Source organism: Kineococcus sp. AC630 (genome assembly GCF_979255925.1).
On sequence record NZ_CEEDMJ010000002.1, the window covers coordinates 167,808 to 224,407 of the forward strand.

A 56,600-nucleotide genomic window follows, 5' to 3' on the forward strand; every position below is an offset into this window, starting at 1 on the left:
CGTGGCCGGCCGGACGGTGCTGCGCCTGGCGCGCGAGGTCGAGCTGCTCGCCGCGGACGCGGGGCGCGAACTCGGCGAGGCGTCCGGGATGCCCGTGCTGCCCGTCGCGGTCAACGCCGACTCGCTCGCGACATGGTTCCTCGCGGCCATCGCCCCGCTGGCGGGGGACTTCTGCTTCGACCTGCGCCGCGAGGACCAGGAACGCACCAGCGAACTGCTGCGCGACGGCAGCGTCGTCGCGGCCGTCACCGCGCAGGCCGAAGCGGTCGCGGGGTGCTCGGTCACCCGCCTCGGGTCCGTGCACTACCAACCCTGCGCGTCGGTGGACTTCGCCCGCCGGTGGTTCCCCGGCGGGGTCGACCGGGACGCGCTGGCGCGGGCGCCCGTGGTGGTCTTCGACCGCGACGACGACCTGCAGGACGACTGGTTGCGCGGGTTCGGGCACCCCCTCCCGCCCCGTCACCACGTCCCGGCGACGGCGGACTTCGGGGAGGCCGTCCGGCGGGGCTTCGGCTGGGGGATGCTGCTCCCGGCGCAGATCGAGGCCGTCGGGGCGGGGGAGCTCGTCGACCTCGCGCCCGGCGGTGGGGTCGACGTCGTCCTGCACTGGCAGCGGTGGAAGATCCGTTCCCCGTCGCTGGACCGGCTCGGCGACGCCGTCCTCGCCGCCTGGCGCTGATCCCGTCCCGGCCGCACGCTGTGCGGGTGAGCGAATCCTGCTGGGACTACCCCCGCCCGCCGCGCCTGGAAGTCGCGACGCGACGGGTGCGGATCCACGACCCCGAGGGTCGCCTCCTCGTCGACGTGGCTCCCGAGGAGGGGCGCGCGTGGCGGGTGCTGGAGACCTCGCACCCGCCGACGTACTACGTCGCGCGGGACGCGGTGCCCGCCGACGCGATCGCCCGCGGGGACGGCAGGTCGTGGTGCGAGTGGAAGGGGCAGGCGTCCTACGTGGACCTGCTCGCAGCGGACGGGCGGGTGCTGCGACCCCGCGCCGCCTGGACCTACCCGCGGCCGACCCCGGGTTTCGAGGCCCTGACCGACGCGCTGGCGTTCTACCCCTCCGGGGTGCGCTGCCTGCTCGACGACGAGGAGGTGCTGGCGCAGGAGGGCGACTTCTACGGCGGGTGGATCAGCTCCGAGGTGACGGGCCCCTTCAAGGGCGCGCCGGGCACCATGGGCTGGTGACCCGTTGACCAGCTGACCCGTTAGAGGTGGGTGCCCGCGACGTCCCCGCGGTGGTCGGTGGGGGCGTGGCGGAACCTCGCCGCGTCGAGTCGGCGCACGATCGGACCGGCCGTGAGGCCGTGGACGAAGACCGACAGGGCGATGGTGAAACCGACGGCGGCCCAGAGCTCCTCGCCGGGGAACTCGCCCTCCCCGAGGGCGTACGCGAGGTAGAACAACGAGCCGATGCCACGGACCCCGAAGCTCCCGATGACCCAGCGCTCGCGGGGTCCACCGGCGGTGCGGGCCAGGCTGAGGTACCCCACGACGGGGCGGATCACGACGATGAGCAGCACGCCGACCAGGGCCAGGCGCCACGTGAGGGCAGCCAGCAACCCGTCGGAGAGGGCCGCACCGAGCAGCAGCAGCAGCCACGACGTGAGCATCCGCTCAATCTGCTCGACGAACTCGTGGGCCACCTTGTGCGCCCCGTGGGCCCGCTCGGCGGAGCGGATCGTGCAGGCGGCCACGAAGACCGCGACGAAGCCGTAGCCGTGGACGAGTTCGGTGACCCCGTAGGCCAGGAAGGTCACGGCGAGCGCGGTGAACCCCTCGGCGTTGTCGGCGAGACGCAGCGACGGGAGCGGGGAGTGGAAGAACAGCCGCCCCAGGACCCAGCCGATGAGCAGACCGGAGGCCACCCCGACGACGCCGCGGAGGGCGACGTCCTCGAGGAACCAGTCGCGCAGCGCCACGACGGACAGTCCCGTGCCCGCGAGGACGACGGCGAGGTGCACGATCGGGAAGGCCGCACCGTCGTTCAGGCCGGCCTCGCTGGTCAGGGCGAAACGGACCTCGTCCTCGGTGTTGTCCTCGTCGGCGGGTTCCCCGACCTGGACGTCACTGGCGAGGACGGGGTCGGTGGGGGCGAGGGCCGCGCCCAGCAGCAGGGCCGCGGCCACCGGTAGACCGGCCAGCCACCCCGCCCACGCGACGGCCGCGATCGTCAGCGGCATCGCCACGGCGAGGAGCCGCCAGGTGGACGCCCAACGGCGCCACCCGACGGCTCGGTCGAGGGCGAGTCCCGCCCCCATCAACGAGATGATGACGACCAGCTCGGTGACGTGCTGGGTCGCCTCGCGGTGCTTCAGCGGATCGACCGACGGCAACCCCGGGACGAGGCCCAGCAGGACCCCGCCCCCGAGGAAGGCCATCGGCAGGTTGATCGGGAGCCGGTCCACCACCCGCGGCAGCAGGGCCGCGACGAGGGCACTGGCCCCCGCGAGGGTGAAGAGGACCGGCGACAGCACCTGGGTCAGCGGCGACGGCCGCGGAGCGACCCGACGATCGAGACACCCACGACAGCCACGACGACCTGGAGGATGATCTCGATCCAGTCGATGCGCGGCGTGTTGTCCACCCCGAGAGCGCGGGCCAGTGCCGTGCCGATGAAGGCCGCCACGATGCCGACGATGATGGTCAGCAGGATGGAGATGTTCTGGCGGCCGGGCATGACCAGGCGCGCGAGGACGCCGATGATCGCTCCGATGACGATGGCCGAGATGATTCCGTCGACGTGCATGTGTTCCTCCAAGATCAGTTCAGCCCACGGGATGCTGTGGGCCTGGCGCGGAAACGTTCTTCGCGTCCGCGACGCGCTGAGAACCGTGCCACGAGAGGCACGTGATCGCTCGTTGAACCTGGTGTGACACACGCAGTCACGGTTCGGTCACAGACCCCGGCGACCCCCGTCGCCCGCCCGGACCCGGGTCAGGAGAAGCGGTCGGGGTCGCCGGCGCCGACCCGGACGACCTCGGGATGTCCCTCCGACCAGTCCACGACCGTCGTCGGCAGGGTCCCGCACTCGCCGGCGTCGACCACCGCATCGACGACGTGGTCGAGTTCCTCCTTGATCGTCCAGCCGTCGGACGGGGGGTTCTCGTGACCGGGCAGCAGCAGGGTGCTGGAGAGCAGGGGTTCGCCGAGTTCCGTGAGCAGCGCCCGCACGAACCGGTGGTCCGGGATCCGGACGCCCACGGTCTTCTTCTTGGGGTGCGCGAACCGCCGGGGGACCTCCTTGGTCGCCGGCAGGATGAACGTGTACGGGTTCGGCGTCGCGGCCTTGATGGCGCGGAACTGCGCGTTGTCGAGGTGCACGAACTGCCCGAGCTGGGCGAAGTCCGAGCAGATCAGCGTGAAGTGGTGCTTGTCGTCCAGCTGCCGGATGCGGCGGATGCGGTCGGCGCCGGTGTGGCTGTCGAGGCGGCAGCCCAGCGCGTAGCAGGAGTCCGTCGGGTAGGCGATCAGGCCGTCCTCCCGCAGCACCGCCGTGAGCTGCGCGATCGACCGGGGTTGCGGGTTCTCGGGGTGGACCTCCACGAAACGCGCCATGACCCGACTCTAGAGGAGCGCGGTCCGGGTCACCGCCGCGCCGTGGTGGACACGGGCCCGCACCCACCCCCGCCTCCCGCTCGCTCAGGGAGCGGGCGTCCCAGGGGTGCGGACGGTGGCGAAGTCGAGCGTCCGTCGCAGGGCGAAACCCAGGCTCTCGTAGAGCCGGATCGCGCCGGTGTTGTGCGCGGCGGCGTGCAGGAAGGGGAGCTCGCCGCGGTCGCGGACGCCCTGGGCGACGGCCCGGACCAGCGACGTCGCCAGCCCGCGGCCGCGAGCGCTCGGATCGGTGCAGACGGCGCTGATCTCGGTCGCCCCGGTGGGGTGCAGGCGTTCGCCGGCCAGGGCCAGCAGCCGGCCGTCCTCCCGGATCCCGAGGTAGCGCCCCAGCAGCCGGGTCCGCCGCCCGAACGGGCCGGGTTGCGTGCGCGACACCAGGTCGAGCACGTCGTCGACGTCCTGGACGTCCAGTTCCACGGCGTGCGGCGAGGGTTCGGTGCGCAGCGCGTCGGTCGCCACCAGCTGCACGCCCGGGAGGCGGGCCGTCACCGCGAAACCCTCCGGCGGGGTCACGGCCAGGGCCGGGACGAGGAGCAGGACGCCCGGGCCGGCGACGTCGGCGAGGTCGTGCCAGCCCCGGGGGTCGCGCTGGTCGGCGACCCCGGAGAAGGGGGACACGTCCACCGGGAACCGCCGGCCGTCGCCCGTCCCCTCGGCGAGGTGGGCGTGGGTCGTCGCCAACGACGACCAGACGGGGTTGTCGAGGGGGTGGTGCTGCGTCACCCCGGCATCGTTCCACGCCCCCGCAGGAGGTGGGGCCGGCCGGCCAGGAGGTGGAGGCACGTCACGACCTGGGCCAGCGTGAGGACCGCCACCAGCGCGAGCAGGACGGGCGAGTGCCAGGGATCGGCCAGGGTCGTGGTGTGCCCGGCGTGCCCGCTGAGGGAGAGCACCGACGCGGAGCCGCCGGCGGGGGTCACCAGCAGGGCCGCGTGGGCCACCAGCACCACCGTGCCCGCCGCGGCGACCGGGGCCCAGGTCCGGGGGGACGGGCTGCGCCACAGGTGGCCCGCGCACGGCAGGCAGACCAGCGACATCACCAGCAGCACCCCCGCCAGGGGGAGGGAGGCTCCCGCGTGGGCGATCGCCAGCGGCACGTGCAGGACCGCCGCGACCACCCCGGTCACCGCGACCCACCGGGAGGCGCGGGCCTCCCGGTGGGTCGCGGGACGCGGACGGTTCACGAGGCGCAGCATCCCCCGCCGCCCGACCCGTGGGAGGGCTTCGCCACCGGTACGCCGAGCGCGGGGTTGCGGTCGAAGAACCCGACCGGCTTCAGGGTGAACCCCGCGTAGTCGACCGGCATGATCGGCCAGTCCTCCGGTCGGGGGAAGTGGGTCAACCCGAACGTGTGCCACAGGACCAGGTCCTGGCCGTCGAGGTCGCGGTCACCCGCGACGAACGCGGGCAACCCGGCCCCGCCCGGGTTCTGGTTCACCAGGTCCCCCGCCGGGTAGCGCTCCTCCGGGTCGTACTGCGTCACCCACAGGTGCTTCGTGCCGAACGTCGCCCGGTCGTGGACCGAACTCGTCTCGTCGGCCAGCAGCAGCGGCTGGTGCTCGGGGTGCAGGGCGTAGCCGGTGGGCTGCCCCAGCGCGTTCTTCCGCTCGGTGTTCAGCACGTGCCACACCCGACCCGCGGCGCCGTTGGCCTCGCGCTGGGCGTGGGCCTCGCTCGTCAGCCGGGTCGCCCTGCGGGCGAACGCGTTGCCGTAGGGGTTCCCCTCACCGCGGGGGACCCGCACTGCGTCGACCTCCTCGACGGCGTTCGCGAGGCCGTCGACCATCATGTCGAGCCGGGCCGAGAAGAGGTGCTGGTGGAACGGTGCGGCCAGACCGGGGGCGATCTCGGTGGAGAACTCCAGACCCTCCTCGGGGTAGGCGGCGGTGAACACGACCCCGGTGGCCTTGGCCTCGAGCTCGATGGTTCCGTCGAGGTAGAGGTACCAGTAGAACCCGTAGTCGTAGTTCCCGATGGTGGTGAAGAAGGAGATCACCAACCGGCGCTGACGACGGGTCTCGTTCATCCCGTTGAACATGTCGGAGTGCTTCCAGAGCACCCCGTAGTCCTCCTCGTGCAGGCAGATCGCGTTCTGCACGTCCTTCGGGTGACCGGTCTCGTCGGCCATCACGGCGTCGAAGTAGTGGATCTCGCCGAGGCAGTCGCAGCCCAGCGCGAGGGAGTTCACGAACCGGCCGAAGAGGTACTCGCCGGTGTCGAAGTAGTTCTGCCAGAACCGCACCGGCGACGGGTCGGCGTAGGGCACGACCATCTCCGCGATCGAGGCCCGGTACACCACGTCACGCCGGGCCTCCGGGTCCGGTCCGGTGACGTCGGCGACGGAGAGCTGGTGCAGGGTCAGACCCTCCCGCGGGTCGAAACCGACCCGGACCTTCCACCCCTGCCAGGTGATGACGTCGCCGTCGACGGAGAAGCTCGGACCCTCGGGCTGGGTGATCGAGATGGGTTTGAGGTCGGTGCGTTCCGGCTGGGCGTGCGGGGCCTCGTTCCAGTTCCCCGTCTGCTGCGGAACGGTGAACCGCTGGTGGTCCAGGACGTGCAGGACCTTCTGGGCGGAGAGGTCGACGTAGGCGACGACCCCGTCGACGGGGTGCGCCCAGGGCAGCGCCTGCGCGTCCGGCTGCTGGAACGCGAACACCCGCATGATGCGCGAGGCGCCCGGGTCGGTCGCGGGGATGTCGTCGTAGTGACCGGCCGAGAGCGGGACGGTCACGACGTCGGAGACGGTGAGCCCGCGGGCGGCGAGGGCGGCGACCCAGCGTTCGTCGGCCGCGACGATCGGGTCGATCGCCGCGAACTCCTCCTCCAGGATCGGGACGTGTCCCTGCGTCGGGCCGTCGACGGTGTGGTCGGAGAGGACCCGGTGCTCCGACAGCGAGACGCGCACGTCGCGCCCGACGCCGGTCGCGGTGTCCAGCAGCAGCGCCCGGACGGTCCGCGAGATCGGGTCGCCGGGGGAGAACGCGAGGACCTCGGCCTTCGGGGGTTCCAGCAGCCCGAGGTAGGCGAACCGCGTCGTCGGGGTCAGGGTGTCGGCCAGCAGTTCGCGGGTCGCGTCGATCTCGCCCGCGCTCAGACGGTCGAGGGGGTGGTCCGGACCCGAGGTCAGCGAGAGGTCGGTGGGGGTGTCGAGCAGGCTCATGCGTGGTCCTCCGTGGCGGACGTGGAACGGATCTGCGCGGGCACCTCGGCACCCGCGTCGAGGGCGGCTTCGAACTCGGAGACGGCCATCGGGTCGGCGCTGGGCTTGAGCAGTCCGACGAGCGGCCCCACGAGGTAGGAGGCGATCGTCAGGACGAGGAAGACGGCGCCGACGGTCCACCCGCCGACGAGCAACCCGAAGTTCGTCGCCGTGAGGTAGGCGGTGAAACCGAGACCCACGACCCCGACGGCCGGGGCGACCTTGGTGTTCCAGACGCGGGTGTCGACGCGGTTGCGCGCGAAGAACACCAGGACGGCGACGCAGGTCAGCAGCATCAGCAGGATGAACCCGAGCGTCGCGACGCCCGACATCCACGTGTAGACCTGCAGGATCGGGTCGAGGCCGGCCGCGACGAAGACCGCGACGAGGACGACCGAGGCCCCCGTCTGCAGCAGCGAGGCGACGTGCGGGGAGTGGTGGCGGTGGTGGCTGCGCCCCCACGAGCGCGGCAGGACGCCCGTGTTGGCCATGGAGAACACGTAGCGGTTGATGACGTTGTGGAAGGACAGCACGCAGGCGAAGAGGCTGGTCAGCAGCAGCGCCTGGACCACGTCACCGGCGACCCTGCCGACGTAGTCGGTCGCGGTCTGCACGACCATGCCCTCGGGGTCGCTGCCCGCCTCGGCCAGCGCCCCCTGGTCGCCCCAGGCCGAGACGATCGACCACGCGGACAGCGTGTAGAAGACCCCGATGAGGGCGAGTGAGGCGTAGGTCGCGCGGGGGATGGTCTTGTCGGGGTCACGGGCCTCGTCGCGGAAGACCGCGGTGCACTCGAAGCCGATGAACCCGGCGAGGGCGAACATCAGGCCGATGCCGGGGGCGCCGGACGCGATCCCGGACGGGGTGATCGACGCGGTCGAGAAACCCTCGTCCCCGCCGCCGGAGAGGACGACGCCCGCGTCGACCACGAGGACGATGCCGATCTCCGCGACGAGCAGGACGCCGAGGACCTTGCTGGAGAGGTCGATGTGGCGGAACCCGAGCAACCCGACGACGGCGATCGAGAGACCCGCCCACACCCACCAGGGGAGGTCGGGCCCGCCGAGGTCGTCGTGCACGACCCCACCCAGCGCCGCGCCGAGGTAGCCGTACACCGCGGCCTGGATGGTCTGGTAGGTCAGCAGGGCGAGGAACGAACCGCCGAGGCCGTGCAGCCGGCCGAGGCCGGCGCCGATGTAGGTGTAGAACGCGCCGGCGTTCGGGACGTAGCGGGTCATCGCCACGAAACCCACGGCGAAGAAGAACAGGATGACCGCGCCGATCGCGTACATCGCGGGGTACCCGGCGCCGTTGCCGATGCTGATGCCGATCGGGACGCTGCCGCCGACGACGGTCAGCGGAGCCGCCGCCGCGACGACCATGAAGACGATCGAGCCGACGCCGAGCTTCCCGCTCAGCCGACGTTCCTCGACCGGTGGCGCAACGGTGCTGTTCGTCGTGGACGCCATGACGCTCCTCAGGAGGGCCTGCGGGCGGTCGGCCGACCGCCCGCACCGATCCTCGCGGGCCCCGGTTTCCACGACGTTGCCCGCGTGTGACGAGGGGTTCCACCGATCGGGACGGGATCTCGCCCGCCGTCCCGTTCGCCGCGCACGAGGCGAAACACCCGCGCAACACCGACGAAACACGGGCCGGGCACGGTGCCCTCGTGAGGTCCTCGTGACGGTACCGGTGCTGCGTCCCACCTCCCCGGTCACCGGGTTGCGCCGCCGACGCCTCGGCCCGCTCGAGGTGCTCGCGCAGTCCGTCGCGGCCACCGCACCCGCCGCCGCGATGGCCACCTCGCCCGGGCAGGCGTTCGCCCTCGCCGGTGCCCCGCCCTCGGCCCTGGCCTACCTCGCGGCCACCGTCGTCGTGCTCCTCGTGAGTTCCTCCGTCGGGCAGTTCAGCCGGCGGATGGTCGCCCCGGGGTCGCTGTACTCCTTCACCGCCAAGGGTCTCGGCGGGACGGCGGCCACCATCGCGGGAGGCGCCCTCGTCGTGGGGTACGGGTTCCTCGTCGCCGGGGCGTTGACGGGGGCCGCGACCTCGGCCGTCGCCCTCGCGGAGAAGGTGGCGCCCGGGGTTTCCGGACCGGTTCCCGTCGTGGTCGGCATCGTGCTGCTCGGAGTTCTCGTCGCGGGTTTCTCGGTCCGGGGGGCGGGGGTCTCGGCCCGGCTGGGACTGGCCCTGGAGGTCGTCTCGATCTCGATCGTCGTCGTGGTCCTGGGGATCGCGCTCGCCGCGGCGTTCTCCCGGTACGGCGTCCCGCACCCCTCCGTCGTCCTCGACGGTGGAGGGCACCCGTTCGGTCCCGGCGGGCAGGGTCTGCTGCTGGCGGTCACGGCCTTCGTCGGTTTCGAGAGCGCCGGGTCGCTGGCCAGCGAGAGCCGTCGACCGCTCTCCGTCGTGCCCCGGGTGGTCCGCTGGACCGCGCTGACCTCCGGCCTGCTCTACGTCCTCGCCGCCGCCGCGCAGGCCGTCGTTTTCGCGGGCACCCCGGGGCTCGGCGGGGCACCGTTCCCGCTGGCCGCCGCCGTGTCCGTGCTGGCCGACCCGACGCTCGCCGCCGTCCTCGAACTCGGGATCCTCGCCTCCTTCGTCGGGTGCGCCTCCGGGTCGCTCACCGCCCTGGTGCGACTCGTGTTCACGATGGGCCGCGAAGGGGTCGTCCCCCGTGCGCTCGGCCGCACGGGACCGCGCGGGACCCCTGCCGTCGCCGTGGTCGTCGCGACGGCCCTCGCCGTGGCGGTCCCCGCAGGGGTCCTGCTGCTCGGGGTCTCCCCGGCCGACACGCTCCGGGGTCTGCTCGTCGTCGGCACCTGCGGCTACGTCGGCGGGTACGTCCTGGTCTGCCTCGCGGCACCGTTCTTCCTGCACCGCATCGGGGAACTGACCGCGCCGCCGGTGGTGGTCGCCTCGCTCGCGCTGGTCGCGGTCCTCGGGGCCTGCACGGCGTGGGCCGTGTCCGCCGGGGGCGGGTGGGTGCTCACCGCGTCCGCGCTGCTGGCCCTCGGCGTCGTGCGGGCCGTCGTGCTGCGGGCGCGGCGGCCGTCGCTGGTCGCCGGGATCGGCCTCTACGACGAGACCGTCCGGCGGGACGTGCTGTCGTGAGCGACCTCACCGGACGCCAGCCGAAGGCGATCACCTCGGCCGTGCACCTGCTCGAGGCCGTCGCCCATGCCGGACCCGGGGTCAGCGCCGCGGAACTGGCCGCGGCGACCGGGATCCCGAGGGCGACGGCCTACCGGCTGCTGAACCTCCTGGTGGCCGAGGAACTGCTCGTCCGGATGCCCGACCTCTCGGGCTTCGCCCTCGGAGCGCGGGTCGGCGCGCTCGTCGACGCGGCTGCCCCGGTCGCTCTGGTGAGCGCCGTCCGCGAGGAACTGCGTCACCTGCGCAGCGGGGTCCGGGCGGCTGTGCACCTGCTGGTCGTCCGCGGCGCCCTCGTCCGGGTGGCCGACGCCGACCCCGACGTGGGTCTGCCCGTCGGCCCCGGCGGTCCCGCCCCGGTCGGGTCGGCCGTGGCCGAGGTCCTCGCCGGCTGCGCCGAGTGCCAGTACGACGACGACCCCGTCCGCGGGCTCACGGCGCTCGCCGTCGCGGTGCGCAACCCCGAGGACGAGCTCGTCGCCGTCCTGCTCGCGACCTGCCCGACGACCGCGACGATCGGGGTCGCCGGCTACGCCCCGCGCCTGCACGGGGTCGCGAAGGCGCTCGGACCGTTGCTGGGCTGAGACCGGGGGTCAGCCGGGCAGCAAACCCATCGCCTCCACCGCCGAGCGGGCCGTCTCCAGCGAGCTGAACGCGGGGGAGTACCCGAGGAGGCGCCGGGCCTTCTCGGTGCTGGCGGAGTGGCTGCGGGACAGGTGCTCCCAGCTCGCGTCGGCGTGCTCGCCGTAGGCCCCGCGGAACTCCTCCCAGCTCACGAACCGCAGGTTCGCGCTCCGGCCCCACCACCCCGCGGCGGCCTCGGCGAAACCGCGCGCGGTCAGCGCCCGGTCGGAGACGACGTGGAAGCTCTCACCGGCGGCGGCCTCCGGGTTCGCCACGGCGAGCTCGAACCCTTGGGCCACGTCGTCGGCGTGGACGTGGTGCATGGTCTCCAGCCCGAGCCCGGGGACGAGGAGTTCCCCGCCGCTCGACAGCCGCTCCCACACGGTGGGGTCGAGGTTGCCCAGCGGGGTGATGACGGGCCACCCCGGGCCGCTGATGTGCCCGGGGTGCAGGACGGTGCTGCGCAGCCCGCCGGAACGGGTCTCCGCGAGCAGCAGTTCCTCGATCGCGTTCTTCTGCGTCCCGTACTCCCCGAACGGCTCGCGGGGGTCGTCCTCGAGCAAGGGCGAGAACGCCGCCCGGCCGTGGACCCAGATCGTGCCGCAGTGGGCCAGGAACGCGCCGGTCGGGCGCAACGCCTCGACCAGGCGGCGCGCGGAGTCCGGGGTGAAGCAGACCAGGTCGACGACGGCGTCGGGTCGCAGGTCCACGAGGTCCGCGCCGAAGGTGTCGGCCTCGCGGTCGAGGACGACCCGTTCGACCTTTTCCCACGCCGGGTCCGGGTGGTAGGGCTCACGGGTTCCGCGGGTCACCGCGCTGACGCGGTGCCCGGCCCGCACCAGGCGCGGGACGAGGTAGCTGCCGATGTGGCCGGTGGCCCCGGTGACGACGACGTGCACGGTTGCTCCTCAGGTCCAGGGGTTGACGAGCCCGGCCGCGTCGACCGTCGGGTCGATGACCTCGACGAGCGCGGCGAGCACGATCGCGACCCCGACGGCGCCGGGGTCGGGGGTTCCGAGGGCGCGTTCGCCCAGGTAGCTCGCGCGGCCCCGGCGGGGCAGCAGGTCGGCCGTCGCGGCCGCCCCCTCCACCGCGGCCCGCAGCAGGTCCGCGGCGTCACCGCTTGAGTTCGCGGCCGCGTGCAGGGTGTCCGCCATCGTCCGGTCGCCCGGCCGGGCACCACCGACGCGCTGCACGGCCTCGAGCGCGGAACGCAGCCCGGCGCGCACGGCGTCCACGCCCGAACCGTCGGTCAGCGCGGTGCGCAGGTTCTGGAAGAGCAACCCGTAGAGCGGACCGCTGGAACCCCCGACGTGGTCGAGGAACGCCTGCTCCACCGCGCGCAGCCCCGGTTGCGGTTCGTCCTCGGCCACGCGCGAGGCGAGGGCCGTGCGGGTCCCGCCGTCGAGGTTGTCGCCGAAGTCGCCGTCGCCGGTGACCTGGTCGAGGCGCGTCAGCTCGGGTTTCGCCGCGCTCACGAGACGGCCGAGCGCGGTGAGGAACGGGTCGTCGCGGACCTCGCGTCCACCGGTGTCGGCCTGCGCCGCCGCCGGGACCACGGTGCCCACGGGTTCGGTGCTGGGCAGCGCGGGGGTGGCTGTGGGGGCGGCGAGGTGCTCGACCCACCCGGGTTCCAGGGCCGTCAGGGTGATCGAGAAACCCCGCATGTCCAGGGCCGCCACGTAGGTCCCGGCCAGCGCCGCCGCCAGCGTGAGACCCCGCGCGTCCAGTCCCTGCGCCACCCGGTCCAGCACCGAGTAGACCTCCAGCCCGGTCGCGGCGCCGAGACCGTTCACCAGGACCGCGTACCCGGAGGGGGTGGCGGGGACCGCGGCGAGGAGTTCCTGCAGCATCCGGTCCACGACCTCCTCGCTGCCGGGCCGGTCGATGGTGGAGACCGCCCGTTCGCCGTGGATCCCGACCCCGTACTCCAGCTGCCCGGCGGGCAGGTCGAACGCGGGTCCGGTCCCGCCGGGAGCGGTGTGCGCCCGGGAGGCGACGGCGAGGCTGCGGGAGGCCGCGACGACGCGGCGGCCGAGGTCGGCGAGGTCGGCGAGCGACGCCCCGGAATCGGCGGCGGCGGCGAGGACCTTCTCGACGAGGACCGTCGCCCCGGTTCCCCGCCGGCCGGTCTCCGTCGACTCGCTCTCGGTCGCGAGGTCGTCGTCGACGAGGACCGTCTCGACGTCGATCCCCTCGGCGCGCAGCCGTTCCGCGGCGATGCGGAAGTTGATGACGTCCCCGGTGTAGTTCTTCACGACCAGCAGGACACCGCCCGGCAGGGCGGCCGCGCGGGCGCCGGCGAAGATCTGCTGGTTGTGCGGGGAGGCGAACACCTGACCGGGGATCGCGGCGTCCAACCCGCCCCGGCCCACGAAACCCGTGTGCAGCGGTTCGTGGCCCGAACCCCCGCCCGAGACGAGCGCCACCCGACGGGTCGGTGCGGGGTCGGCGGCGACCACGTAGGCCGGGTCGAGGCTGACCCGCACGGTGGCGCCGTGGGCGCGGGCGAAACCTGCGAGCGCCGAGGCGATCGGGTCGTCTCCGGTGCTGAACTGGTCGGGGCGGGTGCTCACGGGTTCCTCCGGTCCTCGGTCTGTTCTCCGTCGCGCAGCTGCGCAGGGAGGGCGGCGGTGGGAACCCCCTGGAAGGCCACGGGACGTTGCCACCGCTCGATCGCGGCCGTACCCACCGACGTCGACAGCGGCGCGGTCGTGGCGGGGTAGGGACCGCCGTGCTGCTGGGCGGCGGCGACGGTGACGCCGGTCGGCCAGTCGTTCCAGACCACCCGGCCGACGTGGTCGGCGAGCACCAGGGCCACCTCCGCGGCGAGCTCGTCGTCGTCCGCGGCGTGCACGGACCCCGTGAGCTGGCCGGGGAAGACGTCGAGGACCTGCAGGAGTTCTTCCGGCGAGGAGTACCCGACGACGAGGCCGGCGGGGCCGAACGCCTCGATGTCGAGGACGTGGGGGTTCTCGAGGACCTCCGCCGCGGAGGTGGTGAGGACCTCGGCCCGGACGCCCTCGGCGCTGGGTTCGCCCTGCAGGGCGGTGCCGACTCCGGGCTGGGAGCGCAGTTCGCCCGTGCTGCGGGCGAAACCCTCGACGATGGCGGGGTTGAGCATCGGGCCGGGGACCGGGAGTTCGACCGCGGTGGTGAACGCGTCGACGTCCGGGACCAGGACGACGCCGGGGTTGGTGCAGAACTGCCCGGAACCCAGGGTGAGCGAACCCGCCCACCCCTGGGCGATCGCGGTGGGCCGTTGCGCCCAGGCCGACGGGGTGACGACGACGGGGTTGACGCTGCCGAGTTCGCCGTAGAAGGGGATGGGGTCGGGCCGGGAGGTCGCGATGTCGAACAGCGCCCGCCCGCCGCGCAGCGACCCGGTGAAACCCGACGCCTTGACGCGCGGGTCGCGCAACGCCGTGACGGAGGCGTCCACCCCCTCGACGAGGGCGAAGGAACCGTCCGGGGCACCGGCCGCCCGCAGGGCCCCGACGACGAGGTCCGCCGTGCGGCGGGACAGCTCGGGGTGACCGGGGTGCGCCTTCACCACGACGGGACACCCCGCCGCGAACGCCGAGGCGGAGTCGCCGCCGAAGACGCTGAACGCGAACGGGAAGTTGCTGGCGGCGAAGACGAGGACGGGACCGATCGGCACGACCGTCCGCCGGATGTCGGGACGGGGACCCATGCCCCAGTCGGGGTCGGCGTGGTCGACGGTGGCGGGGACGAGCGAGCCGTCGCGCAGGCCGGAGGCGAAGAGCCGGGCCTGGAAGGCGGTGCGGGTCAGTTCCCCGTTCAGCCGGGGTTCGGGCAGGTGCGACTCGGCGGCCGCGAGCGCCACCAGTTCGGTGCGGGCGTCCTCCAGGGCCCGGGCGACGGCGTCGAGCGCGTCGGCGCGCCAGGCGGGGGTGGTGCGGGCCAGCGGACGTCGTGCGGCGGCGGCGGTGGCGAGCACGGTTTCGAGGTCGGCAGCTGTGGTGTCCATGGTGTCGCCATCCTGGCGCGGTCGTCGGAGCGCCGCGAACGGGGTCCGCACCCGACGCGGCCGTGACGGCACGGTCGTGGTGACCCTGCGTCGGCGCTCGTCGTGGTGACCCTGCGTCGGCGCTCGCCGTCGGGACTCTGCCCGGGGGTCGGCTCCTGGTCGCTGCTCGCGGTCCTCCTGCAGCTCACGACGACGTCGGGGGCGTCCGCGCCCCGTCCGACGCAGGTCGATCACCGCTGTGACGGGGGTCTCCCGCCCTGGTCGCGAGCGTTCCCGGCCCCGGGGCTAGGGTGCTGAGCGCCCGGTGCCGGCCGACGAAGGACGCCCGACCAGTGACCCTGGAGAGGTGCCCGTCCGGCACGTCAGTTCAACTTCCGACCGAAGACGAGGAAGACGGAGAACACTGGTGGACCTCTTCGAGTACCAGGCGCGCGACCTCTTCGCGGCGCACGGCGTACCCGTGCTGGACGGCAAGGTCGCCACCACCCCCGAGGAGGCCCGGGCGGCCGCCGAGGCGATGGGTGGCGGCACGGTCGTGGTGAAGGCGCAGGTGAAGGTCGGCGGCCGCGGCAAGGCCGGCGGCGTCAAGCTCGCCCACAGCCCCGAGGAGACGGCCGAGAAGGCCGGCGAGATCCTCGGGATGGACATCAAGGGACACACCGTCCACCAGGTGATGATCGCCGAGGGCGCGAAGATCGCCGAGGAGTTCTACTTCTCGGTGCTGCTCGACCGGTCCAACCGCACGTACCTGGCGATGGCCAGCGTCGAGGGCGGCATGGAGATCGAGCAGCTCGCGGTGGAGCGCCCCGAGGCGCTGGCCCGGGTCGCCGTCGACGCGCTGACGGGCATCGACGCCGCGAAGGCCGCCGAGATCGCGGAGGCCGCCGGGTTCCCGGAGGAGCTGCGGGAGAAGGTCGCCGACGTGTTCGTGAAGCTCTGGGCGGTCTTCACCGCCGAGGACGCCACGCTCGTCGAGGTGAACCCGCTGGTGCGCACCGAGTCCGGCGACATCGTCGCCCTCGACGGCAAGGTGACGCTGGACGAGAACGCCGACTTCCGCCACCCCGGCCACCTCGAACTGGTCGACGCCGCCGCGGCGGACCCGTTGGAGGCCAAGGCGAAGGCGCTCAACCTCAACTACGTCAAGCTCGACGGTGAGGTCGGCATCATCGGCAACGGCGCCGGGCTGGTCATGTCGACCCTCGACGTCGTCGCCTACGCGGGCGAGGAGCACGGCGGGGTGAAGCCGGCGAACTTCCTCGACATCGGCGGCGGCGCCTCCGCGCAGGTCATGGCCAACGGCCTCGACGTCATCCTCAACGACGCGCAGGTCAAGAGCGTGTTCGTCAACGTCTTCGGCGGCATCACCGCCTGCGACGAGGTCGCCAAGGGCATCGTCTCGGCGCTGGGGATCCTCGGCGACGAGGCCACCAAGCCCCTCGTCGTCCGCCTCGACGGCAACAACGTCGAGGAGGGGCGCCGCATCCTCGCGGAGGCGGCCCACCCCCTCGTGACGGTCGTGGACACGATGGACGGTGCGGCCGACAAGGCCGCCGAGCTGGCGAACGCGGGGGCCTGAACGATGTCGATCTTCATCAACTCCGACTCCAAGGTCCTCGTGCAGGGGATGACCGGGTCCGAGGGACGCAAGCACACCCAGCGGATGCTGACCTCCGGTACGCAGATCGTCGGCGGGGTGACCCCCGGCAAGGGCGGTCAGTCCGTCGAGTTCACCGGGGCGGACGGCTCGCCCGTCCAGGTCCCGGTGTTCTCCTCCGTCGGTGAGGCCCGCGAGGCCACCGGCGCCGACGTCACGGTCATCTTCGTCCCGGCGAAGTTCACCAAGGGCGCCGTGGTCGAGGCCATCGAGGCCGAGACCCCGCTCGTCGTCGTCATCACCGAGGGTGTCCCGGTGCACGACTCGGCCGAGTTCTACGCGCTCGCGGCCGCCTCGGGCACGACGCGGCTGATCGGGCCGAACTGCCCCGGCCTCATCAGCCCCGGCAAGTCGAACGTCGGCATCATCCCGGCCGACATCACCCCGCCCGGGCGCATCGGGCTGGTCTCGAAGTCGGGGACGCTGACCTACCAGATGATGTACGAGCTGCGCGACATCGGCTTCTCCTCCGCCGTCGGCATCGGGGGCGACCCGGTCATCGGGACGACGCACATCGACGCCCTCCAGGCGTTCCAGGACGACCCGGACACCGACGTCATCGTGATGATCGGTGAGATCGGTGGCGACGCCGAGGAACGCGCCGCGAAGTTCATCGAGGCCAACGTGACGAAGCCGGTCGTCGGCTACGTCGCCGGTTTCACCGCGCCCGAGGGCAAGACGATGGGCCACGCCGGCGCCATCGTCTCCGGCTCCGCGGGTACCGCCCAGGCCAAGCAGGACGCCCTCGAGGCGGCCGGGGTGAAGGTCGGGAAGACCCCGTCCGAGACCGCCAACCTGGCCCGGGAGATCTTCAAGGCCCTCTGAGGCCTCCCGCACGGACCGTCGGCTCCACGCTCCGCCCGACCGGGGGCGGGGAGCCGACGATCCGGACCCCGCGGGTGTCGGTCCCGCGGTTCGACCCCCCGCCGGGGGAGCATCGGTGGTGATGTCCACGCCCACCGACACCTCCGCCGCTCGCCGCTCCGTCAAGGTCCCCCGGACCACCCCGGCGGACCTGCTGCCCCTGCTCACCGCGTCCGTGCGCGCGGTGCTGACCCTGCTCGTGCCGATGGTGGTGCTGTGCGTCCTGGGGTGGATCGCCTCGGTGCGCTCCACCTCCTCCCTGGCCGCCGTGGCCCGGGTCGGGGTCGACCTCTGGCTGCTCGCGCACGGCAGTTCCGTCGCGATCGTCGGGGGCAGCGTCGGGGTCGCCCCGCTGGGGCTCACCGTGCTCGCGGTCCTCTCCTCCCGGCGTGCGGTCCGGATGTGGCTGCGTGACCAGCTCGAGGCCGAACGTGACGTCCCGTTCTGGCGGGGTCTGGGGGTCTTCGCGGGCGGCTACGCCGTGTTCGCCGTCCTGCTGGCCCTGGTCTCGCGCAGCGGGGTCGGGGCGGCGTCGCTGTCGATGTCGCTGCTCGGTGGGTTCCTCGTCGCCGCGCTCGGCGCGCTCGTCGCCCTGTGGGCGCACCGACCCGCCCTGCCCGCGGCCGTCCCCGCCGTCGTGGTGGCTGCCCTGCGTCCGGCCGTGGCCGCGTGCGCGGGGCTCGTCGGGACCGGTGCGCTGCTCGTCGCCGTGGCTCTCGTGCACGGTCGCAGCGAGGTCCTCGCCCTGCACGCGGCGCTGGACCCGGGGGTGTTCGGCGGGTTGCTCCTGACCCTCGCGCAGGCCCTGCTGCTGCCCACGTTCGCGGTCTGGGGCCTGTCCTGGGCCACCGGCGTCGGCTTCGCCGTCGGGACCGGGACGTCGGTCGCGCCCGGGGGGACGACGCTCGACACCCTGCCGACCGTGCCCCTCCTCGGCGCCCTGCCGACCCCCGGCGTCACCCCGGCGTGGGCGTGGGCCGTCGTCGCGGTGCCGGTCCTCGTCGGTGCCGTCGCCTGGGTGCTGCAGAGCCGTCGCGGGCGTCCCGTCCACGGGCTCCTGACGCGCTGCGGCGCCGCGCTGCTGACCGGTGCGGGGACGGGGGTCCTGGTCGCCGGCCTGGGGTTCTTCGCCGGGGGAGCGCTCGGTCACGGCCGCATGGCCGACCTCGGACCCGACGCCCTGCTCACCGGGGCCGCGGCCGGCGGTGAGGTCGCCGCCGGAGCCCTGATCGCCGTCCTGCTGTCCCGCGCCTGGACGGCCTGGCGCGGGACGAGGGTCGTCGTGACGATGCCCGACGCCGGCGGTGGGGCACCCCGCAAGCTGCTCTGATCAGCGGTTCGGCTGCGGCGCGCCGGGGAGCGGGGTGAAGACGGCGAACCCCGCACCCCACGGGTCGCGCACCTGCGCCATCCGGCCGAAGTCGCTGTCGTGGGCCTCGTGCACGACCTCACCACCCCGCTCGAGCGCGGCCCGCACGGTGGCGTCGACGTCGGGGACGCCGAAGTACACCAGCCACCCGGGCACCGAGCCCCAGAGCGGGCCGATGCCGCCGATGGGGTGCGGCGCGTCGACGTTGGCCGCGACGGCGTAGCCGTCGAAGAGCTCCCGGAAGGTCCAGCCGAACACGGCGGCGTAGAACTCCCGGGAGAGAGCCGGGTCGGACGAGCGCAGGTCCTCCCAGTTCAGGCCGCCCGGGGCGTTCACCCAGCTCGCGCCGACGCGGGTCCCGGCCTCCCACAGCCCGACGACGGCCCCGGTGGGGTCGGCGACCACCGCCGAGCGCCCCGCGTCGTCGACGTCGCCCGGCCCGCTCAAGACCGATCCGCCCGCGGCCGTGACGGCGGCCAGGGTCGCGTCGAGGTCCGTGGTCGCGATCGACAGCGTCCAGCCGGAGGTGGTGGCCGGGCCGGCTTCCGCGGCGACGGCGCCGTCCACCCCGAGCAGCAGGGAGCCGTCGGGACGGCGCCCGACGACGGTCCACCCGAGGACCGCCCCGTAGAACGTCGCCGCCGCCCCGGGGTCGTCGGTCGCGAGGTCCGCCCGGGCCGGGACGCCGGTGGGCCAGGGGTGCGTGCGCAGGGTCATGCCACGAGTTTCTTCCCCGGCGACCGCGACGGCTAGAGTCTCGCCACGTGCCCGTACGAGTGGTCGTCCTCGCCTCCGGATCGGGCTCGACCCTGCAGGCGCTCCTCGACGCCGGCGACCCCTCCTACGAGATCGTCGCGGTGGGCTCCGACAAGCCCGGGGTGCCCGCGCTGGAGCGGGCCGCCGCCGCCGGGGCCGAGACGTTCACCGTCGCCCCCGCCGACTTCGCCGACCGCCCGGCCTGGGACGCGGCGCTGACCGCCGAGGTCGCCCGTCGCGCCCCCGACCTCGTCGTGCTCGCCGGGTTCATGCGCATCCTCGGAGCGCCCATGGTCGAGGCGTTCGGCGGGCGCATGGTCAACACCCACCCCGCGCTGCTGCCGTCCTTCCCCGGCGCCCACGGCGTCCGCGACGCCCTCGCGCACGGGGTGAAGGTCACCGGGTGCACCGTGCACCTCGTCGACTCCGGCGTGGACACCGGCCCCATCCTCGACCAGGTCGCGGTCCGCGTCCTGGACGGCGACGACGAGCACTCCCTGCACGAACGCATCAAGAGCCACGAGCGCGAGCTGCTCGTCGACGTCGTGGGCCGACTGGCCCGCACGCTCACCACCCACCCCTGAGAGGACGGCATCCCGCCGATGGCACCGGAAACCCGCGAGGCACGCCAGGTCCCCGTCAAGCGCGCGCTGGTCAGCGTCTACGACAAGACGGGTCTGGAGGAACTCGCCCAGGGGCTGCACGCCGCGGGTGTCGCGATCGTCTCCACCGGTTCGACGGCCTCGCGCATCGCCGCCGCCGGCGTGCCCGTCACCCCCGTCGAGGAGCTCACCGGGTTCCCCGAGTGCCTCGACGGCCGGGTCAAGACCCTGCACCCGCGGGTGCACGCGGGGATCCTCGCCGACCGCCGGCTGCCCGACCACGTGCGCCAGCTGGCCGAGCTCGACGTCGAACCCTTCGACCTCGTCGTCGTGAACCTCTACCCCTTCGCCGCGACCGTCGCCTCGGGCGCCGGCTACGACGAGGTCGTCGAGCAGATCGACATCGGCGGTCCGTCGATGGTCCGCGCGGCCGCGAAGAACCACCCCAGCGTCGCCGTCGTCGTCGACCCCGCCCGCTACGCCGACGTGCTGAAGGCCGTCGGCGACGGGGGCTTCGACCTGAGCGACCGCAAGCGCCTGGCCGCGGCCGCGTTCGCGCACACCGCCGCCTACGACACGGCCGTGGCCGGCTGGTTCGCGCAGCAGACGCTGGCCGCCGACGACGAGGGCTGGCCCGCGGTGACGGGGATGGCGCTGGAACGCAGCGCCGTCCTGCGCTACGGCGAGAACCCGCACCAGCAGGCCGCCGTCTACGCCGACCCGACCGCCGAACCGGGCATCGCGCAGGCCGTCCAGTTGCACGGCAAGGCCATGTCCTACAACAACTACGTCGACGCCGACGCCGCCCTGCGCGCCGCGTTCGACTTCGCCGGTCCCGCCGTCGCCGTGATCAAGCACGCCAACCCGTGCGGCATCGCGACCGGTTCCGACGTCGCCGACGCCCACGCCAAGGCGCACGCCTGCGACCCGGTCTCCGCCTACGGTGGGGTGATCGCCGCCAACCGCGTCGTGACCGCGGCCATGGCCGCCCAGGTCGCGCCGGTGTTCACCGAGGTCGTCATCGCCCCGGGCTTCGAACCCGAGGCGCTGGAGGTGCTGCAGGCCAAGAAGAACGTCCGGCTGCTGCAGCTGCCGGAGGGCTACGGCCGCCGCCCGCAGGAGTGGCGCATGGTGTCCGGCGGGGTGCTCGTGCAGAGCCTCGACCTCGTCGACGCCGAGGGCGACGCCCCCGCGAACTGGACCCTCGCCGCCGGTGAGGCCGCCTCGCCCGAGGTCCTGGCCGACCTCGAGTTCGCCTGGCGCGCAGTGCGTTCGGTGCGCTCCAACGCGATCCTGCTGGCCAAGGACGGCGCCTCCGTCGGCGTCGGCATGGGTCAGGTCAACCGCGTCGACTCCTGCAAGCTGGCCGTGGAGCGCGCCGGCGTGGAGCGGGCCACCGGTTCCGTCGCCGCGTCCGACGCGTTCTTCCCCTTCGCCGACGGGGCGCAGATCCTCATCGACGCCGGGGTGCGCGCCATCGTGCAGCCCGGCGGGTCGATCCGGGACGCCGAGGTCGTCGAGGCCGCCACGAAGGCCGGGATCACCATGTACTTCACCGGCGCGCGCCACTTCGCCCACTGAGCGACCCCGGTAGCGTCGATCCATGACCCAGGCCCCCGAGCGGGTTCCCACCCCGGGCAACGCGGTCCTGCTGACCCTCGTCGGCGGGGTCGTGCTGGCCCTGGGGCTGACCCTGCTCGCGGGGCCGACGTCGGGCGGGATGCTGCTCGGCGCCGACCTCGCGGTCGCCGCCGTGCTGCGCCTCGTCCTACCGGTGCGGGTGGCCGGATCGCTCGCGGTCCGCTCCCGCCCGGTGGACGTCGCCATCCTGCTGGTGCTGGCGGTGGCCTGCCTCGTGCTGGCCGGACTGGTGCCGACCCCGCAGTAGTTCTGCAGCCTCGCGTCGACACGCCCACGTCCAGGCGGTGGCCGTCGGCGTGTCGCCGCAAGGGTGCATCACCGCTGTGGGTCTGCCTCAGCTGGCGTCGAGGGGCAGCAGGACACCCTTCACGTCGGCGTCGTTCGAGAGGTACTCCTGGACCTTCGGGTCCTGGAACGTCGCGATGAGCGCCTTGACGTTGTCGGTGTCGATCCACTTCGTGCCCACCGTGAGCTGACCCGCGAACTCGTCCGGGGCGGCGGGGGCGAAGATCTGCTGCTCGATCGGGATCTTGGCCGCGAGGTAGTACTCGGTGTAGCCGACGGCGGCGTCGAGGTCGGGCAGCGCACGGGACTGCGCGCCGAAGTCCAGCAGCGTGAACTGCAGGCCCTTGGGGTTCTCGGCGATGTCGTCGACGGTCGCCGTCCCGATGTCCGTCCCGGGCTTGAGGGTGATGAGCCCCGCCTTCTCCAGGACGAACAACCCCTGCGACTCGTTCGCCGGGTCGGAGTACAACGAGATCGTGCCGCCCTGCGGGATCTCCGCCGGCGTCTTCCACTTCGAGGACCACAGGCCGAAACCCCACCGGAAGACCGGCGTCGCCGCGGTCTCCTGGAACCCCGGGTTGGCCTGCAGGACCTGACCCAGCCACAGCTTGTGCTGGTAGATCGTGCCCGCGACCTCGCCGTCGTTCACCGCGCGGTTGATGGTGTTGCTGTCGGCCAGCGCCTTGAACTCGACGTGGATGCCGTGCGCGGGAGCGACGTCCTTCGCGATGTAGTCGATGAGGGCCTCCTCGCGGGCGTTGCCCTCGGCGGTCGCGACGTAGAGGGTGGCGCCGGCCTGGGTGTTGGCGGTGTCCTCACCGCCGAGACGGGGCACGACGACCGCGGCGGCGATCCCGAGCAGGACGACGGCACCGCCGGCCACGAACGGCCACAGGCGTCGGCGGCGGACCTCGAAACCGTGGTCGTCGGCGGGTTTGGCGTCGGGGCGGGTCTCAGTGGACAAGGGAGTTCTCCAGGTCTGCGGTGGGGGAGTTCGTGGGGGTGGCGCTGCGGCGACGGGTCCGCGGGTCCGCGAGGCGGGCCAGGGCGTCACCGAGGAGTTGCACGGAGGCGACCAGGGCGACGAGGACGACGATGGTCGCGATCATCACGGCGTGGTCGAAGCGCTGGTACCCGTAGGTGATGGCGAGGTAGCCGACCCCGGGGGCGCCGATCGTCCCGGCGATGGCCGAGTACTCGATCATCGCGATGGTGTTGATGGTGAGGCCGCCGATGATCGAGGGCAGCGCCTCGGAGAGTTGCACGCTCGTGATGACCTGCAGCGGAGAGGCTCCCGAGGCCTTCGCGACGGCGACCACCGACGGGGGTACCGAGCGCAGCGAGTTCTCCACGATGCGGGCGAAGAACGCGGTGCCGGCCAGGACCATGGGCACGACGGCCGCCCGGATGCCGATGTTCGTACCCGTGACGAACCGGGTGAACGGCACGAGCGCCGCCATCAGCACGAGGAACGGCAGGGACCGCCCGGTGCTGACCACCCAGCCGAGGACGCGGTGGGCCGGGCGGTTCTCCAGCAACCCGTCCGGGGCGAGGTTGTGCAGCAGGACCCCCAGCGGGACCCCGAGCAGCACGACCAGGGCCATGACGATGCCGACCATCAGCAGCGTGTCGCCGAGGGCGGGCAGGACGAGCGCCGGGATCTCTGGCAGGGGCGTGTCCAGGTTCGAGGCCAGCGGGAGGGCGGCGGGGCTCACGGGACCAGCTCCAGGGTCGAGGGCACCTCGGCGGCGCGGGCGTGCAGCCCCCGTCGCTCGAGGGCGGCGATCAGCAGCGCGGGGTCCACCGAGTCCGGGACGCCGAGGGTGGCGTGCCCGACGGTCCGCCCCGTGACGGCACTCACGGAGGCGCCGAGCAGGGCGAGGTCGTGGCCGAGTTCGCGGGCCGTGCTGGTCAGCCAGTCCGCCGGCACGTCGTCGCCGCGGTAGTGCACCGTCCAGGTGACGAGCCGGGGATCGGTGGCGACCGCCCGTCGGGGCAGCAGCGCGGCCCCGACCGGCGACCCCGGGTCGCGCAGGACGTCCAGCAGGAGCGCCGACTCGACGATGCGGCCGTGCTCGAGTCGGGCCACGGAGTCCGCGACCTCGACGACCGTGTCCATCTCGTGGGTGATGAACAGGATGGACAGCCCGAGGTCGTCGCGCAGTTCGCGCAGCAGCGCCACGATCGAGGCCGTCGAGCGCGGGTCCAGCCCGGAGGTCGCCTCGTCGGAGAGCAGCACGCTCGGACGCAGAGCCAGGGCGCGGGCGATCCCGACGCGCTGGCGCTGCCCGCCGGAGAGCTCGTGCGGGTAGCGCCCGGCCAGGTCGGCCAGACCCACCCGTTCCAGCAGCTCGGCGACCCGGGCGCGCCGCTCGCGGGGGACGACCCCGAGGTAGCGCAACGGGAGTTCGACGTTCTGGGCGGCGGTGCGCCGGGTCTGCAGCCCGTCGGACTGGAAGATCGTGCCGATGCGGCGACGGGCTTCGCGCAGCCGTCCCTCCCCGAGGTGGGTGAGGTCCTGGCCGCCGACGAGCACGGAACCCGACGTGGGCCGGGTCAGCAGGGTCACGCACTGGGCGAGGGTGCTCTTGCCGGCCCCGCTCGGCCCGACGACGGCGGTGATGCTGCCGGCGGGGACGAGCAGGTCGAGGCGGTCCAGGACGGTGGTGCTCCCGTAGGTCTTGGTGAGCTGTCTCAGCTCGATCATGGCTCGATCACGTCGTCTCCAGGGCGGCGTGGGGCGCGCGAGGGCGCGGCGGGGGAGCGTCGGGCGGACCGGCGCAGGGGGGACCGCCGGACGGGGTGGCCCGGGGTGTTCAGCAGGGAGTGCGGACGCTCAGCGTCGACAGGTCTGGTGGGACACGTGCGTCTCCTTCAACGTCCTTACCCGCGACACCCGCGGGTCGGGTCATCACCCGGAGCACCCCACGACGGAAGGAGGGTTGCCGACCAGCGAGCCGGGGCTTCGCGCTGGCACTCATGACCTGATTCGACAGTGACAGCCGAACCGGGGTCCGTCAAGCGGTTCGGGAAGGTACCGGATATCCGCACCCGGCTTCGAAATCGTTCGTGCGCAACGGCTTGCGCCGGACCCCTCCGGTGCCGGGCCGACCCGAGTCGCTGCGGGGCCGCCGACGAGGCGTTACAGTTCGCAGGACCATCCAGAGCGGCCGAGAGATCTGGCTCGACGACGCCGCAGCAACCCGAGCCCGGGTGCTACCGCCAGGACCGATGGAGGAGCACCACCATGTCCGTGAACGAGCCCCTGAAGTTCGCCTACTGGGTCCCGAACGTGTCGGGCGGCCTGGTCGTCTCCACGATCGAGCAGCGCACCAGCCACGACCCGGCCTACAACGTCGCCGTCGCCCAGGCCGCCGAACGCGTCGGTTTCGAGTACGCCCTGACCCAGGTCCGCTACCTCGCCTCCTACGGGGCGGACGCGCAGCACGAGTCGACGTCGTTCTCCCTCGCCCTGCTGCTGGCGACGCAGAAGCTCAAGGTCATCGCCGCGGTGCACCCCTTCTTCTGGCACCCCGGGGTCCTCGCGAAGTTCGCCGCGACCACCCAGGAACTCACCGACAACCGCCTCGCGCTGAACGTCGTCTCCGGCTGGTTCAAGAACGAGGCGACCCAGCTCGGGGTCACCTGGCACGAGCACGACGACCGCTACCGCCAGTCGGAGGAGTTCATCGCCCTGCTGCGCGGGGTGTGGACCGAGGACGGTTACAGCCAGCAGGGTGAGTTCTTCAACGCCGAGGACATCACCTTCCGCCCGCAGCCCAAGGTGCAGCCGGAACTGTTCCAGGGCGGCAACTCGACGGCCGCGCAGGCGATGGCCGGCCGGGTCAGCGACTGGTACTTCATGAACGGCAAGTCGATCGCCGCCGCCGCCGCCGGGGTGCGCGAGGTCAGCGCCCTCGCCGCCGGCAACGGCCGCTTGGTGCGGTTCGGCCTCAACGGTTTCGCCGTCGTCCGCGACACCCGCGACGAGGCCGAGGCCGTCCTCGAGGAGATCATCGCCAAGGCCGACCGCACCAAGGTCGAAGGTTTCGGCGCCGCCGTCCAGGAGGCCGGGAACTCCACCAGGGACGGCAAGGGCATGTGGGCCGACAGCGAGTTCCGCGACCTCGTCCAGTACAACGACGGTTTCCGCACCGGCCTCGTCGGGACGCCCGACGAGGTCGCCCGCCGCATCCTGGCCTACCGCCTCGTCGGGGTGGACCTGCTGCTGCTCGGCTTCCTGCACGTCAAGGAGGAGGTCGAGGCGTTCGGTGAGCTCGTCATCCCGAAGGTGCGCGAACTCGAGGCCCGCCTCGTCGCGGGCGAGGACCTGGACCTCGGCGCGGAACTCGACGAGGCCGTCGTCGCGGCGACCACCCCGGTCCCCGCCTGACGCTGCGCCCCGGAACCGGGCGCCTCAGAGCTGCGCCACCAGGAAGGCCGCGACGCCGTCCTCGACCTCTGCGCGCAGGTCGGGCTCGTTGTGGATCTCGTGGCGGTAGCCGGTGTAGAGCCGGGTCGTGACCGTGTGACCGGTCTCGGCCAGCCAGTTCGCGGCCTGGTACGGCCCCTCGCCGTAGTTGCCGACGGGATCCTGGTCGCCGGCGATGACGTACACCGGCACGCCGGTCGGCACCCGCTGCGCCCACTCGCGGGAGTGGACGTCGATCCACAGCGACGTGAAGTCGTGCAGGGCCTGGACGGTCGGCGGCCTCGTGAAGTTGTTGAACGGGTCCGCCCCGTGGTCACGGACGACGTCGGGGTCCAGCGCGATCCAGTCGTTCGCCGAGCGGACCGTCGGGTAGCGCGCCGTGAAGCCCTCGAGCAGTTCGCCCACCAGTTCGGGCCGCACCTCCGCGGCGCGCCCGTCCGCGACGAGCCCGCCCAGTCGGCGGTGCAGCTCGACCGTGTTCTCGCGCAACCCCGAGGTGCCGCAGTACACGACGCCGCTCAGCAGGTGGCCGTGCTCCGCGGAGAAGTCGCGGGCGATCATCGAGCCCCAGCTGTGCCCGAACATGAAGAACGGCAGTCCGGGGAACCGCTCGACGACGATGTCGTGCAACGACTTCTCGTCCTCCGTCGTCGTGGCGTAGCCCCCGGGGCCGTAGTCGCCCCAGGTGTCGCTGAGTCGCGCGGTGAGTCCGTGGCCGACGTGGTCGTCGGCGGCCACGACGAACCCGTCGTCGAGCAGCCTCAGCACCAGGTGCAGGTAGCGGCGTGAGTGCTCCCCGAAGCCGTGGACGATCTGGACGATCCCCCGCGGGGACCGGACCGGCGTCCAGATCCAGCCGTGGACCGTGTCGCGTCCGTTGCGGGACTCGAAGCTCACCTCGTGCATCGCCATGGCGGGAGGCTACCCAGGCCGTCCGTGGCACCCTGGGGCCGTGCGGTGTCGACCGGGACTCCTCGCGACCACCGTCGCGGTGCTGGTGAGTGCGTGTTCCGCGCCATCCGCGCCATCCGCGCCCGCACCCGCGCCCACCGCGAGCGCCGAGGTCCGAGTGGCGGCCCCCTCGCCGACCACCCCTGCACCCGTCGTCGTGCTCGACCCCGGCCACAACGGCGGGAACGCCGCGAACCCCGCAGCGATCGACGCACTGGTGCCCGCGGGCGGCTTCGAGAAGCCCTGCAACACGACCGGGACCAGCACCGACGCCGGCTACCCCGAGCACGCCTACGCCTTCGACGTCGCCCTGCGCACCGCTGACCTGCTGCGGGCCCGGGGCGTCACCGTCGTGCTGACCCGCCACGACGACACCGGGGTCGGGCCCTGCGTCGACGCCCGTGCCGCCATCGCCACCGCTGCCGGTGCGGCGCTCACGGTCTCGATCCACGCCGACGGGGCCGCGGCGAGCGCCCGCGGGTTCCACGTCGTCGAACCCGCGCTCGCCCCCGACGGCGGCAACGCGGCCGTGCTGGCCGCCTCCGACGTCGCCGCGCGGGACCTGCTCGCGTCCTTCGGGACGGCCACCGGCCTGCCCCGGGCCGACTACCTCGGCGACCTCGTCGAACCGGGGCTGACCCGGCGTCCCGACCTCGCCGGGCTCAACCTCGCGCGGACGCCGTCGGTGCTGCTGGAGTCGGCCAACATGCGCAACGCCGAGGAGGCCGCCCTCGTCTCGGACCCGGACTTCCGGGCCACCGCCGCCCGGGGAATCGCCGACGGTGTCACGGCCTTCCTCGCGCGCGACGGGTCCTGAGACCGTTTACCGTTCGGGGGTGACCCTCGCACCGACCGCCGATCTGACCGAACTCGTGGTCCTGCTGACCGAGGACGGCACACCGTGCGGGACCGCGCTGAAGTCCCAGGTCCACCACACCTCGACGCCGTTGCACCTGGCCTTCTCGTGCTGGCTGCTCGACGACGCCGGCCGCACCCTGCTGACCCGGCGGGCGGCGACGAAGCGCACCTGGCCGGGGGTCTGGACCAATTCCTTCTGCGGCCACCCCGGTCCGGGGGAGGAGCCCGCGGACGCCGTGGTCCGCCGCTCCGTCCAGGAGCTCGGGATCGAGGTGGAGGGCGTGACGTCGCTGCTGCCGAGCTTCCGCTACCGCGCGGTCATGGCGGACGGCACCGTCGAGAACGAGGTCTGCCCCGTCTTCACCGCGCGCATCGCCACCGGATCGGGGGAACTGGCCCCCGACCCGGGCGAGGTCGACGAGTTCCGCTGGGTCCACCTCGACGAGCTCCGCGAGCAGATCGCCGCGGACCCCTCGCCGTTCAGCCCGTGGATGCTGTGGCAGTGGGAGCAGTTCCCCCGCTGACCTCCGGGTCCAGGCGGATGACGGTCGCCCCCGCGATGGAGGTGTGCACCCCCGGGCCGGGGGTGAGCAGCAGGACCTGGGTCGAGGGTGCGACCCGTTCGAAGACCACCCCGAGTCGTTGCAGCCGCAGCGGATCGGAGTGGCCGAGGGCGTCGTCGAGGACGACGGGAACCCCGTCGGCGGGGTCGACGAGCGTCGCGCACGCCAACCGGGTCAGCACGGCGAGCTGTTCGCGCGCACCCGTCGACAACTGCTCGTAGGGGACGGTGCGACCCTCCAGCGTGCGGTCGAGGATGCGCAGTTCGTCGTCCAGGCCGATGCGGAAGCTCTCGCCGTAGACGGTGCGGCCGAGGTCCTCGAGCCGGTCGGCGAACGGTGACACGTAGCGGCGTCGCAACACCCCGCGGTGACGTTCCAGGGTGTCGCGCAGCAACCGGGCCGCGGCCGCCCGCCGGGTGAGGCTCTCGAGTTCCCCCTCGAGGCGGGCGACGCGGGACTCCGCCTCGTCCCAGACCTCCTGGCGGGCCTCACCGCCCATGACGGAGAGCCGGGCCTCCAGCCGCAGCAGGTCGCTGGTGAGCCCGTCGCGCCGTTCCACCAGGTCGGTGAGCCTGGACTGGACCTGCTGCGCCCGCCGCAGGGTCGCGTCGGCGTCGCGGGCCGCGAGGTCGGCCTCGAGGTCCGCGACCTCCGCCGCCGCGGCGTCCGCCGCGGTGTCCGCGGCGGCCAGGGCCTGGGCCAGCGCGTCGTCGTCCTGCTCGGCGCGGGACTGCTCGAGCCGGAGCGCGGCCCCCTCGACCTCGGTGCGGGCGACCTCGAGAGCGGCCGTGCGGGTGGCGAGCTCGCCGGCCAGGGCGTCGGCGTGCCGGGCGGCCGCGGCCGCCGTCGTGGCGGCCTCACGGGCCGCGCGACGGCGGCGCAGCGACGTCTCCCGGGTCTCGGCCTCCAGCGTCCGGGCCGCAGCCAGGTCGGGGACCTCACCGTCACCGGTCACCAGGTCGGCCGCGAGCCGGTCGACCTCGGCGCGCAGCTCGTCCGCACCGGCCTCCGCGCTCAGCTGGGTCAGGTGCGCGCGGGCCAGGTCGAGGGCGCTCTGCGCGCTGCGGCGCTCCTCGTGGGCGGCCCGGGCGGCGGCGACGTCCTCGACGCCGGCGTCGTCCAGCCGCGCCGCGAGGTCCCGCTCGGCGCGTTCCAGGTCGTCGGCCAGGGGACCGGTGTCCGCACCGGGCAGCACCCGGACGGCGGCGAAACCCGCGACGTCGATCTCCAGCGGCCGCGTCGCGGAGAGCTCGGCCACGGTGCCGGCCGGGACGGGGACGCCGTCCACGAGGACCTCGACGGCGGTGGCCTCGACGACGACCCGGGCGGCGACGGCCTCGGCGCGGGCGCGCAACCCGCCGGCCGTGTCGGCGGCGACCTCGAGGGCGCGCACCGCGGTGGCGTCGACCCGGTGCCGGGCGAGCGCCTCGGTGGCCGCCCGGACCTCCTCCGCGGCGGTGGTGACGGCGGCGAGACGCCGGCGCGCCTGCCGCAGCGTCGCGCCGTCCTGACTGCGACGCAGCGTGTCCTGGGCCGTGTCGGCGGCGTCCTGGGCGTCGTCGGCGGCCTGCGCGGCCTCGGTGGCGGTGCGCGCGGCGGTGGTCGCGACCGCCCGGGCGCGCTCGGCCTCCTGGCTCAGGGTGGCGAGGCGGGTGGTCTCCTGCTCGACCGCGAGCGCCCGGTCGTGCACGTCCGCGACCGCACGCGAGCGACGCTCCTGCGCGCCGGCGGCCTCGGCCCGGGCGCGTCGGGTGTGCTCGGCGCGGGTGCGGGCCTCGAGGAGCTTCGAGCGCCGGTCGCCGAGGTCGGCGACGAGCTGCACCAGCGACTGCGCCTCCGCGGTCGTGGCCTCCACCTCGGTCTGGAGCGTCCGGCGGGCGGCGCTGAGTTCGGCGTGCTCGCGCGAGTCCTCGGCGAGGAGGTCGAGGGCCTCCCGGGCGTGCGTGGCCGCGACGCGCGCCTCGGCGAGCTCCTCCGCGCACGTGCGGTGCCGGGAGGTCGGACGCCCCGTGCTCGTCCAGAACTCCGCGTAGCGCTCGCCGACGGCGTCGAGCAGGGTCTGCGCACCGTCCCCGTCGTGGTCCTCGCCGGAACCGGCGGCCGCGTCGAGGGCGGCGGCGAGCGCGGAACTGCCGCTGAGGCTCGCGTCGAGGGAGGCGCCCTGCAGCATCCGCAGCGCGTCCCAGAGCCGCGTGTCCAGGGTCTCGGTGAGGATGTCGCGGACGCGGCGGTGCGCGTCGTCCCCCGTCAGCTGTTCCAGCCGCGGGCGGTGGACGGTGAGCGTGGTCGCGGGGCGGCTGTGCCACTGCTTGCGCAGCGTGAACCGGTAGGGGCCGGTGCTGATCTCGGCCTCGACGGCGCTCGGGGCGTCGCGGTGCACGGGTTTCACCGCGAGGACGGACGCCTTCTTCGAGGAGTGCTTCTCGGTGAGCAGCATGTCGAGCGCCTCGAGCATCGAGGACTTCCCGACCTCGTTCGCGCCCTCGAGGACGACGATCCCGGTGTCGGGCAGGGTCAGTTCGCGGTGCCCGACACCGCGGAAGTCGTCGAGCACCAGGCGGTGGAGCCTCACGCGCGGGTCCCTCCGCCGGCCAGGCGGAACACCAGCGACAACGCGTCGCGCGCGGCCTCGGCGTCCGGGCCGTCGCCCTGGGCGAGCGAGGAGAGCTCCGCGACCGCCGCGTCGGCGAACCCGCCGATGCCGAGGTCGGCGAGTTCGTCGGCGTCGGCCCGCACGACGAGGTCGCTGTGGCGCTCCCAGTGCTGCACCCCGGCCAGCAGGTCACCCTGCACGGCCAGCAGGTCGTCCAGCGTCGCCTTCGCCCCCACGGTGAGCGTGCCCGTGAGGCTGAGGGTGACGACGGTGCGGTCCTTGGCGGGCAACGCCTCCAGCTGGCGGCGCAGGGCCTCGACGTCGCTCGCGGAGTCCAGTTCGGCGCGGACGTGGGGGAACGCCCAGCGCCCCACCGGGACGGGTTCGACCTTGGGTGGGGAGGCGTCGCCGACCTCGACGACGAGGACGTTGCCCGGGTCGGTCTCCAGCCGGTCGGTGACCTCCTGGGTGCCCGCGTACCAGACCGCCCCGGACCGTCCGACCTGCGTCGTGGAGTGCCGGTCGCCGAGGGCGACGTAGTGGATGCGCCCGTCGGCGATCGCCTCCTCGAGGGGGGCCAGCGCGATGCGCGCCGGGTCGTCGCGGTCGGGGGAGAGCTCGTCGACCGCGCCGTGCCCGACGACGATGCGCAGGGTGCCGTCGGCGACGAGGCCCTCGGTGGCCTGCGCGAGCAGGTCCCCGGTCGGGTGCTTGGAGGTCCACGGGGCCGCGACGAGCTCGACGCCCGGGCGGACCTCGTGCGGGCCGGCGGTGTCGAGGACGTGCACGCCGGGGGTGTCGCGGACGGCGGGGGAGGCGAGCAGCGAGCTCGCGTCGAGCGGGTCGTGGTTGCCGGGGAGGAGGTAGACGGGGACCCCGACGTCGCTGAACGCGCGCAGGGCCTCCAGCGTGCGGGACAGGACCCGCGGCCCGACGGCGTTGGACTCCAGGACGTCACCGCAGACGACGACGAACTCGGCCCCGTGCTCCCGGGCCACCTCGGCGATGCGGTGCAGGGCGTCGATGCGGGCGGCGGTGTAGCGGGGCTGGGCGTCGGCGTCGAGGAAGTGCCGGGTCATGCCCAGTTGCCAGTCCGCGGTGTGCACGAAGCGCACCTCACGCACCGCGCCCACCCTGACCGCGCTGTCGGAGTTCCCGTTCGACGCCATGGGCACGACGGTAGGTCAGGGCTCCGACACGACCCCGCAGACGCGCCGCCACCCCTCAGCGGGGGAGGGCGCTGGCCCGCCAGCTGCCCCGGCCGGGCACCGGCGGCAGGCCGAGCACGTGACGCGGGTCGGCCCAGCGCGAGCGCGGGGCCGGGACCGGGGGGATCCCCTCCGGTGCGGACGGCTGCGACAACCGCGACGTCAGGACGACGGTCAGCGCCGCGAGCTCCTCCGGCTCGGGGTGGCCGCGTTCGATGCGCAGCGCGGTCAGCAGTTCCCGGACGGCCTGCGGGTCGTTGTCGGTCACAGCGGGATGTTCCCGTGCTTCTTGGCCGGCAGCGTCGCCCGCTTCGTGGCCAGCGCCCGCAGGGCCCGGACGACCTGGACCCGCGTCTCGCTCGGTGCGATCACCCCGTCGACGTAGCCGCGTTCGGCGGCGACGTAGGGGTTGGCCAGTTGCAGCTCGTAGTCGTCGACGAGTTCGCGGCGCTTCGCCTCGACGTCCCCACCGGCCTCCGCGGTCTCCTTCAAGGTGCTGCGGTGCAGGATGTTCACCGCGCCCTGGGCGCCCATGACGGCGATCTGCGCGCTCGGCCAGGCCAGGCACACGTCGGCGCCCATCTCCTTGCTGCCCATGACGATGTACGCGCCGCCGTAGGCCTTGCGGGTGATGACCGTGACCAGCGGGACCGTCGCCTCGGCGTAGGCGTAGAGGAGTTTCGCACCGCGGCGGATGATGCCGTTCCACTCCTGGTCGGTGCCGGGCAGGAAGCCCGGGACGTCGACGAAGGTGAGGACGGGGACGTTGAACGCGTCGCACAACCGGACGAACCGGGCGGCCTTCTCGGAGGCGTCGATGTCCAGGGTCCCCGCGAGCTGGGAGGGCTGGTTCGCGACGATGCCGACGGGACGGCCCTCGACCCGGCCGAAACCGGTGAGGACGTTGGGGGCGAAGAGCTCGTGGACCTGGAGGAACTCGCCGTCGTCGAGGACGGCGGCCAGCACCGCCGTCATGTCGTAGGGCTGGTTGGGGGAGTTCGGGACGATCTCGTCCAGGAACAGGTCCTCCTCGTCGACGTGCAGGCCGCGGACGTGCTCGGCCGGCAGCAGCGGCGCCTCGGAGAGGTTGTTCGAGGGCAGGAAGGACAGGAGCTCGCGGACGTAGGCGATCGCGTCGTCCTCGGACTCCGCCAGGTGGTGCGCGACGCCGGAACGGGTCGCGTGGGTGCGCCCGCCGCCGAGCTCCTCGAAGCCGACGTCCTCGCCGGTGACCGTGCGGATCACGTCCGGGCCGGTCACGAACATGTGCGAGGTCTCCTCGACCATCACGGTGATGTCGGTGAGGGCGGGGGAGTAGACGGCGCCGCCGGCCGAGGGGCCGAGGATGAGCGAGATCTGCGGGACGACGCCCGAGGCGTGCACGTTGCGGCGGAAGATCCGCGCGTACTGCACGAGGGAGGCGACCCCCTCCTGGATTCGCGCGCCGCCGCCGTCGTTGATGCCGATGACGGGGCAGCCCGTCGTCGCGGCGAAGTCCTGCAGCTCGGCGATCTTGGCGCCGTGCTCCTCGCCCAGCGACCCGCCGAAGGCCGTGAAGTCCTGGGCGTAGACGCAGACGGGACGACCGTCGACCGTCGCGTAGCCGGTCACGACCCCGTCGCCGTCGACGTGCTTGGCCGCCATCCCGAAGGCCGTCGAGCGGCTGCGGACGAAGCCGCCGCGCTCGACGAAGGAGTCCTCGTCCACCAGCGCCGCGATGCGCTCGCGGGCGGTCTTCTTGCCCCGCGGGTGCTGCTTCGCGGCGGCGCGTTCGTCGGCGGCGTGCACGGCCGCGTCGGTCCGGTCGTGCAGCGCCGCGACCTGACCCGCCGTCGTCCGCAGGTCGTGGGGGGTCTCGAGACTGCTCACGGGGCGGCAGCGTACGGGACCGCGGGGGTGCCGTGGCAGGGACGCGGGCGGGGACCGGTAGCTTGACGTCGAGAAAGAGCTCCATGCAGCCGGGTGAAGTCGGAGGGGACAGCACAGTGGCCAAGATCAAGGTTCAGGGACCGGTCGTCGAGCTCGACGGCGACGAGATGACCCGGATCATCTGGCAGTTCATCAAGGACCGCCTGATCCACCCGTACCTCGACGTCGACCTGGAGTACTACGACCTCGGGGTCGAGCACCGCGACGCGACCGACGACCAGGTGACGATCGACGCGGCCCACGCCATCCAGAAGGCGGGCGTCGGCGTGAAGTGCGCGACGATCACGCCGGACGAGGCGCGCGTGGAGGAGTTCGGCCTCAAGAAGATGTGGCGGTCCCCGAACGGGACGATCCGCAACATCCTCGGCGGGGTCATCTTCCGCGAGCCGATCATCATCTCCAACATCCCGCGCCTGGTGCCGGGCTGGACGAAGCCGATCATCATCGGCCGTCACGCCTACGGCGACCAGTACCGCGCCACCGACTTCACGTTCCCGAGCGCGGGCACCCTCACGGTGACCTTCACGCCCACGGACGGCTCGGAGCCCATCGAGCACGAGGTCTTCCAGGCCCCCGGGGCCGGCGTCTCGCTCTCGATGTACAACCTCGATGCCTCGATCGTCGACTTCGCCCGCGCGTCGCTGAACTACGGGCTCTCGCGCAACTACCCGGTGTACCTGTCGACGAAGAACACGATCCTCAAGGCCTACGACGGCCGGTTCAAGGACATCTTCGAAGAGGTCTTCGAGAACGAGTTCAAGGACAAGTTCGCCGCGGCGGGCATCACCTACGAGCACCGCCTCATCGACGACATGGTCGCCGCGTCCCTGAAGTGGGAGGGCGGCTACGTCTGGGCCTGCAAGAACTACGACGGTGACGTCCAGTCCGACACCGTCGCACAGGGTTTCGGTTCGCTCGGGCTCATGACGTCGGTCCTCTCGACCCCGGACGGCTCCGTCGTCGAGGCCGAGGCGGCGCACGGCACCGTGACCCGTCACTACCGCCAGCACCAGCAGGGCAAGCCGACGTCGACGAACCCGATCGCGTCGATCTACGCCTGGACCCGGGGCCTCGCGCACCGCGGTCTGCTGGACTCGACCCCCGAGCTCATCGGGTTCTCCGAGACCCTCGAGGACGTCGTCATCAAGACCGTCGAGAGCGGCAAGATGACCAAGGACCTCGCGGCCCTCGTCGGCCCCGAGCAGGCCTGGCAGACGACCGAGGAGTTCCTCGGTTCGCTCGACGAGAACCTCGCGTCCCGCCTCGCCTGAGTCCCGCCTCTCGACTTCTGGGAGACTCGGCCGGTGACCGAGACCCCTGAACGTCGCCAGGTGATCGTCGACACCGACACCGGCCTCGACGACGCCCTGGCCCTGCTGCACCTCGCGGGGTCACCGCGGGCCGACATCGCCGCGGTCACGACCGTCTACGGCAACTGCCACGTCGAGGACTCCCTGCGCAACGCCGCCTACGTCCTGCGACTGGCGGGTCTCGAGGGGATCCCGCTCTCCCAGGGTGCCGCGGGGCCGCTGGAGGGCGAGGCGCACATCGCCGGCTACGTCCACGGCGACGACGGCCTCGGCGACCTCGGCTTCGAGCGTCCCGACCCGCAGACCACGCAACGCACTGCGGCGCAGCAGATCGTGGCGCTCGCCGACGACGCCCCCGGCCGCTACGACGTCCTCGCCCTCGGGCCGCTGACCAACCTCGCCCTCGCCCTGCGCGAGGACCCCGACCTGTTGTTCAAGGTCCGCAGCGTCACGATCATGGGCGGTTCCGGTCCGTACCAGCCGCTCGGCCGCTCGCTGATGATCGACGCGAACATCCAGAACGACGGCGACGCCGCGCACGTCCTGTTCAGCGCCGCCCGTCCGGCCGACGACACCGTCACGATGGTCGGCGTCGACGTCACGGGCACGGTCGTCCTCGACGAGGCGATGACCTCGTCGTTGCGGCACGCCGGTACCGCGTGGGGCACCTTCGCGGCCGACGTCCTCGACGCCTACTACCGCTTCTACGTCCACGAGTGGGGCCGTCGGGTCGCGCCGGTCCACGACCCGCTGGCCGCCGCCGTCCTCGTCCACCCGGAGCTCGTCACGCGCCGGGTCACCGCGCCCGCCGCGGTGACCAGCAACGGGTTCGCGACCCGTGCGCGCCTGCTCGAACTCCCCGACGGGACACCGCCCGCCCTGCCCCGGGGCGTGGCCCTCGCCCCGGCGACGGCGGTCACCGACGTGGACCGCGACGCCTTCCTGGCCGAGTTCGTCACCGGGCTGGCGCACGGGGTCGCCCGGTGAGCGACCAGGTCGCGAACCTGCGCGACGTCGCCCACGCCGACGCGCGGCTGCGCCCGGACGTGCTCTGGCGCAGCGCGCAGCCCCTGGCGGGGGACGGTCCTCCGCGCGAGGTGACGACCTGGCCGCCGGCGACCGTGCTCGACCTGCGCTCGGCCGCGGAGATCCCCGCCGGCCCGCACCCGCTGCCCGGGGCGGGGGTCCACCACGTCGCGCTGCTCGACCACGCGGGGGACCCGGACGCCAACGCGCAGCGCCGCCGCCCCCTGGTCGAGGTCTACCGCTCGATGCTGGAACCCGGGACCGGGCTGCTGCGGGCCGTGGCGCTCGTCGCCTCCGGGCCCGCTCCGGTGCTCGTGCACTGCGCCGCGGGCAAGGACCGCACCGGACTGGTGGTCGCGCTGGTGCTGCGGTTGCTCGACGTACCCCGCGAGGCCGTGCTGGCCGACTTCGCCCTGACCACCCAGGCGATGCCCGAGGTGATGCGGCGGCTGTTGGCGAGCTCCCCGCTGCCCGTGGGGGCCGACCTCTCGACGCTGCCGGCGGAGTACTTCACGGCCCCCGTGGAGGCGTTGGCGGCGGTCCTCGACGTGTGGGACGCGCACGCGGGCGGGACGTCGGGCTGGGCCCTGGCCCACGGCGCGGCCGGTGACCTGTTCGACCGGCTGCGGGAACGGCTGCTGGCCTGAGGGTCACGCCGGGAGCGTGGCCTGGAGCTGGTCCAGCACCAGTCGCGCGGCCGTGGGGCCGGTGTTGAGGTAGAACGCGTCGTCGTCGACCTCGACGGCCCTCCCGGCGGTCACGACGGGCAGCGGGTCCCACAACGGCAGCGAGGTCAGTTCCGTCGCGTCACCGCCCTGCACGCCGAAGAACAGCCAGTCCGCGTCGGCGAGGGGCAACTGCTCGGGACTGAGGTCGCGGGACGTGTCGTCGGTGAAGCTCTGCGTCGGCGGCCGGCCCAGGCCCGCGTCCTCGGCCACCGAACCGCTGAACGAGGCGACGCCGAACACCCGGGTCCGGTCACCGTTCCTGCGCAGGAAGGAGACGGTGGGGACGGGGGAGAGGCGGGCCCCGAGGCCCGCGGCCCGGTCCTGGTGGTCGGTGAGCCAGCGCTGCGCCTGCTGTCGCCGGCCGAGGGCGTCGGCGAGCAGCTGGAAGTCCTGCTTCCAGTACAGCCCGGTGCCCCGGGTGACGACCGTCGGGGCGATCGCCGACAGCGTGCCCAGGAGCTGCTCGGCGTCCTTGGCCGCGGAGTTCACGAGGATCAGGTCCGGGGCGAGGACCGCCAGTGCCTCCAGGCTCGGTTCGGTGCGGGCGCCCAGGTCCGCGACCTGCTCGAGCGCGGCCCGGTCGTCCGGGAACGCGTCGAGCAGGTAGTCCGGGACCCGGTCCGCACCGTCGCCCGCGGTGGAGCCGGCGGGGACGACCCCGAGGGTCAGCGCCGCGTCCACCTGCCCGGTCGAGAGGACGGCGACCCGGGTGGGGGCGGTCGCGATGGCCGTCGACCCCAGGGCGTGGACGACGGTGCGCGGGAACACGCCGTCGTCCTCGCCGCTGCCCCAGCCGTCGGGGAGGGCGCGGGGCGTCACCCAGCTCCCCACCCTTGCGGAGGCGGTCGACGCGGGGGCGGAAGGGGCGGCACTCGACCCGTCGGTGCTGCAGCCCGCGAGTGCCCACAGTCCGGCGACCCCGCCGCCGGCACCCAGCAGCGCCCGGCGGCTCATCGAGGGAGAGAGAGTCATGCCTGAGAGGTTAGCCTCACCACAGTAAAATCAGTTCAGGGTCTGGAACCGTGCGAGCACGGGGGGCGGCACACTGGCTGCTGCTGCACCACACGTCCCGGTCGCGAGGCCGGGGGAACGCCGGAGGTCCGCCCATGGCCAAGCGCCGACTGTCGTTGCCGTCGATGGGACGTCGTGGGATGGCCCCTCCCTCACGCAACCTCTCCCTCGACGGGGCGATCCCCGCGAAGGCCGAGACCCGGGGCAGCAGTCTCGTCGACAGCGGCGTCTACCTCCACGGCGAGCGGGTGGCCTCGCCGCGCGACCTCGCCGGCACCCTGACCTCGTTGCGCGAGGAGGAGGGGCGCATCGCCTGGATGGGGCTCTACCGCCCCGCCGAGGAGGAGCTGAACACCCTCGCCGCGGAGTTCGACCTGCACGAACTCGCCGTCGAGGACGCCGTCCTGGCCCACCAGCGGCCCAAGCTGGAGCGCTACGGCGCGACGTTGTTCGTCGTGCTGCGCGCCGCCCGCTACCTCGACGAGCGTGAGGAGGTCGAGTTCGGCGAGCTGCACCTCTTCATCGGCCGCGACTTCCTCATCACCGTGCGGCACAGCGAGTCCCCGAGCCTGTCCGACGTGCGCCGCCGCATGGAGGCCGACCCGGAACTGCTGGGCCGGGGGACGGAGGCGGTCCTCTACGCGATCCTCGACGCCGTCGTCGACGGGTACGGGCCGGTGCTGCACGGCCTGGAGAACGACATCGACGAGATCGAGACCCAGGTCTTCACGGGCGACCCGACCGTGTCCCGGCGCATCTACGAGCTGTCCCAGGAGGTCTCGGACTTCCAGCGCGCGGTCACCCCGTTGCCGGCGATCCTGGCCGGGCTCAGCGGCGGGTTCCAGAAGTACCGCGTCGACGAGGAGCTGCAGCGCTACCTGCGCGACGTGGCCGACCACGTGACCGTCGCCGTGGAACGGCTGGAGAACTACCGCAGCCAGTTGCGCGACATCCTCACCGTGAACGCGACCCTCGTCGGACAGCGCCAGAACGAGGAGATGCGCTCGCTCACCGAGGCCAGCTACGCCCAGAGCGAGGAGGTCAAGAAGATCTCGTCCTGGGCGGCGATCCTGTTCGCGCCCAGTCTCGTCGGTGGCGTCTACGGCATGAACTTCACGCACATGCCGGAGCTGAACTGGGTCCTCGGCTACCCCTTGGCGCTGCTGCTGATGCTGGCGCTCAGCGTCACGCTCTACACGATCTTCAAGCGGCGCGGCTGGCTGTGAGGCGGTCCCGCGGGGCCCGGTCGACGTGGGCCCGGTGGGTGAGGACCAGCAGCACGGTGACGCTCACCACCACGACGACGACGTGGACGGACAGGGCGCTGGAGTCGTCCCAGACGGTGTGCAGGACGACGGCCGCGAGGTAGGCCCCGACGAACTTCACGAGGGCCCGGCCCCGGTGCGCGGCCGTCGGCACGCGCCACAGCATCGCGACCGTGAGCCCGGTCCAGGCCACGTGCCCGGCGGGGGAGAGCAGGGCCCGCAGCAGCAGGGTGTCCTCGACGGCGGCGAGGTTCCCGGCCCGCAGCAGTTCCTGGAACCCGTACCCCATGGTCTCCAGCGCGGCGAAGCCCATCCCGGAGGCCACACCCACCACGATCCCGCCGCGGGGGTCGCGCGGGCGGGTCACCAGCAGCACGAGGAGGGGGACGACGAGCTTCGCGGCCTCCTCGATGAAGCCCACCAGGAGCATCGCCCCCGCGCCGAGCTCGCGCTCCGCCCGGTACTCCAGGACCCCGGCCGCCACCGTGCCCACGATGCCGCCGGCGATCGCGGTCGCGGCGACGACCCCGCCGCGGACGGGGATCCGCCGGCCCCCGCTCTCGGCGAAGACGAGCACCGTCATGGGGACGGTGATCGCGCCGACGAGCAGCAGGGAGGGGAAGTAGTTCAGGTTCTCCGTGCGGACCATGACGTCGAGCAGGACGACGTAGGCCACGACCCCGCCCACGAGGACCCCGAGCCAGGCCGCGCGGCGCGCTCGGGAGGACGGCGGGGAGGTCGCGGTTCCGCTCACGGACCCACGGTGGCGCAGGTCGCCCGGAACCGCCTCCCGGTGGACGCGCAGCCCGCGGCGAACCGTCCTAGCGTGGCGCCATGGAGCTGCTGAGCGTCCCCCGACGACTCGTCGAGACCGCCATCGGGAGGTACCAGCGCAGCCTGTCGCCGCGCAAGGGCTACTCCTGCGCGCACCGCCTCGCCCACGGCGGGGCCTCCTGCTCGGTGGCCGTGCGCGAGCACGTGCACCGCGACGGGGTGCTGCGGTCGGTCCTGCCGAGCGCGGTCCGCTTCCTCGCCTGCTACCGCGCCGTGGCGCTGCTCGCCCCGATGGAGACCAGCGGCGTCTGCTGCATCGGCCCGATCCCCATCCCCTTCCGCTTCGGCGGCCGGGGACGCTGACCCAGCGGGCTCCGGGGTCCTAGCGGAAGACCACGGTCCGGTTGCCGTCCATCAGCACGCGGTGCTCGGCGTGCCAGCGCACCGCGCGGGCCAGCGTCCGCGCCTCCACGTCCTGCCCCTGCCGCACCAGCTCGTTCGCGGAGTGGCGGTGGTCGACGCGCTCGATCTCCTGCTCGATGATCGGGCCCTCGTCGAGGTCGGCCGTCACGTAGTGCGCCGTCGCCCCGATGATCTTCACGCCGCGGGCGTGCGCCTGGTGGTACGGCCTGGCGCCCTTGAAGCTGGGCAGGAACGAGTGGTGGATGTTGATGGCCTTGCCGGAGAGGTTGCGGCACAGGTCGTCCGACAGGATCTGCATGTACCGGGCCAGCACGACGAGTTCCACGTCGAGTTCCTCGACGAGCTCCAGCAACCGCGCCTCGCCCGCCTCCTTCGAGGCCGGGTCGCCCGTCGTGACCGGGACGTGGACGAACGGGATCCCGTAGAACTCCGCCAACGGGGCCAGGTCGGTGTGGTTGGAGACGACCGCCGCGATCTCGATGGGCAGCCCGCCCGAACGGTGGCGGAAGAGCAGGTCGTTGAGGCAGTGGCCCTGCTTGGAGCACATCACCAGCGTGCGCATCGGCTCGTCGGCGGCCGAGAGCTTCCAGGTCAGCCCGAACCGCGCCGCCACCACCTCGAGGTTGGCGCGCAGCGCCTCCTCGCCGGCGGCGGCGTCGAAGGCCACGCGCATGTTGAACAGGCCCGTGTCGGGGTCCCCGTACTGCTGGCTCTCGGTGATGTTGGCGTCGAGGGCGACGAGGGCTCCCGTCACGGCGTGGACGATGCCGGGGCGGTCGGGACAGGACAGGGTCAGGACCCTCGGGCGCGTGCTCACGACACGTGAGCCTAGGCTGCAGACGTGTCAGAACCCGAGGCGGCAGCTCTCGCGGTGCGCGCAGGGGCCACCGTCTTCTCCGGCGAGAAGTCCACCCTGGTCCAGAGCGGACCCCGTCCGCTCGTCCCCGGCGTCAGCGGACTGGAACAGCTCCGGCGCACCGTCGCGGCCCTCGAGGGCGCTCCCGCCGGGGTCATCGTCGCCGGCGCCGTCCCCTTCGACCTGCGCACGCCCGGGGCCCTGCGCCTCGGCGTCGGGGAGACGACCCCGGGCCCGCTGCAGCTGCCGCTCGCCGGTGGCCGCCGGAAGGTCACCGTCGCGCGCAGCCGTCCCCGTCCCTCACCCTCCGGCTACGCCGACGCCGTGCGGACCGCCCTGGGGCGCATCGCCAGCGGTGAGGTCGACAAGGTCGTGCTGGCCCGGACCCTCGAACTCGAAGCCCTCGACGACTGGTCGGTGCCCGAACTCGTCGCCGAGCTCGTCGCCCGCAACCCCGCCGCCACGACGCTCGCCGTCCCCCTCGACGACCCCGCCGACAGCCAGGCCCGGTGGCTCGTCGGCGCCAGTCCGGAGCTGCTGCTGCGGCGTCGGGGCCCGAGCGTGCTGCTGCGCCCGCTGGCGGGATCGATCCCGCGCTCCCCGGAACCCGATGAGGACGTGCGCCGGGCCGACGCCCTGATGGTCTCCGACAAGGACCGACGCGAGCACGCCTTCGTCGTCGACGCCATCGTCGAGGCGCTGACGCCGTTCTGCCGGACCATCACCACCCCCGAGCCGGAGCTCATGGCCACCCCGGCCGTGTGGCACCTCGCGACGCGGATCAGCGCGCTGCTCACCGACACCGCCACCACCTCCGTCGACCTCGTCTCGGCCCTGCACCCCACCCCCGCGGTGGGTGGTTCCCCGCGGGCGGCGGCCATGCGGGTGATCGACGAGGTCGAGGGTCTGGACCGCGGGTGCTACGCCGGGGCCGTCGGCTGGCAGGACGTGCACGGGGACGGCGAGTGGGTCGTCGCCGTGCGCTGCGCCGAGGTCAGCGGCCGTCGGCTGCGGGTCTTCGGCGGTGCCGGGATCGTGCAGGGCTCCGACCCCGACCTCGAGGTCGCGGAGACCGCCGCCAAGATGCGCACCGTCCTCGACTCCGCCATCCCGCGCTGACCGACCTCCCTGCGGAAACAACACTTTCCGCCCTCGAGACAGGCCCGTGAGGGGCGGAGAGTGTTGTTTCCGCGGTCCGTGCACTGCCCGTCCTGGGCTAACCTGAGCACGGCCGCGACTGGCGCTGGGTGGGTCACCACCGGGGAGCGGCCACGGGCACCGTCCGAACGGGCGGGTCCCGCCGTTCACGGGGTCGTCCGCCTGGGCCTCGCGTCGCCACCAACGCCGCCGTCCGAGGAGCGAACGTGACCGACGTCCAGCCCAACACCCCTGGTGTCACCGACCGACCGTTGTCGGAGGTCGACCCCGAGATCGCCGCAGTGCTCGACGCCGAACTCGGCCGTCAGCGCGACACCCTCGAGATGATCGCCAGCGAGAACTTCGCCCCGCGCTCCGTCCTCGAGGCGCAGGGGTCCGTCCTCACCAACAAGTACGCCGAGGGTTACCCCGGCAAGCGCTACTACGGCGGCTGCGAGCACGTCGACGTCGCCGAGGACCTCGCGCGCGACCGCGCCAAGGCCCTCTTCGGCGCCGAGCACGCCAACGTCCAGCCGCACTCCGGCGCCACCGCCAACGCGGCCGCCATGCACGCCTTCATCCGCGGCGGCGACGGCATCCTCGGCCTCGAGCTGGCCCACGGCGGTCACCTCACGCACGGCATGAAGATCAACTTCTCGGGCCGCATGTACGACGTCTCGTCCTACGGGGTGGACCCGACGACGTTCCGCGTCGACATGGACGTCGTGCGCGCCGTCGCGCTGGAGTCGCGTCCCAAGCTCATCATCGCCGGCTGGTCGGCCTACCCCCGCCAGCTCGACTTCGCGGCCTTCCGCTCCATCGCCGACGAGGTCGGCGCCCACCTCATGGTCGACATGGCGCACTTCGCCGGGCTCGTCGCGGCCGGTCTGCACCCCAGCCCCGTCCCGTACGCCGACGTCGTCACGTCCACGGTGCACAAGACCCTCGCCGGTCCCCGCTCAGGCCTGATCCTGACCAAGCAGGAGTTCGCGAAGAAGATCGACTCCGCGGTCTTCCCGGGCCAGCAGGGTGGCCCGCTGATGCACGTCATCGCCGCGAAGGCCGTCGCCTTCAAGGTCGCGGGCTCCGAGGAGTTCGCCGAGCGTCAGCGCCGCACCCTCGAGGGCGCCAAGATCGTCGCCGAGCGCCTCACCGCGGCCGACGCGAAGGAGGCCGGCGTGTCCGTCCTCACCGGCGGCACCGACGTCCACCTCGTGCTCGTCGACCTGCGCGACTCCCAGCTCGACGGCCAGCAGGCCGAGGACCGTCTCCACGAGGTCGGCATCACCGTCAACCGCAACGCGGTGCCCTTCGACCCGCGTCCGCCGATGGTCACCTCCGGCCTGCGGATCGGCACCCCGGCGCTCGCGACCCGCGGTTTCGGGGCGGCGGAGTTCACCGAGGTGGCCGACGTCATCGCGCTCGCGCTCAAGCCGGAGTTCGACGCGGACGCCCTGCGCGCCCGGGTCGCGAAGCTGACCGCGGAGTTCCCGCTGTACCCGTCGAACAAGGGCTTCCTGTGAGCGCGGTCGTCCTCGACGGCAAGGCCGCTGCGGCGGCGGTGAAGGCGGACCTCGCCGAACGCGTCGCCGTGCTGCGCGAGCACGGCATCGTCCCCGGTCTGGGCACGGTCCTGGTCGGAGACGACCCGGGGTCGGCCAGCTACGTCCGGGGCAAGCACCGCGACTGCGCCGAGGTCGGCATCGCCTCGATCCAGGTCCAGCTGCCGGCGACGGCGACGCAGGCCGAGATCGAGTCCGAGATCGCCCAGCTGAACGCGAACCCGGAGTGCACGGGGTTCATCGTCCAGCTGCCGCTGCCGGACGGCATCGACGCGAACCGCGTGCTCGAGATGGTCGACCCCGACAAGGACGCCGACGGGCTGCACCCGACGAACCTCGGCCGACTGGTGCTGCGGGTGCGCGAGGAGATCACCTCCCCGCTGCCGTGCACCCCGCGCGGGGTCATCGACCTGCTGCTGCGCCACGACGTCCCGCTCGACGGGGCCGAGGTCGTCGTCGTGGGTCGGGGGGTCACGGTCGGTCGCCCCATCGGGCTGCTGCTGACCCGTCGCCACCCCAACGCGACGGTCACGTTGTGCCACACCGGGACCAGGGACCTGGCGAGCCACCTGAAGCGGGCCGACGTCATCGTCGCCGCTGCCGGGGTGCCGGGTCTGGTCACGAAGGAGGACGTCAAGCCGGGTGCCGCGGTGCTCGACGTCGGCGTCTCCCGCGTGCTCGACCCCGAGACGGGCAAGAGCAGGCTGACCGGCGACATCGCCCTGGACGTCGCCGAGGTCGCGGGGTTCATGGCCCCCAACCCGGGTGGGGTCGGCCCGATGACCCGGGCGCTGCTGCTGACGAACGTGGTCGAGTCCGCCGAACGCGCCGCCGGCCTCCGCTGACCGCCACTCCTGGGAGTCTTTCCACCCTTCCCGGTCTTCGGAAGGGTGGAAAGCTCCCCAGGAGTTGGTGTCGGAGGGGGCGGGTAGGGTCCGCGGCGTGCCTCGGAAGAAGAAGTCGATCACCGTCGCGACGATCAACGTCAACGGTGTCCGCGCCGCCGTCCGGCGCGGGATGCACCCCTGGCTGGACGTGCGCGACCCCGACGTCGTGCTGCTCCAGGAGGTCCGCGCCCCCGACGAGGAACTGCGCAAGGCCCTGCCGGGCTTCGTGCACGTCGCGCACACCGAGGCGGCCGCGAAGGGGCGGGCGGGGGTAGCGATCGCGTCGAGGGCGGAGTTCTCCGCCGTGCGCATCGGGTTCGCCCACGACCCCCACTTCGAGACCTCCGGCCGCTGGATCGAGGTCGACGTCGACACCGCCGTCGGGCCGATGACCTTCGTCAGCGCCTACGTCCACTCCGGCGAGGTCGGAACCCCCCAGCAGGACGACAAGTACCGCTTCCTCGACGCCATGGACGTCCGCTTCGCCGAACTCGGCCGGATCGCGCAGGAGACCGGCCGGGAGGCTCTCGTCGCGGGTGACCTGAACGTCGGGCACACCGAACGCGACATCAAGAACTGGAAGGGCAACCGGAACAAGGCCGGGTTCCTCGAGGACGAGCGCGCCCACTTCGACCACTGGTTCGACACCCTCGGCTGGGTCGACACCCAGCGCAGCGTCGCCGGTGACGTCGACGGCCCGTACGCCTGGTGGTCCTGGCGCGGGCAGGCCTTCGACAACGACACCGGCTGGCGCATCGACTACCAGCTCGTCACCCCCGGTCTCGCAGCGCGGCTGACCTCCGTCGAGACCGACCGCGCGGCGACCTACGCCGAGCGGTTCTCCGACCACGCCCCGGTCGTCGCCACCTACGGGCCCTGACGTCTGCTTCTGCATGCACTGAGCGCTTGACGACCGCGGATCGGCGGTCCATGGTGCTCGTGTGCATGCACAGCGGCGGGGAGGGACGACGGAGCGGGTCTACGGCCGGCTCCGTCAGGACGTCCTCGACGGGGTCCTGGCGCCGGGGGCGCCGCTCGCCGAGGTGGACCAGAGCGTCCGCCTCGGGGTGTCCCGCACCCCGGTCCGCGAGGCCTTCGCCCGCCTCGTCGCCGACGGTCTCGCGCAGCCCCTGCCGGGTCGCGGTCTCGTCGTGGCGCCCCTCGACCCGGGGGCGGTCGAGCAGCTCTACGACGTGCGCGAGGCCCTGGAGGTCAAGGCCGCGCGGCTCGCGGCCCAACGCCGGGACGCCGCGGAGTTCACGGAGTTCGCCCGCGGGTTCGCCCGGGCCCCCGAACTGCTCGGGGCGGGCGAAGCGGGTCTCGACCGCTACTACGAGCTGACGGCCCGCTTCGACGAGGCCATCGACGCCGCCGTCGCGAACCCCTGGTTGCAGCAAGCGCTCGCCTCGGTCCGCACCCACCTGGTGCGCATCCGTCGCCTCGCCCGCCACGACCCGGCGCGGTTGTCGGCCGCGGCGGCCGAGCACCAGCTCATCGCCGAGGCGATCGCCCTCGGGGACGCCGACCTGGCCGCCCACGCCGTGCACGTCCACCTGCACCGCAGCAGGTCCCACTTCAGCTCCGCGCTGCGGCACGGATCCATCGAGGAAGAGGTCAGTGCGTGAAGCAGCACGAGGTCAGGGTCCACCGCAGCGACGAGGACTTCGCCCGCGAGGACGAACTCGCCTGGCAGTTGGCCCGGGTCGCCACCGACCCGGTCACGGTCGAGGACGACGTGGCCGAGATGGTCGTGAACCGGGTCCTCGACAACGCGGCCGTGTCCGCGGCCTCGCTGCTGCGGGCGCCGGTCGTCGCGGCCCGGTCCCAGGCGCTGGCCCACCCGCCCTCGCGCGGGGGGCGCGGGGCGCTCGTGGTGGGGACCGGTGAGGCCGTGTCCCCGGAGTGGGCGGCCTGGGCCAACGGGGTCGCGGTCCGCGAACTCGACTTCCACGACACGTTCCTCGCCGCGGAGTACTCCCACCCCGGCGACAACGTCCCCGCCCTCGTCGCGGTGGCCCAGCACCTCGGCCTCGACGGCGCGGCCCTGCTGCGGGGGATCGTCACGGGCTACGAGGTGCAGGTGGACCTGGTGCGGGCGATCTCGTTGCACCGGCACAAGATCGACCACGTCGCGCACCTCGGGCCGTCCGTCGCGGCGGGTCTCGGCACGATGCTGGGGTTGTCCCAGGAGGTCGTCCACCAGGCGATCGGTCAGGCGCTGCACACGACGACGGCCACGCGGCAGTCCCGCAAGGGCGCGATCTCGACGTGGAAGGCCCACGCCCCGGCGTTCGCGGGCAAGGTCGCCGTCGAGGCGGTGGACCGCGCGATGCGCGGGCAGACGAGCCCGGCACCGATCTACGAGGGCGAGGACGGGGTGATCGCCTGGCTGCTCGACGGACCGGACGCGGTCTACGAGGTGCCGCTGCCGGAACCCGGTGAGGCGAAGCGCGCGATCCTGGACACCTACACGAAGGAGCACTCCGCGGAGTACCAGGCGCAGGCGATCATCGACCTCGCCCGCCGGTTGCACCGCGAGCACCCCGAACTGGTCGACCCGGCGAACGTGGTCTCGATGGTGCTGCACACCAGCCACCACACCCACGTCGTCATCGGGTCCGGCGCGAACGACCCGCAGAAGTACGACCCGACGGCCAGCCGGGAGACGCTGGACCACTCGGTGCCCTACATCTTCACCGTCGCCCTGCAGGACGGGACCTGGCACCACGCGGACTCCTACGCCCCCGAGCGCGCCCAGCGCCGGGACACGGTCGCCCTGTGGCGCAAGGTGTCGACGACGGAGGATCCCGCGTGGACCGCCCGCTACCACTCCACCGACCCGGCGGAGAAGGCGTTCGGCGGTCGCCTCGTCGCGACGCTCACCGACGGTTCGACCGTCGTCGCCGAGATCGCCGTCGCCGATGCGCACCCGCTCGGGGCGCACCCCTTCACCCGGGAGCAGTACAGCGCGAAGTTCGCGACCCTGGCCGAGGGGGTCCTCGACCCCGCCGAGGTCGAGCGGTTCACCCGGCTCGCCACCGAACTCCCGGGCCTCGACGCCGCCGGGGTCCGGGCGCTGAACGTCACCGCCCCGGCGAGCTACCTCGCCCGGGTCCCGCTCCCCACCGGTCTGTTCTGAGGAGGCCCCGTGCTGTTCTCCACCACCACCCCCACCGCGAAACGTGCCGCGTTCCGGGCGGCGCTCGCCTCGGGTGAGCTCCTCCGCCTGCCGGGGGCGTTCAACCCCCTGTCCGCCCGGCTGATCCAGCGCAAGGGTTTCGAGGGGGTGTACGTGTCCGGGGCCGTGCTCGCCGCCGACCTCGGGTTGCCCGACATCGGGCTCACGACGCTCACCGAGGTCGCCGGCAGGTCCGCGCAGATCGCCCGGGTCACCGACCTCCCCGTCCTCGTCGACGCCGACACCGGTTTCGGCGAACCCCTCAACGTCGCCCGCACCGTCCAGACCATGGAGGACGCCGGGGTCGCCGGGATGCACGTCGAGGACCAGGTGAACCCGAAGCGCTGCGGGCACCTCGAGGGCAAGGCCGTCGTCGACGAGGCGACGGCGTTGCGCCGGATCCGGGCCGCCGTCGACGCCCGGCGCGACCCGGACTTCCTCGTCGTCGCCCGCACCGACGTGCGCGGGGTCGAGGGGATGGACGCGGCCGTGCAACGGGCGAAGCAGCTCGCGGACGCGGGGGCCGACGCGATCTTCGCCGAGGCCATGGCGGACCTCGCCGAGTTCGAGGCGATCTGCACGGCCGTCGACGTCCCGATCCTCGCGAACATGACGGAGTTCGGCCGCAGCGACCTCTTCACCCACGAGCAGTTGCGCGACGTCGGCGTGCGGATCGTCATCCACCCGGTCTCGTTGCTGCGCCTGGCGATGGGCACGGCGGACCGGGCCCTCGACGACCTCGTCGCGACCGGTTCGCTGGCGGGCCAGGTTCCCGGCATGCAGACCCGGGCCGAGCTGTACGACCTCGTCGACTACGCCGGCTACGGCGACTTCGACTCCGGCGTCTACGACTTCAGTCTCGAAGGCAACCGATCGCGATGACGCGGAGGAACCGACCATGACGACCACACCCGATCCCACCCCACCCGAGATCCACAAGGGGCTCGCCGGCGTCGTCGCCGACACGACCGCGATCTCCAAGGTGAACCCCGCGACGAACTCGTTGCTCTACCGGGGTTACCCCGTCCAGGAACTCGCGGAGCACTGCTCGTTCGAGCAGGTCGCCTGGTTGCTGTGGCGCGGTGACCTGCCCGACCGTGAGGAACTCGCGGCCTTCACGGCCACCGAGCGCGCGGGACGGGTGCTCGACGCACGGGTCCGTCGGGTCGTCGACGAACTCCCGCTCGCCGCGCACCCCATGGACGTCCTGCGGACCGCGGTCAGCGTCATCGGCGCCCTCGACCCGCAGGCCGGGGACTCGGCCCCCGACGTCGAGTTCGCCAAGGCGCAGCGGTTGTTCGCGGCGCTGCCGTCCGTCGTCGCCTACGCTCAGCGCCGCACCCGCGGCCTGGAACTCGTCCCGCCGCGCGACGACCTGGGCTACGCGGCGAACTTCCTCTGGATGACGTTCGGGGAGGAACCCGACGCGGGTGTGGTCCGCGCCTTCGAGGTGTCCCTCGTCCTCTACGCCGAGCACTCCTTCAACGCCTCGACGTTCACGGCCCGGGTCGTGACGTCGACGTTGTCCGACCTGTACTCCGCGGTGGTCGCCGCGATCGGCGCGCTCAAGGGGCCGCTGCACGGTGGTGCGAACGAGGCCGTCTGGCAGGTTTTCGAGGAGATCGGCCTGGGCGAGGGTTCCGCCGAGCGGGCCCGGCGGTGGCTGGACGCCGCGCTGGCGCAACGCCGCAAGATCATGGGTTTCGGCCACCGGGTCTACCGGTCCGGGGACTCCCGGGTGCCCAGCATGCACGCCGCACTGCAGGTGCTGGCGGGGGACATGGGACGCCAGGACGTCCTCGACCTCTACGACGCGCTGGAGGAGGCCATGACCTCGGCGAAGAACATCCTGCCGAACCTGGACTACCCCTCCGGGCCCGCCTACCACCTCATGGGTTTCGACACCGCGCTGTTCACGCCCATCTTCGTCGCCGCCCGGGTCGTCGGCTGGACGGCGCACGTCGTGGAGCAACGGGCGGCGAACTCCCTCATCCGGCCGCTCTCCGCCTACGACGGTCCCGCCGAGCGGCACCTGCCGCTCTGACCGGGGGTTTCCTGCGCATCGGCTGGGAGTTCCGCGGAAACGCTTGCCCTCGCCGGGCGCCTGCCTAGGCTGGGTGGATGGTCTTCCGGCCCGGTACGGCGAACACGTGAGTCCCTGGGCGGGTGGCCTGCCCCCGGCGGCCCTGGCCCGCGTCACCCGGCAACGGGCCGGCGGGGCCACCGGCTCGTTCCTCTCCGCACCCGGCGCTGCCGCCGTCGCGGCCGCGGGCCTGACCCCGGTGGGGGAGGTGTTCGGGTGCCTGGTCATGAACCTCGGCTGGAGCGGGGGTTTCTGCGGTGCGTGGGCGACCACCTCCGGTCCAGGGGCCTGGGGGTGGACGAGCCCGGTCGTGACCACCGGCGACCCGGGCGGACTCCGCAACGGCTCGGGCCCCTACGTGCGCGCCGTCGACGCCGCCTGGCACGGGGCGCTGGACCGGATGCTGGCGGAGGCGCGCGCCCTCGGGGCCGACGGTGTCGTGGGGGTCCGCACCACCCGCGCCCACCTCGACGGCGCCGCCGTGGAGTTCACCGCACGGGGGACGGCGGTCCGCGAGCTCGGCCGTACGGCCCCGGGAACGCTCTGGTGCGCCGGACTCAGCGCCGAGGACGTCGCCGCCGCGATGGGGTCGGGCTTCGCCCCCCGGGCGCTGGTGCGGGGCCTCTCGGTCGCCACCAAGCACGAGGACCCGTTGATGATGCAGCAGCGGAGCAGCTGGAGCGGCAACGAGGTCGACGGGCTGACGGAACTGCTCACCCGCGCCCGCGCCGACGCCCGCCGCGGTCTGACGCTCGACGCCCGACGCCACGGGAGCGGCCACGTGGTGGTCGACGACGTTCGCCTCGGGACGTTCGAGACCCAGTGCGGCGACGGGAAGGACCTGCACGCCGAGGCCTCCTTCACCGGGACCCTGCTCACCCAGGTAGGACCCCCCGGCGCCGGGCGGGCCCCCGCCGTCCTGACCGTCCTACCCCTGAACCGTTGAGGAGCACCCCGTGAGCACCGGATCCGACGTCCCCCCTCTCGCCGACGTCCACCTGCCCCCCGACGCGCGTGAACGCCTCGAGGGGATGCGCGGCGACCACGGCCGGGCCCTGTTCACCTCCGACCTCAGCGTCAACGAGTTCCTGCTCGTCCGCGAGGCCGGGTTCCGTCCCGTCGGGCTCGTGCTGGGTTCCAGCGTCTACCACGTCGGGCTGCAGGTCGGACGCTGGAGCAAGAACATGGAACTCGACAAGCTCACCCAGGCGATGTACCACGCCCGGGAACTCGCCATGACGAGGATGGAGGCCGAGGCCGCGGAACTCGGCGCCGACGGCATCGTGGGGGTGCGCCTGGAGATCGAGTTCAAGGAGTACGGCAACGACCTCGCGGAGTTCCTGGCCATCGGCACCGCCGTCGTCGCCGACGAACCGCCACCCAGCGGGACCTGGCGCACCGTGCACGGGCTGCCCTTCACCTCCGACCTGTCCGGACAGGACTTCTGGACGCTCGTGCAGGCCGGGTACGCCCCGCTCGGCCTGGTGATGGGTACCTGCGTCTACCACATCGCCCACCGCGGGGTCCTCGCCTCGATGAGCACCGTCGGCAGCAACGTCGAGATCGAGCAGTACACCGAAGCCCTCTACGACGCCCGCGAGCTCGCGATGAGCCGCATGCAGGCCGAGGCCGAGGCGCTGCAGGCCGAGGGCATCGTCGGCGTCCAGCTCCTGTCGTTGCCGCACCGCTGGGGTGGGCACACCACGGAGTTCTTCGCCATCGGCACCGCGGTCCGCCCGTTGCGCGCGGACCACACCATCGCCAGACCGTCGCTGGTGCTGCCCCTCACGGACGGGCCGCGGTGAGTCCTGCGTTCGCCGTGCCCACGACCCCGGAGGACGCCGCGGAGTTCCTGGAACGCCTGGCCGCCTCCCTGTCCCGGGTGCTGGGGCCCGCAGCCGCGGGCACCCTCGTCGTGCAACGGCACCGCTCGCTGGGCGACCGGGTGGCCGGGCGAGCGGGTGCGGTGCGCTCGCTCCGGCTCACCCTGCCGTCCGCGCTGCTGAGCGTGCAGGTCGGCGGTCCGGGGCTGACGGCGACGGCGCAGCGGGTGGTGCGGGGGGTGACGATCGCGCGCCGCGACGTCCCGGTGGGGGAGTTCCTCGAACTGCTGGCCGCCGGCGTGGCCGACCTCGCGGCGAGCACGGCGGGTGGTTCCGCCGCCGCGGCCCGCGCGCTCGCCGCGCTCGGTCTGGCGCCGGCGGCCGACGCGTTGCTCGTCAACCCCGCGGACGTCATCGCCAGTCTGCGGTCCCTGCCCGCCCGGGCCCGGGGGCTGGTGCCCGACGCGGCGCTCCCGCTGGTCCAGGCTCTCGTGGACCTCCTGCTGGACACCGTGCCGCGCGTCGCGGGCGGGGGTGTCGATCCGGCCCGGCTGGCGGTGCGGAGCGCGGCGGTGGACTACCTGCCGGACACGTTGCGGGCTTTCGTGGTCCTCCCGCGGGAGTGGGCCCGCAGCCACGTCCTGCCCGGTGCGGGAACGGCCGAGCAGCTCCTGCTGGACCAGCTCGGGGTCCTGCTCGAGGCCGTCACCCGCCTGCACGACGCGGCGGTGCTCGAGGACGCCTCCGGCCTGGTGGTCAACGGGTTGTTCCTCACCGACCGCTTCGCCGGGTCCAGCCTCGACCTGCCCGACTGAGCGTCCCCGCGCCGGTTCAGCCCTGCAGTTCCTGCAGGGCCGGGAAGATGGCCTCGGACCAGGTCGGGAACGCCCGGACGTGGTGGGCGAGGAGGTCGACGGTGAGCCGGGCCCGGACGGCGAGGGAGAGTTCCGCACCCCACGAGTCGGCGTCCGGGCCGACGCAGGCCGCCCCCACGAGGACACCGTCGCGGGCGAAGAGCTCGACCCCACCGGTGACCTGGCGGGGGCGGGACAGTTCGACGAGGGCGGAGCGTTCGACGTCGCGCAGCGAGAACCGGGCCGACCGGACACCCTCCCCGCCCGAGGTGTCCCCGGTGCAGAACACGGTCGGGTCGGTGTAGACGGCGCGGGGGACCGCGGAGTAGTCCGCGTCGCGCCCGCGGCCGAGCACCTCGCCCACGACCGTGCGGGCCTGGTGGTTCGCGGTGTGCGTGTAGTCCGAGATGCCGGTGACGTCGCCGACGGCGAACAGACCCTCGACGACCGTCCCGGACGCGTCGACCACCCGGCACCGGGCATCCGTGCGCACGTGCCCCGACCCGCTCAGCCACTCCTCGTCCAGGCCGAGACCCGCGGTGACCGGTGCGCGGCCGGTCGCGACCAGCAGGCGGTCGAACGGGATCAGCGCCCCGGACTCCAGCCGCAGCCGCCAGCCGTCGTGCTGCTCCACCGCGGTGGCCGGGTCGCCGCGGCGCACGTCCACCCCGTCGGCGGCGAGGGCGTCGGCGAGCACGTCACCGACCCACGCCGGTTCGCGCGAGAGCAGGTGCGGTCCGCGCTGCACGAGGGTGACCTCGCTGCCGACCCCGCGGTAGGCCTGTGCGAGTTCGCAGGCGACCGGCCCGCCGCCGAGCACCACGAGGCGCCCGGGCAGGTCCGCCGCGCTCAGCGCCTCCTCGGAGGTCCACGTCGGGGCCCCGGCGAGACCGGGGAGCGGCGGCAGCACGGCGGAACTCCCGGTCGCGACGACGACCACCCCCGCCTCGACCGCGCGGTCGTCCAGCTCGACCCGTCCCGGACCGAGCGAGCGCGCGTACCCCCGCACCACCTCGACGCCGTCGGCCTCCAGTTCCGCCGCCGCGGCGGTGTCGTCCCGCTGGGACGCGGCTTCGTCCCGCACGGCCCGGGCGGCGGTCCACGACAGGGCGGCGCGGGCCGACAGCAGCAGCGACTTCGCCGGGACGCAGGCGACGTAGGGGCAGAAACCGCCGATGAACCCCCCGTCGACCAGGACGACCCGTCGCCCCGCCTGCGCCAGTTGCTGGGCGACCATCTTCCCGCCCGACCCGGAACCGACGACGCAGACGTCCGCTTGGCTGGTGAACACCTCGTGATGGTTCCCGAAGGATGGACGCGCCGCGCGTCGAAGGAGGGACGCACGCGGTGGCTGTGAGTGCTCTGATGGGCGCGTGAGTGATCAGGGTTCACCGGGACTGGAGTGCCTCGACGTCGGCAAGCGGTTCGGCACCGTCCAGGCCCTCGACGGTCTGACGATGTCGCTGACCGCGGGGGCCACCGGGTTGCTGGGCGCCAACGGGGCCGGGAAGTCGACGCTGCTGCGCACCGCCCTCGGGCTGACGCGCCCGGACACGGGGACGGTGCGGGTGCTGGGCCTCGACGCGGTCCGCCAGCGCGACGAGGTCCGCCGCCGGGTGGGGTTCATGCCCGAGCACCCCTGCCTGCCGGCCGACATGTCCGCCCAGGACGTCTGCGTCCAGCTCGCCCGGATGCGGGGTCTGGGTCGTCGGGACGCGGTCCGGCGCACCAGCGAGGTCCTCTTCGCGGTGGGGTTGGAGGAGGAACGCCGTCGTCCGGTCGGTTCGTACTCCCTCGGCATGCAGCAGCGCACGAAACTCGCCCAGGCCCTCGTCCACGGACCCGACCTCGTCCTGCTCGACGAACCCACCTCCGGCCTCGACCCGGCCGGTCGCGAGGAGATGCTCGCCATCGTGCGCCGGTTGTCGCTCGAACTCGGCATCCGGGTCATCGCCAGTTCGCACGTCCTCGACGACATCGAACGGACCTGCGACGAGGTCGTGGTGCTGCGCTCGGGAACCCTGGCCGCGCAACGGCTCGTCGTCGTCGGGCACGACCCGTCGGGCGCGGTGGAACTGCGGGTGAGCGGTGACGTCGGCGCGTTCGCCGCGGCCCTGGAACCCCGGGTCGCCCAGCACGGGGTGCGACTGGCCCCCACCACGACAGGAGACATCGGCATGAGTTCCAGCCCGGACGCGGCCCTGGACCAGGTGCGGGACCTCGCCGCGGAACTCGGGGTGGGCGTGGAACGGCTGGTGCCTGCCTCGCGGGGTCTCGAGGACCTCGTCGTCGACGCGATGGGCGGGGGACCCCGTGGCTGAAGCGCGTGACGTCGTCGACGAGACACCACGTGCCGTCCTGCACGACATCCGCTACTCGCGCTACTCCGGAGCGCTCAAACCCCGCAGTTCCGCGGTGGGGAGTTTCGTGGCGAGCGGGATCCGCCGTCCGCTCGGGTTGCGGCGCAGTGCGAGTGCCAAGATCTGGCCGTTCCTGCTGCTGGCCGTGGCCTACCTGCCGGCGCTGGCCGTCGTCGCCGTCCCGTTGCTCGTCCCGGCCGTCAACGTGCAGCCCACCGACCTCATCGGCTACCCGCAACTGCTGACGACGAACTCGGTCGTGCTGCTCGCGTTCGTGGCGACGTCGATCCCCTCGATGCTGACCCGCGACCGGCGCGACCGGGTGCTGTCGCTGTACTTCGCCACCGCGTTGTCCTGGTTCGAGTACGTCGCCGGGGTGTTCCTCGCCGCGCTCTCGCTGCTCGCGATCATCGTGCTGGGGCCGATGCTCGTGCTGTTCGTCGGTTCCATCGCGACGGCCGACGCCCCCGGCGCGTGGTTCTCCGACCACGTCGGCGACCTGCCGAAGATCGTGGCCGCGGCGGCGATCGTCGTGCTGTTCCACACCAGCCTGGGTCTGGCGGTCGGGTCGCTGACCTCGCGCCGGGTGTTCGCCGTCGGCGGGTACCTCGCGGTGGTCCTGGTCGGCCCGGCGCTCACCGGGGTCCTCGCCCTGGTGACCGGGGACGAGTGGCCGTTGTCGCTGGACCCCTCGAGCGGGCCGGTGCGGTTGGCGGCCTCCATCGTGGGGCTGAGCGTGGCGAACCCCGGCGCGCTGGCCTGGGTGGTCTGGACGGTCGTGGTCGTCGGTGGACTCGGGGTCCTCGCCGGCCGCTACGCACGAGGGAGCGACGCGTGAGCGCCATCGAGTTCGACGGGGTCAGCAAGTGGTTCGGCGACACCGTGGCCCTCTCCGACGTCACCGTGCACATCGACGCGGGTGTCACGGGGCTGCTCGGGCACAACGGGGCGGGCAAGTCGACCGCGCTGCAGATGCTGGCCGGGGGGACCCGGCCGAGCCAGGGGACCGTGCGGGTCCTCGGCCGCG

General features: G+C 73.2%; 55 protein-coding genes and 2 riboswitches (2 of these 57 cut by a window edge). Of the genes, 32 read left to right on the plus strand and 23 right to left on the minus strand.

What is annotated here, in order from left to right; all coding sequences use genetic code 11:
• Both AC0I8G_RS02750 and AC0I8G_RS02755 read left to right on the plus strand, forming a co-directional pair.
• On the plus strand, window positions 1-679 hold the 3' portion of the coding sequence (locus tag AC0I8G_RS02750; protein WP_471728556.1) for a LysR family transcriptional regulator ArgP. The gene continues 176 nt to the left of window position 1, outside the view; only the last 679 of its 855 coding nucleotides appear in the window; its start codon lies off the left edge, out of view; the stop codon is at window positions 677-679.
• Window positions 680-705: 26 nt separating this feature from the next.
• Window positions 706-1,188 carry a DUF427 domain-containing protein gene (locus AC0I8G_RS02755; RefSeq protein ID WP_380259260.1) on the plus strand — a complete coding sequence of 161 codons (483 nt, stop codon included), beginning with the start codon at window positions 706-708 and terminating at the stop codon, window positions 1,186-1,188.
• A 20-nt stretch (window positions 1,189-1,208) separates the two neighbouring features.
• Here the strand turns inward: AC0I8G_RS02755 and AC0I8G_RS02760 are convergent, their stop codons facing one another.
• The 7 genes from AC0I8G_RS02760 to AC0I8G_RS02790 form a co-directional block, all read right to left on the minus strand.
• Complete coding sequence (locus AC0I8G_RS02760; RefSeq protein WP_471728557.1) at window positions 1,209-2,477, minus strand: cation:proton antiporter; 1,269 nt, start codon at window positions 2,475-2,477, stop codon at window positions 1,209-1,211.
• A 5-nt stretch (window positions 2,478-2,482) separates the two neighbouring features.
• A complete protein-coding gene (locus tag AC0I8G_RS02765) occupies window positions 2,483-2,749 on the minus strand; it encodes a GlsB/YeaQ/YmgE family stress response membrane protein (RefSeq protein ID WP_471728558.1) in 267 nt (88 codons plus the stop codon).
• A 188-nt stretch (window positions 2,750-2,937) separates the two neighbouring features.
• Window positions 2,938-3,558 carry an L-threonylcarbamoyladenylate synthase gene (locus AC0I8G_RS02770; protein ID WP_471728559.1) on the minus strand — a complete coding sequence of 207 codons (621 nt, stop codon included), beginning with the start codon at window positions 3,556-3,558 and terminating at the stop codon, window positions 2,938-2,940.
• Between the two features lie 84 nt (window positions 3,559-3,642).
• Window positions 3,643-4,341, minus strand: coding sequence for a GNAT family N-acetyltransferase (locus tag AC0I8G_RS02775; RefSeq protein WP_471728560.1), 699 nt, complete (start codon window positions 4,339-4,341; stop codon window positions 3,643-3,645).
• A complete protein-coding gene (locus AC0I8G_RS02780) occupies window positions 4,338-4,802 on the minus strand; it encodes a hypothetical protein (protein WP_471728561.1) in 465 nt (154 codons plus the stop codon). Before AC0I8G_RS02780 ends, AC0I8G_RS02775 begins: the two co-directional genes overlap by 4 nt.
• Window positions 4,799-6,781 (minus strand): primary-amine oxidase, encoded by a 1,983-nt coding sequence (locus AC0I8G_RS02785; protein WP_471728562.1) that lies wholly within the window; start codon window positions 6,779-6,781, stop codon window positions 4,799-4,801. The genes AC0I8G_RS02780 and AC0I8G_RS02785 overlap by 4 nt, the downstream gene beginning before the upstream one ends.
• On the minus strand, window positions 6,778-8,289 hold the full coding sequence (locus AC0I8G_RS02790) for an APC family permease (RefSeq protein WP_471728563.1): 1,512 nt from the start codon (window positions 8,287-8,289) through the stop codon (window positions 6,778-6,780). Before AC0I8G_RS02790 ends, AC0I8G_RS02785 begins: the two co-directional genes overlap by 4 nt.
• Before the next feature lie 223 nt (window positions 8,290-8,512).
• Between AC0I8G_RS02790 and AC0I8G_RS02795 the strand changes: the two genes are divergently transcribed.
• Both AC0I8G_RS02795 and AC0I8G_RS02800 read left to right on the plus strand, forming a co-directional pair.
• Window positions 8,513-9,934 (plus strand): APC family permease, encoded by a 1,422-nt coding sequence (locus AC0I8G_RS02795; protein WP_471728564.1) that lies wholly within the window; start codon window positions 8,513-8,515, stop codon window positions 9,932-9,934.
• On the plus strand, window positions 9,931-10,557 hold the full coding sequence (locus tag AC0I8G_RS02800) for a helix-turn-helix domain-containing protein (RefSeq protein WP_471728565.1): 627 nt from the start codon (window positions 9,931-9,933) through the stop codon (window positions 10,555-10,557). The genes AC0I8G_RS02795 and AC0I8G_RS02800 overlap by 4 nt, the downstream gene beginning before the upstream one ends.
• Window positions 10,558-10,566: 9 nt before the next feature.
• Here the strand turns inward: AC0I8G_RS02800 and AC0I8G_RS02805 are convergent, their stop codons facing one another.
• Genes AC0I8G_RS02805 through AC0I8G_RS02815 form a run of 3 tightly spaced genes read right to left on the minus strand, consistent with a single transcriptional unit; the run spans window position 10,567 to window position 14,588 of the window.
• Window positions 10,567-11,496: an NAD-dependent epimerase/dehydratase family protein gene (locus AC0I8G_RS02805; RefSeq protein ID WP_471728566.1), complete on the minus strand. Its 930-nt coding sequence runs from the start codon at window positions 11,494-11,496 to the stop codon at window positions 10,567-10,569.
• Window positions 11,497-11,505: 9 nt separating this feature from the next.
• Window positions 11,506-13,173: a dihydroxyacetone kinase subunit DhaK gene (locus AC0I8G_RS02810; protein WP_471728567.1), complete on the minus strand. Its 1,668-nt coding sequence runs from the start codon at window positions 13,171-13,173 to the stop codon at window positions 11,506-11,508.
• Window positions 13,170-14,588, minus strand: a complete 1,419-nt coding sequence (locus AC0I8G_RS02815; RefSeq protein WP_471728568.1) for an aldehyde dehydrogenase (NADP(+)) — start codon at window positions 14,586-14,588, stop codon at window positions 13,170-13,172. The genes AC0I8G_RS02810 and AC0I8G_RS02815 overlap by 4 nt, the downstream gene beginning before the upstream one ends.
• 406 nt (window positions 14,589-14,994) lie before the next feature.
• On the opposite strand from AC0I8G_RS02815, the gene sucC reads away from it, so the two are divergent.
• The 3 genes from sucC to AC0I8G_RS02830 all read left to right on the plus strand — a co-directional run bounded on the left by sucC (window position 14,995) and on the right by AC0I8G_RS02830 (window position 18,439).
• Window positions 14,995-16,167, plus strand: coding sequence for an ADP-forming succinate--CoA ligase subunit beta (gene sucC / locus AC0I8G_RS02820; RefSeq protein ID WP_471728569.1), 1,173 nt, complete (start codon window positions 14,995-14,997; stop codon window positions 16,165-16,167).
• Window positions 16,168-16,170: 3 nt separating this feature from the next.
• Window positions 16,171-17,070 carry a succinate--CoA ligase subunit alpha gene (gene sucD, locus AC0I8G_RS02825; RefSeq protein ID WP_328294757.1) on the plus strand — a complete coding sequence of 300 codons (900 nt, stop codon included), beginning with the start codon at window positions 16,171-16,173 and terminating at the stop codon, window positions 17,068-17,070.
• A gap of 121 nt (window positions 17,071-17,191) precedes the next feature.
• Window positions 17,192-18,439 (plus strand): cell division protein PerM, encoded by a 1,248-nt coding sequence (locus AC0I8G_RS02830; RefSeq protein ID WP_471728570.1) that lies wholly within the window; start codon window positions 17,192-17,194, stop codon window positions 18,437-18,439.
• Here the strand turns inward: AC0I8G_RS02830 and AC0I8G_RS02835 are convergent, their stop codons facing one another.
• On the minus strand, window positions 18,440-19,195 hold the full coding sequence (locus AC0I8G_RS02835; RefSeq protein ID WP_471728571.1) for a VOC family protein: 756 nt from the start codon (window positions 19,193-19,195) through the stop codon (window positions 18,440-18,442).
• 47 nt (window positions 19,196-19,242) lie between these two features.
• Here AC0I8G_RS02835 and purN point away from each other — a divergent pair, with 47 nt between their 5' ends.
• From purN to AC0I8G_RS02850, 3 genes are read left to right on the plus strand one after another with little or no spacing between them, the layout of a single operon-like run.
• Entirely contained in the window at window positions 19,243-19,818 is a 576-nt protein-coding gene (purN, locus tag AC0I8G_RS02840; RefSeq protein ID WP_471728572.1) for a phosphoribosylglycinamide formyltransferase, read from the plus strand.
• Window positions 19,819-19,836: 18 nt separating this feature from the next.
• Window positions 19,837-21,417 carry a bifunctional phosphoribosylaminoimidazolecarboxamide formyltransferase/IMP cyclohydrolase gene (gene purH, locus AC0I8G_RS02845; RefSeq protein ID WP_471728573.1) on the plus strand — a complete coding sequence of 527 codons (1,581 nt, stop codon included), beginning with the start codon at window positions 19,837-19,839 and terminating at the stop codon, window positions 21,415-21,417.
• A gap of 22 nt (window positions 21,418-21,439) precedes the next feature.
• Entirely contained in the window at window positions 21,440-21,724 is a 285-nt protein-coding gene (locus AC0I8G_RS02850; RefSeq protein ID WP_380259279.1) for a DUF3017 domain-containing protein, read from the plus strand.
• A gap of 87 nt (window positions 21,725-21,811) precedes the next feature.
• Here the strand turns inward: AC0I8G_RS02850 and AC0I8G_RS02855 are convergent, their stop codons facing one another.
• The 3 genes from AC0I8G_RS02855 to AC0I8G_RS02865 are packed head-to-tail and all read right to left on the minus strand — an operon-like array spanning window position 21,812 to window position 24,469.
• The gene (locus AC0I8G_RS02855) at window positions 21,812-22,726 is read right to left on the minus strand and encodes a MetQ/NlpA family ABC transporter substrate-binding protein (RefSeq protein ID WP_380259280.1); all 915 of its coding nucleotides are present in this window, start codon (window positions 22,724-22,726) and stop codon (window positions 21,812-21,814) included.
• Complete coding sequence (locus tag AC0I8G_RS02860) at window positions 22,716-23,477, minus strand: methionine ABC transporter permease (RefSeq protein WP_471728574.1); 762 nt, start codon at window positions 23,475-23,477, stop codon at window positions 22,716-22,718. Before AC0I8G_RS02860 ends, AC0I8G_RS02855 begins: the two co-directional genes overlap by 11 nt.
• A complete protein-coding gene (locus AC0I8G_RS02865) occupies window positions 23,474-24,469 on the minus strand; it encodes a methionine ABC transporter ATP-binding protein (RefSeq protein ID WP_471728575.1) in 996 nt (331 codons plus the stop codon). Before AC0I8G_RS02865 ends, AC0I8G_RS02860 begins: the two co-directional genes overlap by 4 nt.
• 167 nt (window positions 24,470-24,636) lie before the next feature.
• Window positions 24,637-24,747, minus strand: a riboswitch (SAM riboswitch).
• A gap of 169 nt (window positions 24,748-24,916) precedes the next feature.
• Window positions 24,917-25,000: riboswitch (SAM riboswitch) on the plus strand.
• Window positions 25,001-25,009: 9 nt separating this feature from the next.
• On the opposite strand from AC0I8G_RS02865, the gene sfnG reads away from it, so the two are divergent.
• Entirely contained in the window at window positions 25,010-26,155 is a 1,146-nt protein-coding gene (sfnG, locus tag AC0I8G_RS02870) for a dimethylsulfone monooxygenase SfnG (protein ID WP_471728576.1), read from the plus strand.
• A gap of 24 nt (window positions 26,156-26,179) precedes the next feature.
• Here sfnG and AC0I8G_RS02875 read toward each other — a convergent pair whose 3' ends face one another.
• Complete coding sequence (locus tag AC0I8G_RS02875) at window positions 26,180-27,106, minus strand: alpha/beta fold hydrolase (protein WP_471728577.1); 927 nt, start codon at window positions 27,104-27,106, stop codon at window positions 26,180-26,182.
• A 157-nt stretch (window positions 27,107-27,263) separates the two neighbouring features.
• Between AC0I8G_RS02875 and AC0I8G_RS02880 the strand changes: the two genes are divergently transcribed.
• On the plus strand, window positions 27,264-27,962 hold the full coding sequence (locus AC0I8G_RS02880) for an N-acetylmuramoyl-L-alanine amidase (protein WP_471728578.1): 699 nt from the start codon (window positions 27,264-27,266) through the stop codon (window positions 27,960-27,962).
• Between the two features lie 19 nt (window positions 27,963-27,981).
• On the plus strand, window positions 27,982-28,527 hold the full coding sequence (idi, locus tag AC0I8G_RS02885; protein WP_471728579.1) for an isopentenyl-diphosphate Delta-isomerase: 546 nt from the start codon (window positions 27,982-27,984) through the stop codon (window positions 28,525-28,527).
• On the opposite strand, the gene AC0I8G_RS02890 is transcribed toward idi, so the two are convergent.
• From AC0I8G_RS02890 to AC0I8G_RS02905, 4 genes are all read right to left on the minus strand, one after another.
• Window positions 28,484-31,138 (minus strand): AAA family ATPase, encoded by a 2,655-nt coding sequence (locus tag AC0I8G_RS02890; protein WP_471728580.1) that lies wholly within the window; start codon window positions 31,136-31,138, stop codon window positions 28,484-28,486. The two genes, idi and AC0I8G_RS02890, sit on opposite strands and share 44 nt — an antisense overlap.
• Window positions 31,135-32,274, minus strand: coding sequence for a metallophosphoesterase family protein (locus tag AC0I8G_RS02895; protein ID WP_471728708.1), 1,140 nt, complete (start codon window positions 32,272-32,274; stop codon window positions 31,135-31,137). The genes AC0I8G_RS02890 and AC0I8G_RS02895 overlap by 4 nt, the downstream gene beginning before the upstream one ends.
• 109 nt (window positions 32,275-32,383) lie before the next feature.
• Window positions 32,384-32,635, minus strand: coding sequence for an acyl-CoA carboxylase subunit epsilon (locus AC0I8G_RS02900; RefSeq protein WP_471728581.1), 252 nt, complete (start codon window positions 32,633-32,635; stop codon window positions 32,384-32,386).
• Window positions 32,632-34,236 carry an acyl-CoA carboxylase subunit beta gene (locus AC0I8G_RS02905; RefSeq protein ID WP_380259288.1) on the minus strand — a complete coding sequence of 535 codons (1,605 nt, stop codon included), beginning with the start codon at window positions 34,234-34,236 and terminating at the stop codon, window positions 32,632-32,634. Before AC0I8G_RS02905 ends, AC0I8G_RS02900 begins: the two co-directional genes overlap by 4 nt.
• 116 nt (window positions 34,237-34,352) lie before the next feature.
• Here AC0I8G_RS02905 and AC0I8G_RS02910 point away from each other — a divergent pair, with 116 nt between their 5' ends.
• From AC0I8G_RS02910 to AC0I8G_RS02920, 3 genes are read left to right on the plus strand one after another with little or no spacing between them, the layout of a single operon-like run.
• Complete coding sequence (locus AC0I8G_RS02910; RefSeq protein ID WP_471728582.1) at window positions 34,353-35,567, plus strand: NADP-dependent isocitrate dehydrogenase; 1,215 nt, start codon at window positions 34,353-34,355, stop codon at window positions 35,565-35,567.
• 33 nt (window positions 35,568-35,600) lie between these two features.
• The gene (locus AC0I8G_RS02915; RefSeq protein ID WP_471728583.1) at window positions 35,601-36,593 is read left to right on the plus strand and encodes a nucleoside hydrolase; all 993 of its coding nucleotides are present in this window, start codon (window positions 35,601-35,603) and stop codon (window positions 36,591-36,593) included.
• Window positions 36,590-37,279 carry a tyrosine-protein phosphatase gene (locus tag AC0I8G_RS02920; RefSeq protein WP_471728584.1) on the plus strand — a complete coding sequence of 230 codons (690 nt, stop codon included), beginning with the start codon at window positions 36,590-36,592 and terminating at the stop codon, window positions 37,277-37,279. Before AC0I8G_RS02915 ends, AC0I8G_RS02920 begins: the two co-directional genes overlap by 4 nt.
• A 3-nt stretch (window positions 37,280-37,282) precedes the next feature.
• On the opposite strand, the gene AC0I8G_RS02925 is transcribed toward AC0I8G_RS02920, so the two are convergent.
• Window positions 37,283-38,332, minus strand: a complete 1,050-nt coding sequence (locus tag AC0I8G_RS02925; RefSeq protein ID WP_471728585.1) for an ABC transporter substrate-binding protein — start codon at window positions 38,330-38,332, stop codon at window positions 37,283-37,285.
• Window positions 38,333-38,466: 134 nt separating this feature from the next.
• Between AC0I8G_RS02925 and AC0I8G_RS02930 the strand changes: the two genes are divergently transcribed.
• Window positions 38,467-39,597 carry a magnesium and cobalt transport protein CorA gene (locus tag AC0I8G_RS02930; protein ID WP_471728586.1) on the plus strand — a complete coding sequence of 377 codons (1,131 nt, stop codon included), beginning with the start codon at window positions 38,467-38,469 and terminating at the stop codon, window positions 39,595-39,597.
• On the opposite strand, the gene AC0I8G_RS02935 is transcribed toward AC0I8G_RS02930, so the two are convergent.
• On the minus strand, window positions 39,575-40,390 hold the full coding sequence (locus tag AC0I8G_RS02935; RefSeq protein WP_471728587.1) for a PrsW family intramembrane metalloprotease: 816 nt from the start codon (window positions 40,388-40,390) through the stop codon (window positions 39,575-39,577). The genes AC0I8G_RS02930 and AC0I8G_RS02935 overlap by 23 nt on opposite strands.
• An 80-nt stretch (window positions 40,391-40,470) precedes the next feature.
• Between AC0I8G_RS02935 and yidD the strand changes: the two genes are divergently transcribed.
• Window positions 40,471-40,773: a membrane protein insertion efficiency factor YidD gene (yidD, locus tag AC0I8G_RS02940; protein WP_471728588.1), complete on the plus strand. Its 303-nt coding sequence runs from the start codon at window positions 40,471-40,473 to the stop codon at window positions 40,771-40,773.
• Window positions 40,774-40,792: 19 nt separating this feature from the next.
• Here the strand turns inward: yidD and purU are convergent, their stop codons facing one another.
• The gene (gene purU / locus AC0I8G_RS02945) at window positions 40,793-41,650 is read right to left on the minus strand and encodes a formyltetrahydrofolate deformylase (protein WP_471728589.1); all 858 of its coding nucleotides are present in this window, start codon (window positions 41,648-41,650) and stop codon (window positions 40,793-40,795) included.
• Between the two features lie 24 nt (window positions 41,651-41,674).
• Here purU and AC0I8G_RS02950 point away from each other — a divergent pair, with 24 nt between their 5' ends.
• The 11 genes from AC0I8G_RS02950 to AC0I8G_RS03000 all read left to right on the plus strand — a co-directional run bounded on the left by AC0I8G_RS02950 (window position 41,675) and on the right by AC0I8G_RS03000 (window position 53,174).
• Window positions 41,675-42,808, plus strand: coding sequence for an isochorismate synthase (locus AC0I8G_RS02950; RefSeq protein WP_471728590.1), 1,134 nt, complete (start codon window positions 41,675-41,677; stop codon window positions 42,806-42,808).
• A gap of 245 nt (window positions 42,809-43,053) precedes the next feature.
• Entirely contained in the window at window positions 43,054-44,349 is a 1,296-nt protein-coding gene (glyA, locus tag AC0I8G_RS02955) for a serine hydroxymethyltransferase (protein ID WP_471728591.1), read from the plus strand.
• Window positions 44,346-45,233: a bifunctional methylenetetrahydrofolate dehydrogenase/methenyltetrahydrofolate cyclohydrolase gene (locus tag AC0I8G_RS02960; RefSeq protein WP_471728592.1), complete on the plus strand. Its 888-nt coding sequence runs from the start codon at window positions 44,346-44,348 to the stop codon at window positions 45,231-45,233. The genes glyA and AC0I8G_RS02960 overlap by 4 nt, the downstream gene beginning before the upstream one ends.
• A 97-nt stretch (window positions 45,234-45,330) precedes the next feature.
• Complete coding sequence (locus AC0I8G_RS02965) at window positions 45,331-46,155, plus strand: exodeoxyribonuclease III (RefSeq protein WP_471728593.1); 825 nt, start codon at window positions 45,331-45,333, stop codon at window positions 46,153-46,155.
• Window positions 46,156-46,216: 61 nt separating this feature from the next.
• A complete protein-coding gene (locus AC0I8G_RS02970) occupies window positions 46,217-46,900 on the plus strand; it encodes a GntR family transcriptional regulator (protein ID WP_471728594.1) in 684 nt (227 codons plus the stop codon).
• On the plus strand, window positions 46,897-48,414 hold the full coding sequence (locus AC0I8G_RS02975) for an MmgE/PrpD family protein (protein ID WP_471728595.1): 1,518 nt from the start codon (window positions 46,897-46,899) through the stop codon (window positions 48,412-48,414). The genes AC0I8G_RS02970 and AC0I8G_RS02975 overlap by 4 nt, the downstream gene beginning before the upstream one ends.
• Before the next feature lie 9 nt (window positions 48,415-48,423).
• Window positions 48,424-49,335 (plus strand): methylisocitrate lyase, encoded by a 912-nt coding sequence (gene prpB, locus AC0I8G_RS02980; protein WP_471728596.1) that lies wholly within the window; start codon window positions 48,424-48,426, stop codon window positions 49,333-49,335.
• A 16-nt stretch (window positions 49,336-49,351) separates the two neighbouring features.
• A complete protein-coding gene (locus AC0I8G_RS02985; RefSeq protein ID WP_471728597.1) occupies window positions 49,352-50,497 on the plus strand; it encodes a bifunctional 2-methylcitrate synthase/citrate synthase in 1,146 nt (381 codons plus the stop codon).
• 106 nt (window positions 50,498-50,603) lie between these two features.
• Complete coding sequence (locus AC0I8G_RS02990; RefSeq protein WP_471728598.1) at window positions 50,604-51,482, plus strand: heavy metal-binding domain-containing protein; 879 nt, start codon at window positions 50,604-50,606, stop codon at window positions 51,480-51,482.
• Between the two features lie 85 nt (window positions 51,483-51,567).
• Window positions 51,568-52,341: a heavy metal-binding domain-containing protein gene (locus AC0I8G_RS02995; RefSeq protein ID WP_471728709.1), complete on the plus strand. Its 774-nt coding sequence runs from the start codon at window positions 51,568-51,570 to the stop codon at window positions 52,339-52,341.
• On the plus strand, window positions 52,338-53,174 hold the full coding sequence (locus AC0I8G_RS03000) for a hypothetical protein (protein WP_471728599.1): 837 nt from the start codon (window positions 52,338-52,340) through the stop codon (window positions 53,172-53,174). Before AC0I8G_RS02995 ends, AC0I8G_RS03000 begins: the two co-directional genes overlap by 4 nt.
• Before the next feature lie 16 nt (window positions 53,175-53,190).
• Here the strand turns inward: AC0I8G_RS03000 and AC0I8G_RS03005 are convergent, their stop codons facing one another.
• Window positions 53,191-54,504, minus strand: coding sequence for a dihydrolipoyl dehydrogenase family protein (locus AC0I8G_RS03005; protein WP_471728600.1), 1,314 nt, complete (start codon window positions 54,502-54,504; stop codon window positions 53,191-53,193).
• 82 nt (window positions 54,505-54,586) lie between these two features.
• On the opposite strand from AC0I8G_RS03005, the gene AC0I8G_RS03010 reads away from it, so the two are divergent.
• The 3 genes in view from AC0I8G_RS03010 to AC0I8G_RS03020 are tightly spaced (each overlapping or abutting the next) and all read left to right on the plus strand, a layout consistent with a single transcriptional unit that may run on beyond the window.
• Complete coding sequence (locus tag AC0I8G_RS03010; RefSeq protein WP_380259308.1) at window positions 54,587-55,534, plus strand: ABC transporter ATP-binding protein; 948 nt, start codon at window positions 54,587-54,589, stop codon at window positions 55,532-55,534.
• Window positions 55,527-56,411, plus strand: coding sequence for a hypothetical protein (locus AC0I8G_RS03015; protein WP_471728601.1), 885 nt, complete (start codon window positions 55,527-55,529; stop codon window positions 56,409-56,411). Before AC0I8G_RS03010 ends, AC0I8G_RS03015 begins: the two co-directional genes overlap by 8 nt.
• Window positions 56,408-56,600, plus strand: partial view of an ABC transporter ATP-binding protein gene (locus AC0I8G_RS03020; protein WP_471728602.1) — the 5' end (the start) only. The gene runs 746 nt beyond the window's last position; 193 of the gene's 939 nt are visible here — the first part of the coding sequence; its start codon is at window positions 56,408-56,410; the stop codon falls past the right edge of the window. Before AC0I8G_RS03015 ends, AC0I8G_RS03020 begins: the two co-directional genes overlap by 4 nt.

Coding starts and splice junctions, on each gene's coding strand:
- AC0I8G_RS02765 (WP_471728558.1), bottom strand. CDS start 2,749: ATGCACGTCGACGGAATCATCTCGGCCATCGTCATCGGAGCGATCATC.
- AC0I8G_RS02770 (WP_471728559.1), bottom strand. CDS start 3,558: ATGGCGCGTTTCGTGGAGGTCCACCCCGAGAACCCGCAACCCCGGTCG.
- AC0I8G_RS02785 (WP_471728562.1), bottom strand. CDS start 6,781: ATGAGCCTGCTCGACACCCCCACCGACCTCTCGCTGACCTCGGGTCCG.
- AC0I8G_RS02790 (WP_471728563.1), bottom strand. CDS start 8,289: ATGGCGTCCACGACGAACAGCACCGTTGCGCCACCGGTCGAGGAACGT.
- AC0I8G_RS02815 (WP_471728568.1), bottom strand. CDS start 14,588: ATGGACACCACAGCTGCCGACCTCGAAACCGTGCTCGCCACCGCCGCC.
- sucD (WP_328294757.1), top strand. CDS start 16,171: ATGTCGATCTTCATCAACTCCGACTCCAAGGTCCTCGTGCAGGGGATG.
- AC0I8G_RS02830 (WP_471728570.1), top strand. CDS start 17,192: ATGTCCACGCCCACCGACACCTCCGCCGCTCGCCGCTCCGTCAAGGTC.
- AC0I8G_RS02835 (WP_471728571.1), bottom strand. CDS start 19,195: ATGACCCTGCGCACGCACCCCTGGCCCACCGGCGTCCCGGCCCGGGCG.
- purH (WP_471728573.1), top strand. CDS start 19,837: ATGGCACCGGAAACCCGCGAGGCACGCCAGGTCCCCGTCAAGCGCGCG.
- AC0I8G_RS02850 (WP_380259279.1), top strand. CDS start 21,440: ATGACCCAGGCCCCCGAGCGGGTTCCCACCCCGGGCAACGCGGTCCTG.
- AC0I8G_RS02865 (WP_471728575.1), bottom strand. CDS start 24,469: ATGATCGAGCTGAGACAGCTCACCAAGACCTACGGGAGCACCACCGTC.
- sfnG (WP_471728576.1), top strand. CDS start 25,010: ATGTCCGTGAACGAGCCCCTGAAGTTCGCCTACTGGGTCCCGAACGTG.
- AC0I8G_RS02875 (WP_471728577.1), bottom strand. CDS start 27,106: ATGGCGATGCACGAGGTGAGCTTCGAGTCCCGCAACGGACGCGACACG.
- AC0I8G_RS02925 (WP_471728585.1), bottom strand. CDS start 38,332: ATGACTCTCTCTCCCTCGATGAGCCGCCGGGCGCTGCTGGGTGCCGGC.
- AC0I8G_RS02930 (WP_471728586.1), top strand. CDS start 38,467: ATGGCCAAGCGCCGACTGTCGTTGCCGTCGATGGGACGTCGTGGGATG.
- yidD (WP_471728588.1), top strand. CDS start 40,471: ATGGAGCTGCTGAGCGTCCCCCGACGACTCGTCGAGACCGCCATCGGG.
- AC0I8G_RS02985 (WP_471728597.1), top strand. CDS start 49,352: ATGACGACCACACCCGATCCCACCCCACCCGAGATCCACAAGGGGCTC.
- AC0I8G_RS02995 (WP_471728709.1), top strand. CDS start 51,568: ATGCGCGGCGACCACGGCCGGGCCCTGTTCACCTCCGACCTCAGCGTC.